42 protein-coding genes and 2 pseudogenes are annotated in these 40629 nt (G+C 65.1%); 25 read left to right on the top strand and 19 right to left on the bottom strand.

Annotation, left to right across the window (positions count from 1 at the left end):
* On the bottom strand, positions 1–296 hold a 296-nt coding region (locus IU459_RS34220; protein ID WP_195133745.1), incomplete at its 3' end, for a hypothetical protein.
* 51 nt (positions 297–347) lie between these two features.
* Between IU459_RS34220 and IU459_RS34215 the strand changes: the two genes are divergently transcribed.
* From IU459_RS34215 to IU459_RS34180, 8 genes and pseudogenes are all read left to right on the top strand, one after another.
* A complete protein-coding gene (locus IU459_RS34215; RefSeq protein ID WP_195133741.1) occupies positions 348–1334 on the top strand; it encodes a hypothetical protein in 987 nt (328 codons plus the stop codon).
* Positions 1335–1886: 552 nt separating this feature from the next.
* Positions 1887–3008, top strand: coding sequence for a hypothetical protein (locus tag IU459_RS34210; RefSeq protein ID WP_324199135.1), 1122 nt, complete (start codon positions 1887–1889; stop codon positions 3006–3008).
* Positions 3001–4461 (top strand): hypothetical protein, encoded by a 1461-nt coding sequence (locus IU459_RS34205; RefSeq protein ID WP_324199134.1) that lies wholly within the window; start codon positions 3001–3003, stop codon positions 4459–4461. Before IU459_RS34210 ends, IU459_RS34205 begins: the two co-directional genes overlap by 8 nt.
* A 386-nt stretch (positions 4462–4847) precedes the next feature.
* Positions 4848–6029, top strand: coding sequence for a hypothetical protein (locus tag IU459_RS34200; RefSeq protein ID WP_195133740.1), 1182 nt, complete (start codon positions 4848–4850; stop codon positions 6027–6029).
* A 122-nt stretch (positions 6030–6151) separates the two neighbouring features.
* Positions 6152–6349, top strand: a pseudogene (locus IU459_RS40225) (transposase); the annotation flags it as partial.
* Positions 6350–6697: 348 nt separating this feature from the next.
* On the top strand, positions 6698–7765 hold the full coding sequence (locus tag IU459_RS34190; protein WP_195133739.1) for a hypothetical protein: 1068 nt from the start codon (positions 6698–6700) through the stop codon (positions 7763–7765).
* Positions 7766–8046: 281 nt separating this feature from the next.
* Entirely contained in the window at positions 8047–8658 is a 612-nt protein-coding gene (locus IU459_RS34185; protein ID WP_195133738.1) for a hypothetical protein, read from the top strand.
* A 236-nt stretch (positions 8659–8894) separates the two neighbouring features.
* Positions 8895–10115, top strand: a pseudogene (locus IU459_RS34180) (AlbA family DNA-binding domain-containing protein); the annotation flags it as partial.
* A 416-nt stretch (positions 10116–10531) separates the two neighbouring features.
* On the opposite strand, the gene IU459_RS34175 reads toward IU459_RS34180, so the two are convergent.
* Positions 10532–10747, bottom strand: a complete 216-nt coding sequence (locus IU459_RS34175; RefSeq protein WP_195133737.1) for a hypothetical protein — start codon at positions 10745–10747, stop codon at positions 10532–10534.
* Positions 10748–10946: 199 nt separating this feature from the next.
* Positions 10947–11342 carry a VOC family protein gene (locus IU459_RS34170; protein ID WP_195133736.1) on the bottom strand — a complete coding sequence of 132 codons (396 nt, stop codon included), beginning with the start codon at positions 11340–11342 and terminating at the stop codon, positions 10947–10949.
* Positions 11343–11765: 423 nt separating this feature from the next.
* Between IU459_RS34170 and IU459_RS34165 the strand changes: the two genes are divergently transcribed.
* Positions 11766–12851: a fatty acid desaturase family protein gene (locus IU459_RS34165; RefSeq protein ID WP_195133735.1), complete on the top strand. Its 1086-nt coding sequence runs from the start codon at positions 11766–11768 to the stop codon at positions 12849–12851.
* A 303-nt stretch (positions 12852–13154) separates the two neighbouring features.
* Here the strand turns inward: IU459_RS34165 and IU459_RS34160 are convergent, their stop codons facing one another.
* Both IU459_RS34160 and IU459_RS34155 read right to left on the bottom strand, forming a co-directional pair.
* A complete protein-coding gene (locus IU459_RS34160; RefSeq protein ID WP_195133734.1) occupies positions 13155–13361 on the bottom strand; it encodes a DUF397 domain-containing protein in 207 nt (68 codons plus the stop codon).
* Positions 13351–14232 carry a helix-turn-helix domain-containing protein gene (locus IU459_RS34155; protein ID WP_195133733.1) on the bottom strand — a complete coding sequence of 294 codons (882 nt, stop codon included), beginning with the start codon at positions 14230–14232 and terminating at the stop codon, positions 13351–13353. The genes IU459_RS34160 and IU459_RS34155 overlap by 11 nt, the downstream gene beginning before the upstream one ends.
* A 311-nt stretch (positions 14233–14543) precedes the next feature.
* Here IU459_RS34155 and IU459_RS34150 point away from each other — a divergent pair, with 311 nt between their 5' ends.
* The 3 genes from IU459_RS34150 to IU459_RS34140 all read left to right on the top strand — a co-directional run bounded on the left by IU459_RS34150 (position 14544) and on the right by IU459_RS34140 (position 16302).
* Entirely contained in the window at positions 14544–14762 is a 219-nt protein-coding gene (locus IU459_RS34150; protein WP_195133732.1) for a hypothetical protein, read from the top strand.
* A gap of 97 nt (positions 14763–14859) precedes the next feature.
* The gene (locus tag IU459_RS34145) at positions 14860–15495 is read left to right on the top strand and encodes a hypothetical protein (protein ID WP_195133731.1); all 636 of its coding nucleotides are present in this window, start codon (positions 14860–14862) and stop codon (positions 15493–15495) included.
* A 162-nt stretch (positions 15496–15657) separates the two neighbouring features.
* Complete coding sequence (locus IU459_RS34140; RefSeq protein WP_195133730.1) at positions 15658–16302, top strand: hypothetical protein; 645 nt, start codon at positions 15658–15660, stop codon at positions 16300–16302.
* 79 nt (positions 16303–16381) lie between these two features.
* Here IU459_RS34140 and tuf read toward each other — a convergent pair whose 3' ends face one another.
* The 7 genes from tuf to hppD form a co-directional block, all read right to left on the bottom strand.
* Positions 16382–17572, bottom strand: a complete 1191-nt coding sequence (gene tuf, locus IU459_RS34135) for an elongation factor Tu (RefSeq protein WP_067465738.1) — start codon at positions 17570–17572, stop codon at positions 16382–16384.
* Between the two features lie 112 nt (positions 17573–17684).
* Positions 17685–19787 (bottom strand): elongation factor G, encoded by a 2103-nt coding sequence (gene fusA / locus IU459_RS34130; protein WP_195133729.1) that lies wholly within the window; start codon positions 19785–19787, stop codon positions 17685–17687.
* 137 nt (positions 19788–19924) lie between these two features.
* Complete coding sequence (gene rpsG / locus IU459_RS34125; RefSeq protein ID WP_014353063.1) at positions 19925–20395, bottom strand: 30S ribosomal protein S7; 471 nt, start codon at positions 20393–20395, stop codon at positions 19925–19927.
* Position 20396: 1 nt separating this feature from the next.
* A complete protein-coding gene (gene rpsL, locus IU459_RS34120) occupies positions 20397–20771 on the bottom strand; it encodes a 30S ribosomal protein S12 (RefSeq protein ID WP_014353064.1) in 375 nt (124 codons plus the stop codon).
* Between the two features lie 338 nt (positions 20772–21109).
* Entirely contained in the window at positions 21110–21667 is a 558-nt protein-coding gene (locus tag IU459_RS34115; protein ID WP_195133728.1) for a DUF3558 domain-containing protein, read from the bottom strand.
* Positions 21668–21678: 11 nt separating this feature from the next.
* Complete coding sequence (locus tag IU459_RS34110) at positions 21679–22206, bottom strand: DUF3558 domain-containing protein (RefSeq protein WP_195133727.1); 528 nt, start codon at positions 22204–22206, stop codon at positions 21679–21681.
* A gap of 85 nt (positions 22207–22291) precedes the next feature.
* Positions 22292–23494, bottom strand: a complete 1203-nt coding sequence (gene hppD / locus IU459_RS34105) for a 4-hydroxyphenylpyruvate dioxygenase (RefSeq protein WP_195133726.1) — start codon at positions 23492–23494, stop codon at positions 22292–22294.
* Between the two features lie 161 nt (positions 23495–23655).
* Between hppD and IU459_RS34100 the strand changes: the two genes are divergently transcribed.
* On the top strand, positions 23656–24180 hold the full coding sequence (locus IU459_RS34100; protein WP_195133725.1) for an Lrp/AsnC family transcriptional regulator: 525 nt from the start codon (positions 23656–23658) through the stop codon (positions 24178–24180).
* A gap of 255 nt (positions 24181–24435) precedes the next feature.
* Here IU459_RS34100 and IU459_RS34095 read toward each other — a convergent pair whose 3' ends face one another.
* On the bottom strand, positions 24436–25548 hold the full coding sequence (locus IU459_RS34095) for a winged helix DNA-binding domain-containing protein (protein ID WP_195133724.1): 1113 nt from the start codon (positions 25546–25548) through the stop codon (positions 24436–24438).
* 11 nt (positions 25549–25559) lie between these two features.
* Positions 25560–26534, bottom strand: a complete 975-nt coding sequence (locus tag IU459_RS34090; RefSeq protein WP_195133723.1) for an NADPH:quinone oxidoreductase family protein — start codon at positions 26532–26534, stop codon at positions 25560–25562.
* Positions 26535–26724: 190 nt separating this feature from the next.
* On the opposite strand from IU459_RS34090, the gene IU459_RS34085 reads away from it, so the two are divergent.
* The 3 genes from IU459_RS34085 (at position 26725) to IU459_RS34075 (ending at position 29139) form a co-directional block, all read left to right on the top strand.
* Positions 26725–27057, top strand: a complete 333-nt coding sequence (locus IU459_RS34085; protein WP_195133722.1) for a type VII secretion target — start codon at positions 26725–26727, stop codon at positions 27055–27057.
* The gene (locus IU459_RS34080) at positions 27054–28178 is read left to right on the top strand and encodes a transglycosylase SLT domain-containing protein (RefSeq protein ID WP_195133721.1); all 1125 of its coding nucleotides are present in this window, start codon (positions 27054–27056) and stop codon (positions 28176–28178) included. The genes IU459_RS34085 and IU459_RS34080 overlap by 4 nt, the downstream gene beginning before the upstream one ends.
* A gap of 169 nt (positions 28179–28347) precedes the next feature.
* Positions 28348–29139: an acyl-[acyl-carrier-protein] thioesterase gene (locus tag IU459_RS34075; RefSeq protein WP_195133720.1), complete on the top strand. Its 792-nt coding sequence runs from the start codon at positions 28348–28350 to the stop codon at positions 29137–29139.
* 187 nt (positions 29140–29326) lie between these two features.
* Here IU459_RS34075 and IU459_RS34070 read toward each other — a convergent pair whose 3' ends face one another.
* Entirely contained in the window at positions 29327–30997 is a 1671-nt protein-coding gene (locus IU459_RS34070) for an FAD-dependent oxidoreductase (protein ID WP_195133719.1), read from the bottom strand.
* 119 nt (positions 30998–31116) lie between these two features.
* Between IU459_RS34070 and IU459_RS34065 the strand changes: the two genes are divergently transcribed.
* Positions 31117–31608, top strand: a complete 492-nt coding sequence (locus tag IU459_RS34065; RefSeq protein ID WP_195133718.1) for a SixA phosphatase family protein — start codon at positions 31117–31119, stop codon at positions 31606–31608.
* 19 nt (positions 31609–31627) lie between these two features.
* On the opposite strand, the gene IU459_RS34060 is transcribed toward IU459_RS34065, so the two are convergent.
* On the bottom strand, positions 31628–31831 hold the full coding sequence (locus tag IU459_RS34060; protein WP_195133717.1) for a hypothetical protein: 204 nt from the start codon (positions 31829–31831) through the stop codon (positions 31628–31630).
* Positions 31832–31889: 58 nt separating this feature from the next.
* On the opposite strand from IU459_RS34060, the gene IU459_RS34055 reads away from it, so the two are divergent.
* The 5 genes from IU459_RS34055 to IU459_RS34035 all read left to right on the top strand — a co-directional run bounded on the left by IU459_RS34055 (position 31890) and on the right by IU459_RS34035 (position 35349).
* Complete coding sequence (locus IU459_RS34055) at positions 31890–32261, top strand: glyoxalase superfamily protein (RefSeq protein WP_195133716.1); 372 nt, start codon at positions 31890–31892, stop codon at positions 32259–32261.
* Positions 32262–32696: 435 nt separating this feature from the next.
* On the top strand, positions 32697–33182 hold the full coding sequence (locus tag IU459_RS34050; protein ID WP_195133715.1) for a MerR family transcriptional regulator: 486 nt from the start codon (positions 32697–32699) through the stop codon (positions 33180–33182).
* Positions 33170–33463: a putative quinol monooxygenase gene (locus IU459_RS34045; RefSeq protein ID WP_195133714.1), complete on the top strand. Its 294-nt coding sequence runs from the start codon at positions 33170–33172 to the stop codon at positions 33461–33463. The genes IU459_RS34050 and IU459_RS34045 overlap by 13 nt, the downstream gene beginning before the upstream one ends.
* Positions 33464–33571: 108 nt before the next feature.
* On the top strand, positions 33572–34363 hold the full coding sequence (locus tag IU459_RS34040) for an N-acetyltransferase (protein WP_228838903.1): 792 nt from the start codon (positions 33572–33574) through the stop codon (positions 34361–34363).
* Positions 34360–35349, top strand: coding sequence for a pirin family protein (locus IU459_RS34035; protein ID WP_195133712.1), 990 nt, complete (start codon positions 34360–34362; stop codon positions 35347–35349). Before IU459_RS34040 ends, IU459_RS34035 begins: the two co-directional genes overlap by 4 nt.
* Positions 35350–35403: 54 nt before the next feature.
* Here IU459_RS34035 and IU459_RS34030 read toward each other — a convergent pair whose 3' ends face one another.
* Together IU459_RS34030 and IU459_RS34025 are read right to left on the bottom strand one after the other, a co-directional pair.
* Positions 35404–35880, bottom strand: coding sequence for an SRPBCC family protein (locus IU459_RS34030; RefSeq protein WP_195133711.1), 477 nt, complete (start codon positions 35878–35880; stop codon positions 35404–35406).
* Between the two features lie 67 nt (positions 35881–35947).
* Positions 35948–36280 carry an ArsR/SmtB family transcription factor gene (locus IU459_RS34025; protein WP_195133710.1) on the bottom strand — a complete coding sequence of 111 codons (333 nt, stop codon included), beginning with the start codon at positions 36278–36280 and terminating at the stop codon, positions 35948–35950.
* 319 nt (positions 36281–36599) lie between these two features.
* On the opposite strand from IU459_RS34025, the gene IU459_RS34020 reads away from it, so the two are divergent.
* Positions 36600–37223: a hypothetical protein gene (locus tag IU459_RS34020; protein ID WP_195133709.1), complete on the top strand. Its 624-nt coding sequence runs from the start codon at positions 36600–36602 to the stop codon at positions 37221–37223.
* On the opposite strand, the gene IU459_RS34015 is transcribed toward IU459_RS34020, so the two are convergent.
* Positions 37220–38074, bottom strand: coding sequence for a helix-turn-helix transcriptional regulator (locus IU459_RS34015; RefSeq protein WP_195133708.1), 855 nt, complete (start codon positions 38072–38074; stop codon positions 37220–37222). The two genes, IU459_RS34020 and IU459_RS34015, sit on opposite strands and share 4 nt — an antisense overlap.
* 100 nt (positions 38075–38174) lie before the next feature.
* Between IU459_RS34015 and IU459_RS34010 the strand changes: the two genes are divergently transcribed.
* Positions 38175–39185, top strand: coding sequence for an aldo/keto reductase (locus tag IU459_RS34010; RefSeq protein ID WP_195133707.1), 1011 nt, complete (start codon positions 38175–38177; stop codon positions 39183–39185).
* 519 nt (positions 39186–39704) lie between these two features.
* A partial coding sequence (locus IU459_RS34005; protein ID WP_324199133.1) for an MFS transporter occupies positions 39705–40629 on the top strand: 925 nt, incomplete at its 3' end.

The raw sequence follows: 40629 nt of genomic DNA, 5'->3' as shown, positions 1-40629 counted from the left end.
TTCCACAAGGGCAAGCTGCTCGAACGACCCCGCGAGATCACCCCCGCATCCTCACCCGACCCGGCCGACACCACCCGAACGGAGGTCGCCTGAAACAGACCGAACCACAGGTTTTGACAATTCCTCCCGATCCCGAGCACGCAGCCCGACTCACCGAACATGCCGAAACCATCGCCCACACCATCACCGACCCCGGCCACCAAGTCGACACGCTCGCGAAAATCAGCACGGTAGTAGCTGGCACCGATCCCGAACACGCCGCCCGTCTCACCGAACGCGCCGAAACCATCGCCCACACCATCACCGACCGGGACCGACTTTCCGGTTCGCTCGCCAACATTTCTGTGGTGGTGGCCCGAACCGATCCCGAACGCGCCGAAACCATCGCCCATAGAATCGCCGACAGTTACTTACAGACCGAAGCGCTCACCGAAATCGCCCTTGCGGTGACCCGGAGTGATCCCGAACGCGCGGCCCGACTCACCGAACACATCGAAGCCATCGCCCACACCATCACCGACCCGGACTCTCGGGCCATCGCGCTCGTCAGAATCATTGATGTGGCGGCCGCCATCGATCCCGGGCGTGCGGCCCGTCTCACTGAACGCGCCGAAGCCATCGCCCACACAATCACCAACCTGTACGCGCAGGCCATCGCACTCGCCACAGTCGCCCGGGTGGTGGCCCACACCGATCCCGAACGCGCCGAAACCATCGCCTGCACCGCTGACCCTTACCTACAGGCCAACGCACTCGCCGCAATCGCCCAGGTGGTGGCCCACACCGATCCCGAACGCGCCGAAACCATCGCGCACACCATCACCGACCCGTCTTGGCAAGGTGCCGCACTCATCAGGATCATCGAGGTAGTAGCTGGCACCGATCCTGAACGCGCTGCTCGGCTCACCGAACGCGCCGAAACCATCGCCCACACCATCACCAGCCCGCACGAGCAGGCCAACGCACTCGTCAGAATCGCCCGAGTGGTGGCCCAGACCGATCCCGAACGCGCCGAAACCATCGCCTGCACCATCATGGAACCGCCCGAGCAGGCCGCCGCGCTCACCACGATCGCTGAGGTCGTTGGCAGTGCCGAAGAACGGGCCGTGGCATTTGCGGTCAACTCAGAGAGTTCGGGGGTGCGGACCAACAGGCAAGCGCACTCGGGACTACGTGAACGCAGGAGATGGAGCAAACACTTGCTGGCGCGCGCATGGTCAATCTCCAGGTGGGAGATCCCGGTATCGGCTTTGCCCATCATCGACATGTCTACCCTGCATGCTCTTGTGCTCGATCTAATTGACGAGAAGAAATATCCGCAGCATACGAGGTAATTCTGATGGATAGCCCGACATTACGGTGGGGCGACGCTGACACAGCAGCACTGCCCAGATACACGAATTTTTCCTCCACCGATCGCATCGCTCGACAACATGCCTGCTAGTAAGGCACACACCAAATTAGCTGCAAGTCAGATACAGGCCAACGCTCATATTGCCCGACAGGATTTCGAGGAAATGATCGACCAAGCCGTCAACGCAGTCCGGCTGGGGAAAGTTCATCGCCAAGACACCGCCGCCGGGGACGGAACACTCTCCAACTACCGCAAAGCCCCTACCCAAACGCTGCACAAGATTCCCGGTAGCTGATCCACTCCACGGCACAGGATGATCCGTTCTCCTGGTGGAGGGTCAGAGCGCGCAGGGTGCGTTCCGGAGGTGACATGTCCTTCGACAACATCGATTTGCGCTAGGTTGGCTTCTAACAGGTTGAGCGCGGACCGCACCTATGACCATCCGGTCCAGGTGCGGAAACAGAACCCTCAACATCCCACGATCGCAACACCGGCGATGAACCAACCTCTGCACCTCAATAGATCTCAAGCTGTGTCAATCACGAAGTGCCTGCCAGAGTCAGTATTCAGCCAGACGCGACAACATGTGGTTGATATTCTCCGTTATGTTCTTGAGCCGCAATGGTGTTGGAGGGGTGCGATGGTAGAACAGATCGACGTAGACAATGCCAAGCTCAACGTAGGCAACGCCAAGGAGGGCATCGGCAGGACCGTCGACGGTATCGGCAAGGCGGCGCGAACCGCTTCATCGCAGTTCGCCGGGCAGGTCGGCAACATCAAGGACGCTGCCAGGGGCAGGGTCGAGAAGCTGACTACGAAGGGGCCGGACCCCTACGAGATGGCCGTAGCGGAATACAACGGTGTCTTCACGGCGATGGCCGACAGGGGCCTGTCTCTGTTGCGTCAGCGCGAACGTTCGACGGACCTGATCGAGCTGGTCGAGCAGTTGGTGAACAGCATCGCCAACACCCCGAAATCATTCGATACCGACTTCGACGAGATCGAGGTACATCGGAAACGGTTCTGGAACGCGGAGGATTTCGCTCAGAAAGAGCTGGAAGCGGCGCGGTTGTCGGCTGCCGGCGCCGGCGCCGGGTTCGCGGCGGGCACCGCGGTAGCGGGCCTGGCGCCGTCGGCGGCGATGTGGGTCGCCACCACCTTCGGGACAGCGTCGACCGGCACCGCGATCTCGACCCTTTCCGGGGCGGCAGCCAGCCAGGCAGCACTGGCGTGGCTCGGTGGCGGCGCGCTGGCCGCCGGTGGCGGCGGCACTGCGGCAGGCACCACATTGCTCGCGCTTGCCGGCCCGATCGGCTGGACCATCGCGGGCGCAACCCTACTCGCGTCGATCGCCCTGTTCGCGAAGAAGAGGTTCGAGAATCGAGAGGCGAAGCACGAAGCGCTGACTGCGATAAAGCACAACACCGCCCTCGTCGAAGGCATGGATGCTCGGCTCGACGACCTCCTCCAGCGGACGACCTCGCTGCGCGAAGGGCTGGTACAGAGTTACGGCGAAGCCTTGGTGCACTTCCGCGCCGATTTCCACGCGCTCGCCCCTGCCGAGCGGTCGACACTCGCTACGTTGGTGAACAACACGAAGTCGTGCGCGAGCATGCTGAGCATGCGCATCGAACAGGATGCCGAGAGTGAGTGACGCTGCCGAGTTCGTCACGGGCACCCAGGAGCAGGCAGTTGCTTCCTGGGTGAGCTATCTCAACCAGCTCCGCATAGACAACCTTCTGAGCGCGCTCAGCCAGCAGGACGAGCACCTTCGCGACGCGCTCACCAGCGTCGATGAAGCCATCCGGAAGATCGACCTCGAGGTGGTCGCCGCCAACCGCGGCGGACAGCATGGCATGCACGGCTTCATCGCCGAGATCGCCGAGGTCGGGATTGGCAACGCCCGAAAGCAGATCCTCGGCCACGAGGCCGTCTACCAGTGGGTCAACGACAACGGACCCGTCGACCTGATGCGCGGAAGTGTCGAGATCCAGCAGAAATTCGTCGCAGCGGGTGGCCGCTTCTCACTGGGCGCGATCACCGAGCACCTCCAGAAGTATCCCGAATACGTGCGCAACGGTGGGAAATACCAGATCCCCCGTGATCACTTCGAGGTGATCCAGCGGCTACATGCCTTGTCACCCGAGGAAGCGAGCAAGCTACTGTCACGCAGCGGCGACGGACCTTCCCTCAGAGACTGGCAGCGGGTCCAGACGTTCTTCCAAACCAGATCGGTCGGCTTCGAATCGCTCGAGCCCTCGACGCTCGAGTACAACGAAGTGCAGCGCGATGTCTACACCTCGACCATGGCGGCCGAAAAGGGCTCGCTCCACGCCACGGACCGGTCCCTGCGCCACGATGCCTACCAGCGCAGCCGCCCGACGCTGCAAGAAGGAAACACGGCCGCACTCACCGCCGCCGCGACCGCGGGCGCGACCGCGTTCGTACTGGCCGTGATCGCCAAGCGTCGGGAAGGCAAGAGGCTCAGTGAGTTCAGCGAGCGCGACTGGCTCGACCTCGCAGGCGAGACCGGCTCAGGTTTCGGCAAGGGCGGCGTCCGAGGACTGAGCATCTACGCGCTCACAAATTTCACCGCGACCTCCGCAGCCGTCGCCAGCTCGATCGTCACCACATCCTTCAGCATCGCAGAACAAGCGAACAAGCTGCGCCGGGGCCAGATCGATGAACTCGCGTTCATCGAGAACTCCGAGCTCATCGCCTTGCAGGCCGCAGTACGCGCGCTGGGCGCTTGCGTCGGCCAGGCGACCATCCCCATCCCCGTCCTCGGCGCCGTCATCGGCACCACGGTCGGCGCTGTGATGTACAAGGCCGCCGCATCGTCGTTGACGAAGCGAGAGGCGGCGCTGATCGAGCGTTACCTCGACGAGCAGCACACGCTCGACGAGCAACTCGCCGCGGAATACCAGGCCATACTGGAAAAGCTGGACCAGAGCATGTCGGACTACCTCGGGCTGCTCGAACGAGCCTTCTCGCCTGACGTGCAGGTCGCGCTCGTCGGATCGGTCGAGCTAGCGGTGGAACTCGGCGTGGCTTCGGACGAGATCCTGGATTCCGATGAAAAGGTCGACGCCTACTTCCTCGATTAGCGACAGGGGAGGCCCCAGCCGACGCGGCAACCTATCCCTCAACTTGCGTCTGCGCCCAGTCCCGGCCGGGGTGACGTCGTGTCCGGAGTCGAATGGCACCGGGCACGACGGTGATTCACTGCACGCCAGCAGGTCCTCGCACCCGGCAGCCATTGCCCCAGGAATGGTAACGAACGAAGTGTGCACGTCACGAACGTTCTACTTCTGTCGACAAGTGAGGGCCGAGGTCGTGAACTTGACTCAGCGTCCTGCCGATGATTGGTCGTAAGGCGGTGCCCGGCGGAATTCTCCCAATCTGTTGATCAGAAATGCGATTAGATTGTGGGGACTCGGCGGCGTTGTGGAAGTAGAATTTGGAGGGTGACATATCGACCGTGGATGCTGACATGATCTCCGAGAGACAACCAATCTTCGATTTGGTCGAACGTACCGATCCCTCGCCCTGTCGCCACGGAGAGCCGAGCTTCACTTTCCTCAATCGGGTATCAGGCGCGTACTGGGGTCACCCGCGGCACCTCATGCAGGACTGGGCGGACCATATCGGTGATGACGTGGAGTACTCGGACCTGCGGAACCGACTCCGCTCGGGCCAGGATGACCAGTTTAGAAGCGGGTTCCTGGAGCTTTACCTGCACGAATGCCTGATACGGGCCGGGTATCACGTGACTGTTCATCCAGACTTGCCTGGCACGACCCGACATCCCGATTTCTACGCTGAGCGTGATGGTTCTGGGTTCTACGTGGAAGCAATCTCACCTAGTAGTAGCCCAGCGGCAAAGGCAGCGGCTAACCGAAGGGCGGTGCTGCTGGATATAGTCAATCAGGCCGAGAGCCCCAACTTCTTCCTGCATCTGGTTGATCTCCGAGAGGGCCCGAACCCGCCGCGGGCGAGCAGGCTACGCAGTCAGTTGGAACGTTGGCTTGAGGGTCTGAATCCGGATGATATTGACCTTGAGCGCTCACGGAAATGGCGTTGGGAGGATAACGGTTGGGCTGCAACATTCAGGGTTATTCCAAAGAGTCCTGGAGCGCGGGCGAACGGCTCTCCCGGACGAGCTATCGGCATCTACCCAGCGGAGGTTTCTCGCGTAGACGATGTCGGCACGATTCAGGCAGCACTTGCTGAGAAACACCACGCCTACCGTGGCTTGGATGCCGGGTTCGTCATCGCGGTTGGCGTCTACATCTTTGACTCTGATCGATGGCATAGCACGAATGCACTGTACGGACATGAGGCGATGTTGTTAACCGAGACCCCTGAGAATGATATTATTATCGATCGCTGCATCAGGGAGCCCGACGGTTATTTCGGGGCTGGACCCGACTGGCGAAATCACAACGTTTCCGCAGTCCTTCTGGTGAACCAGCTGATGCCCTGGCAGATAAATGAGGCCGAAGCTACACTTTGGCGCCATCCGGCACCACGCCACCCTCTCCCGGCTGATCATGGGCTTCCATGGGTCACAATCGAATTCGACAGGATGGAGTTGACGGAGAAGGCGGCACCCATTACATCCGCGAGTCTACTTAACCTCTCCGAACCTTGGCCACCCGGAGAACCTTGGTGAGACTGGCTTGCTCCTCTGTCAAGCCGTGGAGGCGAGATGGTCCGCAGAGGATCACGATCCCTCAGACGGCATATCCACGTTGACGAACCTGTACGGCATCGGACCCCCGTGCGGCAAGGCTTCTCGCCGACACCGGCGACGTCGGCCGGTTCGTCAACCGAGACCGATTCGCCTCCTGGAACGGCACCGCGCCCCTGGACGCCTCCGCCGGAGACCAGAATCGGCATCGGCTCTCCCGCGCGGGGAACCGCAAGATCAACCGGGTCCTTGCACATCACGGCCGTGGCCCAGCTACGCAACCCAGCGCCGGGCGCACCTAGCGGGTAATCGAGAACAGCAACGGCACGACTCTGTTTGCAGGGATCGACGAGTGCTGCATGCGACAATCTCTTGCCCAACGAGCGCGGATCGCTCGCTGTCGCTGTCGGACGCCCCGCCGACCGCTACACCCTCATCTGTGATGAGCCTCTTTACTGCACCGATTGATTCGGAATACTTGCAGATACATGCGCTGAGCATGGTCTTTAGCAAGAGGTATAGCGACTACCTATAAGTCCAGTTGACCGGCGTGTGCAGATTGCAGTGTACGACGGCTGGTAGCGGTGCGTTCTATGTAGCTATTCATCTGCAGCTCGAGCCGGGGCCCCATTGACGGGTATCATCCGTACATGACATCTGAGCTCGAAGATGGTTTTGCACCCTTTGCGAACTATATGATCAACTACCGATCGATTAGTCGGTTTACTCAACTGACTGGTTTGTCGTATGCATTGATGTGGGGACTTCTTGAGCAGAATCCTGAAGCCACCCTCCCCCCGATTAATATCGTGGGCGATACGCATCCGGAGATGTCCATGGGTGGGGCCGATCAAGTCATCAAGGAAGTTGTTGAAAAATTCCGCTGGGTCAGCCTTGAGTGGTATTCCAAGAATGAAGGAGTGCCACTCACAACGGTGGCCGACATGGCTGAAAGCGGGGCACTGGGTCACATTAAAGTAAATCCTAACTCCGGTGAGTCAATGATTATTTGGCCGCCCGAATACCAGAAAGACCCAGCCGCTGGCGATCTACCTGTCGATCGGAAGAGATTTGAGATAAGAGTCGAGCGAACTGTTTCTTACAGTCAGAAGATGAACCTTGACGACCCAAATTTCCAATCAAATCTGCTTCGCGCAGCCCACACCGTAGGACCCAGTGAAGAATCATATGATCACGCTCGGCGAGCAGTGCATCAGAGCGGAATAATTCTTCAGTGGACTGCATTCGAGGCATTCCTCCGAGATACCGTTGCTGACACCTTGAGGCGCTTTCCCGAAAAGCTTGCAGACAGCAAGAAAGAGTTAGGATACAACGATCTAATAAGCTTGTCCGGCGGGTTCGCATCGATCGATTCATTGAAGGAAGCATTGATTGAAAGGGAGATAGATTCACTACGGGCTGGCGGCATGTCTGTCCATGGTCTAATCAACTACCTGAAGAAAGAGTATCGCTTTCACCATGACCCATATAAGGTTAGTTACACTTACAGGGGAATTAAAATGCCAGCATCGTTCAATGATCTCACTAAAGTCAGAGAAATGAGAAATTCACTTGTTCACGAAGGGGCTGCCGAGAATTGGGATCCTGACGATCTTGATTTTAGTGCAGCTTACGAAAAGAGTCGTCTATTGATGTCATCAATCGCTTTTCGTCTGGCGTATTCTATACATTGGAAGAAATACTCGTCGGATTGCTGAATCATGCTTTTCCGACCGCGCCTTGACTGCCTTAGGTTAACCTCAATACCAGTGACCTATTTGATCAGGCGATGCCACATATCCAGCGACTGCCTCGACGTCCCATATCGAGCGCGACCTCGGTGATCGGTTCGCCACCCAGCACCTCGCACACTGACACCTAGTCGCCAAGCCTCTGGTTCAGCACCCTCGCGTCACCACCGAAAACCGCCTGCAAACTGAGGGCGTTACATGCCATTGCGATCGAGTGTCATCGACTCCAGGCCTCCCCCCAGGATCCAATGAACTACCCCGAACTGGCCGATCCGTACATGGCGTTGGGCCAGGGGGATGTCGACGTCCTGGTCTTCCAGTACCGACTCTGTGCGCTGATCTGGCTGCACAGGACCACAAGCGCAGCGATCGACACAGAACTCGCGCGACTTGCGGAGATGGAGGAGACCGGGTCGCATCGGGTACCGGGATGGCAGGGCGAATTGGACCTGGTGCTCAGCGAAGTCCAAGGCATACTCAATGGCGAGGCCGCACCCGTGGGCGCGGGCACCATCATTGCATCGTGTTGCAGCGCACTCGAATCGCTGCTGACCGACATGCTCCCCACCGGCTCACGACGCGGACTCCGTCCGAAGGCTCAAGCTGTGGCCAACCTCCTGGCAGACCGGGAGGAGGCGGACGCGATCGTCGAGCACGACGACTGGCTCGCGAAACAACGCAACTCGTTCGCCCACCGACTGACCGACGAAGGCGGCCACTGGGACGACGACCCGAACAGCCAGCGGTACGACTTCGACGACGACACCGTTGAGGAGACCTTCGAACGATGCGGAGAAATCGCCACGCTCCTCGACAAACGATACGAGGAAATCACCCGTTGGCGTGAAGCGAGGCCATAGCGCCGATAGCCCCGCCGATCACACGCGCCGCCACCTGAGGCAGGGCTGGCCGGGAGCATAATGGCCTGCCGTGCGCAGTTTCCCGCGATTGACGGCCGTGTTCGGAGTCCCGGTTCATGCTCTCACTGCTGAGCGGATCGCCGACGCGATCGCCGCGCAGGTTCCCGAGGCCGAGGATCTCGACGGAAATCTGAGCTCTACAGTGACAAGGCGAGGGGCGGCAAGAGCTCGCCAAAGACGTATCAGCACTTGCCAATGCGAGCGGCGGAATCCTGGTGCTCGGCGTCGCGGAGCAGGACTCGGCCGCCCATGCTTCGAAACCGGTAGCGTTGAGCGCGGACGAGACCGAACGCATGCAGAAGATCTGCCACTACGGGATCCGTCCGTTCCTTCCCGGAGTTCATATAAAACAGGTTCCGCTCAGCACTGGCGCGACCACGGGCTACTACGTCATCGAAGTTCCCCGCAGCCCAGATGCGCCACATGCGGTGGCCCGAGGCGGAGACGGCACCATTCTGAGCTGGCCCCTGCGGGATGGCCAGACGACCCGCTACCTGCGCGAACCGGAAATCGCGTGTCGTTACCGTGACCGGTTCACCTCACAGACCGAGCGGGCCGCCGCACTCGATGCCGTTCAGCACGAAGGCGTTGCCCGTACCGCTGCTCGCCCTGTGTGGCTGATGCTCTCGCTGTATCCGAGCGCCCCTGGAACGCAACGCCGCGTCGGTTCACCGACCATCAGGCAGACTGCAACGGAAGTCCAGGAATGGGCGAAGGCCACCCAACCGCTGCCCGGGGCGAAATTGTTCGACCACACGACCGGCTACCCCGCGGTACGTCGGACAGTAGTGACCAGACCCGGCGGCCTCGGTTTCCATTTGAGCAGCCTGGACCGCGCCTTTGCGGAGCTGCATTTCAACGGTGCAGGATTAGCCGCTGTGCCGTGTCCATACCCGATCCAGCGCGGTGGAACGGGGTGGCCCGGGACGATCGCGCAAGACCTCTTCGAGGTGTATCTGCTGGCCTTGGTGCTCTTGCTCTCTGGGCATTCCGCCGCATCCGGGGCTGGTGGGGACTGTGAGTTTCAGGCGCAGATCCGGCTCCGTCCCAGTGATCACGGGCAGCCGGACAGGATGGAGGCAGCGGGTGTAATGGTACCTACGAGGGGTTTCGAGGGTGGCCCAATCGACGAATACGAGCCGGTGGCCGACTCGATCACGGTGATGTCCGTGCTCGCTTCGATGCGCGCGACAGCAAACCTCGACGAGCTGATCGAATCCAAGAGCGTGGCCGTGCAGACCGCTCACAGTCTGGCGATAGACATCCTCGGCCAGTTCGCAATTGCCGATACCTGCGTACTGCGAGCCGATGGCGGGATCCAGCCATATGGCATCTACTACGACCGAGCCGCTGATCTCGCTGCGTGGGCCGCCGGGAATGGCGTGGCCGCCCACTGAGGCCGAGGCAGGCCGACCCGATTCCTGCGCGACTCAAGGGCACGCGTGCGAACGACAGACAGGCCGAGACATGCTCGCATTGATCTCCGGGGGGAGAACGATTAGCCGACGGCTGCCTGGAATCTGTCGTATACCCGCCGGGGCACCGCAGAGTTGGTGCCGACTGCCCAACTCGACCTACCAGCGCCATTCTTAGACGGGATACGTACCTACAACGACCAGGCGTTTTTCAGTTGCCCATGTTTTGCGTGTCCTGCCGAGGGCACATCGAACATGGGAACGCCAGCGGTGCTGGGTGGGTGCGATTCGTTGTGTGCGCTCCGCTTCCGCTCGGCTGGTTCGGCAGTGAACGCGTCACCGCCGAACTCGGCGCCTTTCGTGCGCGGCTTATTCGGCTGAGCCGACTTCACGGCTGCTTATCGAATGGCCGTGCCGCCTCCGCCGGACAGGCTGCTGATCGCGCAGACCAGCGCTACGAACGGGTCGGTGATACCACCACAGCTCCCTGCGACCGACACGGCCGGTCCGGGCGCCTGCGGTTCGAGCGGCAACGGCGCCGCGGCGGCCGCCCCAGCACCGGTCAGGGTTGCGGCACCGATCAGGGCGGCGGCAAATCCACGTACTGCGAACATTCGAACTCCTCGGGTATCGGGTAGACGGCCGAACCTAATCGGCAAGCCCTCACCACGCATGACCCGAAATGTGTTGTCCTCGAATCGGTGGTGCAAAACTCAGTGATTGGTCGAAGCCAGGTCGCGGCAGCCTCGAGATCCGATTTCCTCGAATAGCCCTGTCGAATCTGTCGATTGGCATGGTAATCAGCTTCGATCATCAACCGCCCCCTCTCTCCACTGCCCCGACCCGGCGGCGGAGCAGGCAGAATTCGTTCCCTTCCGGGTCGGCCAGTACATGCCAGGTTGCGGCGGTATGGCCGATGTCGACCTTCCGCGCACCCGCGGCGAGCAGCCGTGCCAGTTCCGCGTCCTGATCGCGGTCGGTGGGGTTCACGTCGAAGTGCAGCGGCAGTTTCCCGCGCTTCGGCTCGGCGCTGCGAGCGAACACCAGTGTCGGCTGCGGCCCGCCGAAGCCGGTTGCGGGTGGGCCGATCTCCAGGTGGTCGTCGCCCTCCCAGCCGAGTTCGACGTAGCCGAGGACTTCGCACCAGAACTCCGCCAGCCGTTGTGGGTCGGCACAGTCGATGACCAGTTCGGTGATCCTGCAAGACATACGCGCGACACGAGGCGTGCGAGACTGTTCCGAACAGCGGTTTCCTTTGTCGGCCCGGTGAAGCGGTCATGAGGGTTGGAGCTGTGTCGGCGACCTCGTTGATCTGGACACCCAACTCGGCATGAGCAGGTGCCTGTGGCGCAGCCGCTCTCGCCACGCCGAACGCGCGCCCAGCGGCAGGAGCGGACGTCCGGTCCGGCGACCCGGATGTGTCGGCCGATAACTGGTCGGCCGCCTCGGTCCTCGGTAGGCATCCCAATATCACACTGCGGTCCGATTCCATGTCATACCAAAGGGTTACGTGAAACGAGAATCCGGCCGATAGCTTCGGGGCATCGAAAATCGCGCCTCGCTCCGACGTCGACCGGCCGGCATCGTCGACGGATGGAGGTGGCGTCTCCGACTCAGCTCTCAGGAAGATCTATGACGACACCTGCCTCGGTCCCCGAGTCATCTCCACGGTCACCGCAGCGCGGCGCCGACGGTGATTACGCCCGTCTGTTGCGCCGGATCTCCGACGCGGGGCTGATGAACCGGCGTCCCGGCTACTACGCCGTCCGGCTCGGCCTCGTCGGGGTCGCGTTCGCAGCCGGCTGGGCGGCGTTCGTCCTCATCGGCGATTCGTGGTGGACGCTGCTGGTCGCGGCGTTCATGGCCGTGACGTTCGCTCAAATCGCACTCGTCATGCATGACGTCGCGCACCGCCAGGTCTTCCGGCTACGGCAGCCGACGGAGCTCATGGGACGACTCGTCGGCAACGCCGGCATCGGCCTGGGCTACGGCTGGTGGCAGGACAAGCACACCCGACATCACGCCAACCCGAACCACGAGGAACTCGACCCCGATGTCGCGCCCGACATTCTGGTCTGGTCACAACAGCAGGCACGGTCCAGCCGCGGTATGGCTCGTCTGATCGGGAGGGCGCAGGCGTTCCTGTTCTTCCCCCTCCTGTTGCTGGAGGGCCTGAACCTCCATGTGGCCGGCGTACGTGCGCTCAGAAATCGATCGGTCAAACACCGCGGATTGGAGGGCACACTGCTGTTCGGCCACTTCGCCACCTACCTGGCCGCACTGTTCGCGGTCCTGCCCGCCGACAAAGCCTTCGCGTTCCTCGCTGTCCACCAGGGCCTCTTCGGCCTGTACATGGGCTGCATCTTCGCCCCGAACCACAAGGGCATGCCAACCTTGACCGGCGATGAACGCCCCGACTACCTCCGTCGCCAGGTGCTGACCTCCCGCAACGTGCGGGGTGGCGCGCTGACCGACTTCGCCCTCGGCGGGCTCAACTATCAGATCGAGCATCATTTGTTCCCAAGCATGCCGACGCCGAACCTGCGTCACGCCCAGGTGATCGTCCGCGATTACTGCATCGAAATCGGCGTGCCCTACCACGAAACCGGGCTGATCGCCTCGTACCGCGAGGCGCTGAGACACCTGCACCACGTCGGCGCTCCTCTGCGCACTCCCGATCGACACCCGGATGCCGGAGTGCCACAACGCAACCGTTGAACAGATACTCCCAATTGTTCCCGCGCCCTTCGGCGTCAAGAGCGCCGATGGCGTCCCTGCGGGATGGGCTTCGCCCACTCTTGACTCGGAGCCTCTACGCGAGCGGGCAGGCCTTATGGGGCAGGCGCAGCCAGCCCGCCGTTTGGCGCAACCCACACCCAGCAGGGCCACAGGCAAAGTGTGGGTATCGGCATGAGTCGTTCTTCTACCGTTTCCTTTTGGCATTCAGTTTCGACGCTCCAGACACAGCGAGAGCCCCGGAAGGCGTGCCCTCCAAGGCTCTCGTAATCGGTCCTCCGTGATCTACGCCCGGTTGAACTCCCCATCGGCTACACCGGCGGTGAACGCATCCCATTCCCCAGGGGTGAACACCAGCGCCGGACCGGCCGGATTCTTGGAGTCCCGCACGCCGACCATGCCCTCGGCCAGATGCGCCACCTCTACACAATCGTTGCCCCCGCCGCTGTGGCTGCTCTTGAACCACTTCGCTCCGGACAGGTCAACGTTCACCTTGGTACTCCTTCGCTACCCGCCGCAGCAGGTGTGTGCTCTCTGCCGGAGACAACGCTACCCGTTGCAGCGTCTGGAACGTGTCCCGATATTGGGTAACCGCCTCAGCCCTGTCGTAGTACATGTTGCCCCGATACCCTTCCACGTACACCGTGGGCGGCTCGCCTGTCGCGCGGTCGAAGTCCAGCACGGTGAACGGTCCGCAGGCAACTCCGAGCGGGAAGCCGACCGAGAAGGGCAACACCCGGATGGTCACGTTCTCGGGCAGGTTCGCGAGATGGCGCAATGCCCCTGCCATGACGTCCGGGTCGCCCACGATTCGGCGGAGAGCGTTCTCATCGAGCAGCACGTCGACCTCGACCGGATTGCGCCGCCGGGTGATGATCCGCTGTCGGTTCAGCCGGACGCGCACGCGCTGGTCGAGGTCGTCCGGTGAGGCGTCCGGAAAGTAGAGAGTATCCAATGCCCTCGCGTAGGCAGGGGTTTGGAACAGGCCGGAGATGATGTCGGGTCGATAGACGGTCAATTTCGATGCCGATGCCTCCAGGCTGACGTACAACTCGAAGTCGGCCCGGATCGCGTCGCCGTACTCGTGCCACCACAGTCCTTGCTCGCCGTCCCCGCTCGCGGCCACCTTTGCCAGCTCGAGCAGCCCAGGCAGCTGGTCTATCCGGTCGTAGATCTGACACAGCGCCTGGATGTCCAGTAGCCGGATGCGGTTCGCCTCGCCCTTCTCCAGTCGTTGCAGGGTGCCCGCGCCGCGTTCGATCAGCCGGGCGGCGTCCTGGATCGACAGTCCCGCTTCGAGTCTCATGTCCCGGAGACGTCGGCCGAGCTGGCGGCGCGGAATCGTGGTCGGGATCTTCCCCATTCGTCCCCCTTGTCGTGGGTGGCACCTGACGGATTCACGGATGGTCTCTCGCGTGGTACTGGATGCCATTGTGCCCACAGCACGGACGGGTTGCTGGCGAAACGGATGAATTCCAATGGACCGTCCAAATCGACCATCCACCTAGATGTTTCGGCGGTCTACTGGTGCCGCACCCGGAACCGGGAAAGCCCGGTGGCAGCTGCCCTGTGCCATTGGGACATCCGGCACGGTCGAGGAGCGACTGTTGCTGGGTGGTGCGGTCCAGACCTCGGTTCCGGGTGCTCACCAATGGGAAGGCGGGTGCGCGAACGATGAGTGACGAACTGCCGCGTCGAGTGGCCCGTGTCGACTTCGGCAAGGGTCCGCGCGACCCCGCTGTCACGTACACAGCACCAGCGGATGTGATCGCGCGATTCGTTGTGGCGCTGAAGGCGTGGAATCCCGAGTACACGGTCGAGGTCGAGCCGGTCGATGATCCCGAGGGTAACGTGCCACCCCTGCCGTACTGGCAGCTCTGGGCGTGGGACTGAATCAAGCACAGCCATGGGTCGCGGTGACCCAGAACGCGTCATTACTTCGGACGCGGCCGACCACACGGAGCTAGGCGAACGGGGATATGTTGCTGGTATGCCGCCCAACCAGCTCGTTATCGCCGCGGTCGACGTCGGCAAACTCGCGAATGTCGGATGGTGGCGAATAGCGGAGGTCGAAGCGAGTGGCGGTCGCGACTTGGATGACCTCGTGACCTCGCTCGCGGCCGACCTCAACGAAGGGCGCCCGGTCGCCCTCGGTTTCGAAGCGCCGCTGTTCATCCCCAACCCTTCCTCCACGGGTGGGCTCGGGCGGCAACGAGAAGGCGAGGCAGGACGCCCGTGGTGCGCGGGGGCCGGAACCATCACACTGGCGTTCGGCGTCCAACAGGCGTCGTACGTGGCACACCGGATCGCGGGGACGCTGCACCGCCCGATCCGGGCCGGAGTCGACGCGGAAAGCCTGCTCGACGGCTCGCTCGATCTGCTGATCTGGGAAGCGTTCGTGTCCGCCGGTTCCAAGGATCGCGCCGCCGCCGATCCGCACATCTCGGATGCGAGAGCGGCGGCAGAGGAGTTCCAGCGCCGCGCCGCTACGGGCCATGTCCGGTCGGACATCGCGGCTACCCAGGTTCTCAATCTCGTCGCAGCGGCACTGCTCGCTTCCGGGCTGGCGACCGATACCTCCCTGCTGACCAGTCCGTGCGTGGTGGTCAAGTCGCCTCGACTCTGATCGTGGCAGGTCGATCTCAGGTAGGTGCCGCCGAGAATCCGCACAGTCGAACAAGAAGGCGTTGCCACTTGTCGGGCGGTGCGTACCGGGTCGTGCAGTCATCGACCGTTCTTCCGCCGGCGTGGGAAATACATTGGCGCGCAAGGGGCTAGTGTCTGCTGTATGCGGTGGGCAGTGCTGGTCGGCGTGGCGATGGTGTTGAGTGCGTGTTCGCACAGCACGACGGGAAAACCGCAGCCGGTCGCGGGTTCGCCGGAAACCGGCCCGTCGGCGTCCCGGGATAGCGAGTTGCAGGACCGGATCAATTGGGTCCGCCAAGGTTCCGCAATTGATCTCGGCCCTTACCATTCGGCGAGTCTCGATGGCGGCCAGGTGACCGACTTGCAGGCGGATATCGCTTTCGTCAGCCCGACCCGCAAGATCAGCTGCATTACCGGAACCGCGTTCGGCATGGATGGGTTCGATTGCATGGTCGAACTGAAACAACCGGCGCCCGCGCCCAGCGAGGGGTATGGACAGTGGTTCGGCGGGTACGTCACCTACTCCGCGCAGCGCATGACCGTCGGCCAATTCCGGGGCGATCCAGGGCTTTTCATCCACGGCCAGGGACAGACCCTGCCCTACGACAGCACCTTCACCTTCGGCGACTACACCTGCCGCCTCGCGACGACCGGCCTCACCTGCGTCAATCCCACCGCACGCAGCGGTATACAGATGAGCGACGAGGGCGTTGTCCCGTTCGGCTGCCTACGCGAACTCCCTGAAGCAGAGCGCGAACCCGCTGTGGGTCGCGCCTACGGCTGCTGAATCACCGCCCACACCGCACCCGAAAACGCGAACGGCGCCGCTCCCGAAGGAGCGGCGCCGTTTTCAGCGATTCAGCGAATCACTTGATGATCTTCGTGACGCGACCGGCGCCGACGGTGCGGCCACCCTCGCGGATCGCGAAGCGCAGACCCTCGTCCATGGCGACCGGCTGGATCAGCTTGACGGACATCTCGGTGTTGTCACCGGGCATGACCATCTCGGTGCCCTCGGGCAGGGTCACAACGCCCGTCACGTCAGTCGTACGGAAGTAGAACTGCGGACGGTAGTTGTTGAAGAACGGGGTGTGGCGGCCGCCCTCGTCCTTCGACAGGATGTACGCCTGGCCCTCGAACTCGGTGTGCGGGGTGGTGGTGCCCGGCTTCACGACGACCTGGCCGCGCTCCACGTCCTCACGCTTCAGACCACGAACCAGCAGACCGACGTTGTCGCCCGCCTGGCCCTGGTCCAGCAGCTTGCGGAACATCTCGACACCGGTGACGGTGGTCTTGGTGGTCTTCTCGCGGATGCCGACGATCTCGACTTCCTCGTTCACGTTGATCACGCCACGCTCGACGCGACCGGTGACGACGGTGCCACGACCGGTGATGGTGAACACGTCCTCGATCGGCATCAGGAACGGCTTGTCGGTCTCACGAACCGGGTCCGGGATGGACTCGTCGACCGCCGCCATCAGCTCCAGCACCGACTCCGACCACTTCGGGTCGCCCTCGAGCGCCTTCAGACCGGAGACCCGCACGACCGGCGCGTCCTCGTCGAACTCCTGCGAGGCCAGCAGCTCGCGGACCTCCATCTCGACGAGCTCGAGGATCTCCTCGTCGTCGACCATGTCGGCCTTGTTCAGCGCGACCAGGATGTAGGGCACGCCGACCTGACGGGCGAGCAGCACGTGCTCACGAGTCTGCGGCATCGGGCCGTCGGTCGCCGCGACCACGAGGATGGCGCCGTCCATCTGCGCCGCACCGGTGATCATGTTCTTGATGTAGTCGGCGTGACCCGGCGCGTCGACGTGCGCGTAGTGGCGCTTCTCCGTCTGGTACTCGACGTGGGAGATGTTGATCGTGATACCACGAGCCTTCTCCTCCGGCGCCTTGTCGATCTGATCGAACGCGAAGCTCTCGTTCAGATCCGGGTACTTGTCAGCCAGCACCTTGGTGATCGCTGCGGTCAGCGTGGTCTTGCCGTGGTCGACGTGACCGATGGTGCCGATGTTGACGTGCGGCTTCGTCCGCTCGAACTTCGCCTTCGCCACTTCTTTGTCCTCCTGGACTTGTTGGTGCGTGCAGTTGCAGCAGTGCGGTTATTGATAGGGGTCGTGCTGACGCCCGGCTGTCGGGGCAAGTGTGACACCTGCCCCGACGGTGTCACTCGCCGGTCGCCTTGGCGATGATCTCCTTCGACACGTTGGCCGGAACCTCCGCGTACGAGTCGAACACCATGGAGTAGTTCGCCCGGCCCTGGGTCTTCGACCGCAGGTCACCGATGTAACCGAACATCTCCGAGAGCGGAACCAGCGCCTTGACGACACGGGCACCACTGCGTTCCTCCATGGCCTGGATCTGGCCACGGCGGGAGTTCAGGTCGCCGATCACGTCGCCCATGTAGTCCTCGGGCGTGGTGACCTCGACCGCCATCAATGGCTCGAGGATCACCGGACCGGCCTTGCGAGCCGCTTCCTTGAGCGCCTGCGCGCCGGCGATCTTGAACGCCATTTCCGATGAGTCGACGTCGTGGTAGGCGCCGTCGAGCAGCGTGACCTTCATGTTCACCAGCGGGTAGCCAGCGAGCACACCGTACTGCATGGCGTCCTGGGCACCGGCGTCCACCGAAGGGATGTACTCCTTCGGCACACGGCCACCGGTGACCTTGTTCTCGAACTCGTAGGTCGCGCCATCCTCGCCGACGAACGGCTCGAGGGCAATGATGACCTTCGCGAACTGGCCGGAACCACCGGTCTGCTTCTTGTGGGTGTACTCGAGCTTCTCTACCCGCTTGGTGATCGTCTCGCGGTAGGCCACCTGAGGCTTGCCGACGTTCGCCTCGACCTTGAACTCACGCTTCATGCGGTCGACCAAGATGTCGAGGTGCAGCTCGCCCATACCGCCGATGACGGTCTGGCCGGTCTCCTGGTCGAGCTTGACCGAGAAGGTCGGGTCCTCTTCGGAGAGACGCTGGATCGCGGTGCCCAGCTTCTCCTGGTCGGACTTCGTCTTCGGCTCGATGGAGACCTCGATGACCGGGTCCGGGAAGGTCATCGACTCCAGCACGATCTGGTTCTGCGGATCACACAGGGTGTCGCCGGTGGTGGTGTCCTTCAGGCCGATGACCGCGTAGATGTGACCAGCCGAGGCGGCGCCGACCGGGTTCTCCTTGTTGGAGTGCATCTGGAACAGCTTGCCCAGGCGCTCCTTCTTGCCCTTGGTCGAGTTGACGACCTGGGCGCCGGAGTCGACCTTGCCGGAGTACACGCGGACGTAGGTCAGCTTGCCGAAGAACGGGTGCACGGCGATCTTGAACGCCAGGGCGGCGAACGGCTCGTCGGCGTTCGGCTTACGGGTCAGCAGCTGGTCTTCCTTGCCAGGCACGTGGCCGGTGGTGGCCTCCACGTCCAGCGGCGAGGGCAGGTAGTCGATGACCGCGTCCAGCATGGGCTGCACGCCCTTGTTCTTGAACGCCGAGCCGCACAGCACCGGGTAGAGCTCGGAGGTCACCGTCAGCTTGCGGATGGCGCCCTTGATCTCGTCGATGGTCAGCTCTTCGCCGCCGAAGAACTTCTCCAGCAGCGCCTCGTCGGACTCGGCGACGGTCTCCAGCAGCTCCTGGCGGTACTGCTCGGCCCGCTCCTTCAGGTCCTCGGGGATCTCGACGACCTCGTACTGCTCACCGAGCTTGGTCTCGCCCCGCCAGACCTTGGCGTTGTTCTCGACCAGGTCGACGATGCCCTCGAAGGTGTCCTCCGCGCCGATCGGCAGCTGGATGACCAGCGGCTTGGCGCCGAGGCGGTCCTTGATGGTCTGCACGGTGAAGTAGAAGTCCGCACCGAGCTTGTCCATCTTGTTGACGAAGCAGATCCGCGGCACGTCGTACTTGTCGGCCTGACGCCACACCTGCTCGGACTGCGGCTCGACGCCTTCCTTGCCGTCGAACACCGCGACGGCGCCGTCGAGCACGCGCAGCGACCGCTCCACCTCCACGGTGAAGTCGACGTGCCCGGGGGTGTCGATGATGTTGATCTGGTTTTCTTTCCAGAAGCATGTGGTCGCAGCGGAGGTGATGGTGATACCACGCTCCTGCTCCTGCTCCATCCAGTCCATCGTGGCAGCGCCGTCGTGGACCTCACCGATCTTGTAGGTGATGCCGGTGTAGAAGAGGATGCGTTCAGTTGTGGTCGTCTTGCCCGCATCGATGTGGGCCATGATGCCGATGTTGCGGACCTTGTTCAGGTCGGTGAGCACGTCCTGTGCCACGGAAATCTTCCCCGCTCGTAGCTAGTTGGGATTATCGGGGACGACCCTGTGGTCGCCTCTATATCAACGCCGGACGCGGCCGGTGGGTGCCGCGTTCCGGCTGTGCCTCCCGACCCAGACGACGGGCCGGGCAGACGTCACCAGCGGTAGTGCGCGAAGGCCCGGTTGGACTCGGCCATCTTGTGGGTGTCCTCGCGGCGCTTGACCGAGGCGCCGAGACCGTTGCTGGCGTCGAGCAATTCGTTGGCCAGACGCTCGACCATGGTCTTCTCCCGGCGCGCGCGGGAGAAGTTGACCAGCCAGCGCAGGGCCAGGGTGTTGGCGCGGCCCGGACGGACCTCGACCGGAACCTGGTAGGTGGCGCCACCGACGCGGCGGGGCTTCACCTCCAGCGACGGCTTCACGTTGTCCAGCGCGCGCTTGAGGGTGACCACCGGGTCGGTGCCGGTCTTCTCGCGCGCCTGCTCCAGCGCGCCGTAGACGATGCGCTCGGCGGTGGACTTCTTGCCGTCCAGCAGGATCTTGTTGACCAGCTGCGTAACCAGCGGCGAACCGTAGACCGGATCGTTGATCAGCGGACGCTTGGGTGCGGGGCCCTTGCGTGGCATATCAGCTCTTCTCCTTCTTGGCGCCGTAGCGGCTGCGGGCCTGCTTGCGGTTCTTCACGCCCTGGGTGTCGAGCGAGCCGCGGATGATCTTGTAGCGAACACCGGGGAGGTCCTTCACACGACCGCCGCGGACGAGCACCATGGAGTGCTCCTGCAGGTTGTGGCCCTCGCCCGGGATGTAGGCCGTGACCTCGACCGCGCTGGTCAGGCGAACACGCGCGACCTTGCGCAGCGCGGAGTTCGGCTTCTTCGGGGTCGTGGTGTACACGCGGGTGCACACGCCACGACGCTGCGGGCTCCCCTTCAGGGCCGCGGTCTTCGTCTTGGCGACCTTGTCGCGGCGACCCTTGCGGACCAGCTGGTTGATGGTTGGCATAGACCGGCTTTCCTTATTAGTTAACGCGGTGTCTGGACTTCATGTCTGTTGTCGTTCGCGGCGCTCCCGGGGCCGTCGGCGGCACATTGCCGTCTCGGGCCCGACGTTCACTCCGCTGTCATCGAGCTTTCACTCGCACGTCCGGCCACGTTTCTCGCGTCCCGAGGTCGGGCGTGTCGCACGCGGTGCGGAGCCCGGATTCCGGGCACGCTGGAGTCGTCAGCCGCTCTCGCTGGCCTACGGTCACGCACGAACTTGCCCGCATGCTTCCGGGCACAGCGGTCCACGATACCCGCGGCCGGGACACAGGGTCAAAGCGGGGTCGCGATGACCGTGCTCTACCGGGCCAGATTCAAGGTCATCTCCATCAGCTTCTTGGCGGCCTCGCAGGGATCGGGGTGGGCGGAGCCGGGCCGGTAGTTGATCCACCAGCCGATCACGCCGTTGTCCGGCGCACTCGCCGTCACACCGCAGGAGTCGGGATCATTCGGCCGCCGGATCAGCAGCGCGAGAGCGCTCTGGACGGTGACATTGGTGGTGACGTAGCCGAGCTTGTTGTTCGTCTGCTTCTCGTTGCTCAGCGTGCCGTTCTCGTACCAGTTGAGCGTGGCCATGCCGTTGCCGCCGGGCGCGCCGACCAGATCCCACATGCACACCGCGCCGAAGAACGAATCCTCGACCGAGATGTTCTCGCCGATCGCCTTGCCGATCTCCTCCTTGGAGAGGATCTCGCATTCCCGCAGCAGTTTGTCGAGCCTGGTGTTGACCGGCTCACTGCCGCCGACCGGCCGCGCCGACCCCGAGATCGTCTGGCTACAGCCGCCGGCGGCCAACGCGACGACTACGGCAGCGGCGGCGGCCGCACCACGACGGCGCAGACCTCGTCTGGAATGCACGCCCTTCCCCCTCACTGCAACCGCTTCAAGGTCAGCTCCGCGAGGGCGCGGCTGCGGTCGCACGGGTTGCCGGATGCGTTGGAGAAGAACCCGAAGGACGTCGACCACTCGAAGAAGTCGTCGCCGAGTTGCACCGCGAGATCGCAGATCTGCCCGCTCGGATCCAGCGCGGCGAATCCCTCGCGCCCGCCCACCTTGATCGGATCGGGAGCGCGGCCGTTGACGGTGACCCACGCTCGCTCGCGCTCGATCGGGCTGCCCCGATAGGACGCGAAAGTGATGCTGGCGGAACCGACTCCGGCCGCCCGCCAGTTGCAGCCGACCGCGTTCTTGAACACCCCGGAGATCTGGCCGAGACCACCGAGGTCGCGCACCTCGTCGTCGGTCACATGCCCACATTCCCCGACGAACGGGCCGAGCGCCACCACCTTCGGCGCCGGACGCGACGGACCGGAGTCCTCCGACTGCGCGTCCGAACCACAGGCCGCCAGCGCGAACACCAAGGCTGTCGCGAGGACGACCGCCGACTTGATCCGCATGGGAAGAACTCTACCGATTACGCGACGGGCGTACCGGTCCGACGAACCCGGCCCGGCCGCCGCCGCGATCGTCCGCCGGGATCGGTCACAAATTGCCGCGGGCGGCTTGTTCGCGCTCGATGGCTTCGAACAGCGCCTTGAAATTTCCCTTGCCGAAGCCGAGGGAGCCGTGGCGCTCGATGAGTTCGAAGAAGACGGTGGGCCGGTCGGTGAGCGGTCTGGTGAATATCTGCAACAGATAGCCGTCTTCGTCGCGGTCGACGAGTATGCCGCGACGCTGGAGTTCCTCGACCGGGACCCGGACGCGGCCGATGCGAGCGCGCAATTCGGAGTCTTCGTAGTAGGCGTCCGGTGTCCGGAGGAACTCGACGCCTTCCCGGCGCAATGCGTCGACGCAGGCGAGGATGTCGCCCGTGGCGAGTGCGATGTGCTGCACGCCCGGACCGCGATAGAACTCCAGGTACTCATCGATCTGCGAGCGCTTCTTGCTCACGGCGGGTTCGTTGAGCGGGAACTTCACCCGGTGATTCCCGTTGGCGACGACCTTGCTCATCAGCGCCGAGTACTCGGTGGCGATGTCGTCGCCGACGAACTCGGCCATGTTCGTGAACCCCATGACGCGCCGGTAGAACTCGACCCACTCGTCCATCTGCCCGAGCTCCACGTTGCCCACGACGTGGTCGATCGCCTGGAACAGCCGGGTGGGCGCACCGTCGCGCCGCTGGTACTGCGAGCGCCGGGCGACATAACCGGGCAGGTAAGGCCCGTCGTAGCCGGAACGGTCGACCAGCGTGTGCCTGGTGTCGCCGTACGTCGCCAGCGCGGCCGAGCGGACCGTGCCGAAGTCGTCGGATTCGTCGTGCGGTTCGACCAGGATGGTGGCGCCGTGGGCGCGTGCCCACGCCACGCAGCGGTCCACATCGGGCACCTCCAGCGCGATGTCCACCACGCCGTCGCCGTGCCGATCGTGATGGGCCACCAGCGGACTGTCCGGGTCCACCGCACCGGTGATCACGAAGCGCGCCGCGCCGCTGCGCAAGACGAACGCCTTGTGGTCGCGGTTGCCGGTCTCGGGACCGGAGTACGCCTCCAACCGCATGCCGAAGGCGGATTCCAGGAAATGCGCGGTCTGCGTGGCGTTGCCTACCACCCAGACCAGGGCGTCCCATCCGATGACCGGAAAGGGATCGCCGCTGTCGTCGTGGTCGACCAGCCCGACGAGCGTGCGCAACTCGCCCTCGCTGGGAACGGCGCCGGACCGGGCGTTCGGCAGGTGCTCGATGGTCATGTTCCAAGGAAATCGCCGGGCCCGCCCAGTAGGCAACAGCGCGAATTCGCGCTGCGCAGTGTGGCGAATTCGGCTAGGAAACAGCCCTGAATGCTGGACAATTTGAATAGCACAAGCAGGACAGGCGGCAAGCCTGGCCGGTGCTCGAAACGGAGGCCGTCATGTCGCGCACACCCGCGAAAGTCGACGAACTCGATCTCGCCATCCTCACCGCGATGCACGAGTACCAGAAGGCGGGCATCCTCGAACTCTCCCGCCGCACCAAGGTCGCCAGGGCGACGGTGCAGTCGCGGATCGCGCGCATGGAGGAATCCGGCGTGATCGCCTCCTACGACCCGCACATCGACGTCACCGCGGCGGGATTCGACGTGCAGGCGTTCGTCACGCTGGAGATCGCCCAGGGCGCGCTGGACGCGGTGGCCGCCGAACTCGACGCCATCCCCGGCGTGCTGGAGGCCTATGCCACCACCGGCTCGGGCGACGTGCTGTGCCGGATCGGGGCCGACTCGCACGCCGGGTTGCAAGCCGTGCTGCTGAGCATCGACCGGACGTCGTCGGTGGTGCGCTCGCACAGCGTCATCGTGCTGTCCACCGTGGTGGCGCGCCGGGCGCTACCGCTGCTACGCACGTTGAGTCCCACCGGGACCACCAAGGCGCCCGCCTACCGCCCGCCTCGCGAGCCGTGACCGCGTCTGCCGGCGATCCGCGGCGCCCGCCTTCCGCTGAAAAGTCACCCACGGGCAGCCGCTGCGTCGACAGACGCCATCGAGCTCGTCCCATCAGCTGCCACGCCCCGTGGCCAGGTGGCGATCTCGCGGGAAGTCACTGTGCCCTCGACACGGCTGGCTGATCGATGCCACCGGCGACTCAGTGGTGCGGCCGGGTCGATACCTGGGCCGACGACCGGCAGTGTCGGAGATGGCCACCGAACTCCCGGCCGCTCAGGGACGCAGGTCGGCGTCCGGGTCGAGAATTTCCACGCTCCCCTGTTTGCCCGCCTCGAGGAAGGCGAGCAGATCGTGTGCCTCTACCTCGACGGCCGCGCGCTCGGCCTTCGTCCATGACCGCGTCGGACTGATCCGGAGCCGGGCCGTCCCGGTGTTCGCGAAGACCTTGTACAGCCCCGCGAGGAACCCGTCGACCAGGATCGGAGACACCTGCGCGGCGAAGGCGCGCAGCGGAGGAGCCGCGCCGTCCGGCACGATTCTGGTGCGATCCTGGTGCGAGAGAAGCGCGTTGTCGTACCAACCGAGCAAACGGACCGGGGCGGGAAGGTCCGGGTCGGCCAGTTCGCCGTCGGCGACGTCGTAGAGCGTGCGGCCGCGCTCGTCGGTGTAGGTGCGCACCCGGTCGCCGAGTTGTTCGACCGCGCGCTTCATGCCGAGCAGCTTCGACCAGGTCTGCATGTCCATCGTGCTGGCCGGGCCGAAGGCACGCAGGTAGCGGAAGAGGAGTTCCGCCAGCGGATATGTCGGATCGAGCGGCGCGCCGAGCCACGGCTCCACCCTCGACCAGATCGGCCTGCTGCTGTCCTTCCATTTCCCGCGGGGCGGAGTCTGCAGGACCGGCAGCTGATACAGCCAGGTCTGCAGCACCGCGCCCGCGTCGCGATCGGGGTACAGGTCGGCGGCGCGGGCGCGCAGGTCCGCCGCGGACATCGGTTCGTCGCCGAGTGCCGCCTCGCCATGCCTGCGCACCTCGTCGGGATCCAGACCGACCATGGCGCCGTAATTGAAACCCTTACGGAAGGGAACTTTTTCGAGTTCCGGCTGCACGTGCGGCGCGATCCGCAACGCATCGGCGGGAGTGACCAGGTGAATCGTGCCGCGCATCAGGGTGATCCGGACCAGCGAGCGGTCCTCCAGCGCGTCCGACACCGTTTTCGGATCGAAATCCGCGACGCGGCTCCATAATCCGACGAACGGCGGCGGCGAATCCTGGGCCTGGAGCCCGACGAGATGGTCGCACATCTCGTGCACGGTCAGCCGCGAGCGCTCCAGCAGATGCTGGCGGGCCAGCAGGGTCCGGTTCAGTACCCGGGTGGACAGCTTCATGACTCGTGCGGTCAGCGCAGCGTGACCACGACCTTGCCGGTGGCGGTGCGGTTGTCCAGCGAGGCAACCGCTTCGGCGGCCTTGTCCAGCGGGTACAGCACCGGCGTCGGCGGCGTGATCGTGCCGGAGGCCAGCAGCGGCTCCACCTCGGCCCACTGCTCCCGCAGATAGCCCGGATGCGACATCACCCATTCGCCCCACGCCGCGCCGACCACCTCGACGTTCTTCAGCAGCAGCCGGTTGACCTTGACGGTGGGGATCTCGCCTGCGGTGAAGCCGACCACGAGCAACCTGCCCGCGGAGGCGAGCGAGCGAATGCTGTCGGTGAAGCGGTCGCCGCCGACCGGGTCGAGCACGATGTCGACGCCGCGACCGCCGGTCAACTCCTGCACCGCGGCGAGCCAGCCGTCGGCCAGCACCACGTCGGTGGCGCCGTTCGCGCGGGCCACTTCGGCCTTCGCTTCCGTGCTCACCACGGCGATCACCCGGCCCGCGCCGAGCGCGGCGGCCATCCGGAGCGTCGAGGTGCCGATGCCGCCTGCGGCGCCGTGCACCAGTACGGTCTCCCCTTCGGCCAGCCTGCCTCGTGTGCGCAGGCAGAAGTGCACGGTCAGGTCGTTGAACAGGATGCCGGCACCGGCCTCCAGCGAGACATTGTCCGGCAGCCGGAAAACCATCTGCGCGGGGACGACGGCCGTCTCGGCCATGGCGTTGCCGAGCAGGGTCAGCGCGACCACGCGGTCGCCTGCCCGCACGTGCGCGTCCTCCGGTGCCTCCCGCACGATGCCCGCGACCTCGCCGCCGACGACGAAGGGCAATTCGGGCTTCATCTGGTAGAGACCACGCGTCATCAGCACGTCAGGGAAGGCGACACCCGCCGCGTGCACGTCGATCACGACGCCGCCCGGGTAGGGCGCGGGCTCCGGGATGTCCACGATCTCGACCGCTTCGGGTCCTTCCAGCTTGCTCACCTGGGCTGCGCGCATGAGCCGACCTCTCTGTCCTCGCGACGGCAGGTTCCGCGCCGACGCCACACCGACAACATAACGGGCGCAGCCGGATGGCGTCCGTCGGCAGCCTTGCGACGGGCCGAATCCGCTGCCGCGGGAGCCTGTTCCGAACACCTGATTTTGTTATGCTGACCGCGACCTGTCGGTCGGGAGGGAAGGGGGATTCATGGTTGAGCGAAACCAGTCGCCACCTGCGACGACGATGCAAGTCGATCCGGCGGCGCTGCGGTCGTTCGCCCAGACTTTGCGCACCGAGGCCACGGCCGTCACCGATCTGGGCGAGGGCGAGGGTTTCGCCGCCGCCGTGACGGCGCTGCCCGGCACCGAATTCGGTCCGGTGGCTCAGCGCGCGGGCGACGCCGTCCACCGCTGCCTGGGACGCATCGGCACACGCCTCACCACGATCGCCGACAACCTGCACAACGCGGCGGGCAAGTTCGAGCTGGCCGAGGACGACTTCGCGGCGAAACTCCGAGCCATCGGAGTGCAGCAGCCATGACGCTCACCATCTCCGACGTAGCGAACTGGCAGCCGGAACAGCTGTCGGCAGCGGGTGAACTCGCCGGAACCATGTCGCAAGGTCTGGACACCGCGGTCGGCAAGGGCGTCGACGACACCAGGACGCTCGGCGACGCGAAGCAGTGGTCCGGCTCCGCCGGCGACGCCGCGAACGCCCGGATGCAGACCGAGAAGACCCGCGCATCGGCGGTGAGCGCCGCACTGCTGGAGCTGAAAACCGCCCTCACCGCCCAGGTGCAGAACCTCACCGAGGCAAAAGCCAAGGTGCTGCGTCTGCGCGACGACGCGCTAAACCAGACCCCACCCTTCGAGGTCGCGGCCAACGGCGCTGTGGACGCCAAGGGACGAATCGCCTACCTCCGCGAGCACGCGAACAAGGCCGACGTGGAGGGCCTGGTCTTCCAGGAGGCGCTGCAGGCGGCCTCCCGGACCTGGGAGCTGACCAACGCGCTGAAAACCGCGCACGACGTGGCCGACCAGGCGAGAACACAGGTGGAGGGCGCGGTCGGCAAGCTGGAGGCGGCGTTCGCCGGCCTCGGCGAGCCCAGCTCGAACGTGCCCGCACCCGCCGCGACCGCACCGGCGAGTACTTCGGGTCCACCGGTCGCCGATCAGTCGTCGAACCGGCCGAGTCAGCTGATGTCCGGACACCACGGCGATTCGGGATCGCCGTACGGCACGTCGTCGGGCACGCCGCACCACGGTGGGCCGGGCCCATCCGCGCCGACCGGGCCGCTGCCGAGCGGCGATGTCGCGCGCTGGATCGCGGAGGCCAAGCAGAAGCTCATCGCGATGGGCTACGACCCCAGAGACATCGATGAGCGGGCGATCGCACTGATCATCCAGCACGAGTCCGCGGGTAACCCGTACGCGGAGAACCGCTGGGACAGCAACTGGGTGGCCGGGCATCCGTCCAAGGGGCTGATGCAGACCATCGACAGCACGTTCAACGCCTACAAGGCGCCCGGCCACGACGACATCTGGAACCCGGTGGACAACATCATCGCCGGTGTGCGGTACTCGATCGACCGCTACGGCTCGCTCGCCGGTGTTCCCGGTGTGGCTGCCGTGAACTCGGGCGGCGCGTACCAGGGTTATTGATCGGGTCGATGACAGGGCCATCGCGATAGTTCCTGGCCCCAGTGTTCGCGGGCGGACTATGAAGGAGGTACAGACGGCTCGACGCGAGGGTGTGACGTACGCCCCGTAAAGTCGTCACAACAGCACCGCATGAAGAAACGCGGCACACCGTGCAGCGCGAGGAGCACAAGTGTCACTCGATCAGCCACTCGCCCCGCTTCCCCAGGAGGGCATGGGCTTTGCTTCGGCGTGGCCCGTCCGGGCTGGCGATGTGGATCCCTACGACCGGTTGCGGTTCGATGCCATCGCCCGCTATCTGCAAGATATCGCCTGGGAAAACCTGTATCAGACGTTCTTCCATCGGACCGACCCGAACTGGATCGTCCGCCGGACGGTCATCGACGTCATCCGTCCGATTCTGTGGCCGGACGAGGTGCGGTTGCTGCGGTGGTGCTCGGCGATGTCCACCCGGTGGACCAATATGCGGGTGCGGATCACCAGCGGGAACGGCGGCCTGATCGAGACCGAGGGCTTCTGGATCAACATCAGCGAGTCCACCGGCATGCCCTCGCGGATCAGCGACGAAGGCCTGGCTTACCTGGCCCGCACCGCCACCGAACACCGCCTGCGGTGGCGGCCGTATCTGACCGACGCCACACCGCCGGAGTCGGACACAGACCTGCCATTCCCGGTGCGCGCCACCGACATCGATCAGTACAACCACGTCAACAACGCCTGCTACTGGCAGGCAGTGGAACAGTTCCTGGTCGAATATCCCAAACTGCTCGCGGGACCGCACCGGGCGGTGATCGAGTATGTGGCCCCAGTGCTGGCACGTCAGCACGTGACCGTGCGCAGCCGATACGAACCGGGCGACCGGACCGGGCAGCCGGTGCTGCGATTATGGTTCCTGGTCGGCGGGACCACCACCACCACCGTGGTCCGCATCATGCCCCTGCCGTCCGCGTCTCCGGGTCTTTAGGCTCCCCCGCCTCGCCTGATCTTCAAGCCGTACAAGTCAGGTGACGCGGGGCTGCGTTCAAATCCTGCGTCAGGTGCCGGGCGGGGTTCTGGGCCTACCGAGTTACCCATGTACTGGCGAAATCAGTGGTCCCGTAACGTGCCCGTGCCGGTCGGATCTCCAGTGATCCGACCGGCCTTGGGAGGCATCAGCCGCGGGCGGCTTTGAGCAGATCTTCGCGGGTGGTGAACTTGACCCGGGGGCGGCCCGCGGTCTTGCCCGCCGCCTTCTCGGCCTGGTCGATCGCCTTCCAGCCCGCGCGGTCCACCAGGTCGGCCTGGCGCTCGGACAGCAGCGCCTTCAGCGCGGCGCGGCCGCCCTGCGGCACACCGAGTTTGCCCGCCGTGAAATCGGCGAGGAGCAGTTCCACCGTCTCCTCGGAGTCGGTCCGGTTCGAGCCGATGACGCCGCGTGGGCCGCGCTTGATCCAGCCGCTGACGTACACACCGGGCAGCGGCGTGCCGTCGTCGCCGATGACCCGGCCGTTCTCGTTGGGCACGACGCCGCGCCGCTCGTCGAACGGCAGGCCCGCCACCGGCTCGCCGCGATAACCGATGGACCGCAATACCAGCGTGGCGTCGATGGTCTCGGTGCGGTCGGTCGGCCTGGCCACCAGCCGGCCGTCCACGTCGACCAGTTCGTTGTGCACGATCTCGACCGACTCGACCCGGTCGGCGCCGGTCAGCGCGGCGGGCGAGCCCAGGTAGCGGAACACGATCCGCTTGTTGCCCTCGGCACGGCTACCGGCCGCGTATTCCTTGGCAAGCGTGTACTTCAAGCCCAGCGACGGCTCGATTTCCGGGTCGTCCACGATCGCCTGGCCGACGTGGTCGAGCTCCAGGTCGGCCCCGTCCACGACCACATCGACGCCCTTCAGGTGGGCGAGGGCGAGGAACTCCGAGGAGGTGTAGGCCGCCTGCAGCGGACCGCGCCTGCCGAGCACGACGACCTCGCGAATATTGCTCTGCCGCAAGGCATCCAGCGCGTAGTCGGCGATGTCGGTCTTGGCGAGCTCGTCGGGGCCGACAGTCAGCACGCGCGCCACGTCCAGCGCGACGTTGCCGTTGCCGACGATCACGGCCCGCTCGCCGGACAGGTCGAAGGTCCGGTCGGCGTAGTCGGGGTGGCCGTTGTACCAGGCGACGAACTCGGTGGCGGAATGGCTGCCAGGCAGGTCCTCACCGGGGATACCCATCCGGCGGTCGGACGAGGCGCCGACCGCGTAGATCACGGCGTGGTGGTGGCGCTGCAATTCCTCGTGTGAGATATGCGTGCCTACTTCGACATTCAGGTAGTACTGCAGGGTCTCGCGGCGGAACGCGGACTCGAACATGTTCGACACCATCTTGGTGCCGGGGTGGTCGGGAGCGACACCGGCCCGGACCAGGCCCCAGGGGGTCGGCAGCCGGTCGAACATCTCGATTTCGACGTCGGCCCTGCGCAGCAGTTCGTCGGCCGCGTAGCAGGCCGCGGGACCGGCGCCGACGATCGCGACGCGCAGCGTGCCCAGTTCCTTCGGTGGACGCGCGGGACTGACGATCGGATCGAAGTTCGATTCCAACGGATGCCGTTGGAAATAGGCGGCATTGATCTCCTGGAACCGCGCCAGCGAGGCGGTCAGGTCGTCCTCGGAGAAGATGGCCTCCACCGGGCACGCGTCGACACAGGCGCCGCAGTCGATACAGGTGTCGGGGTCGATGTAGAGCATCTCGGTCGTCGCGAACTCCGGCTGGTCCGGGGTGGGACGGATGCAGTCGACCGGGCACTCGGGAACGCAGCTGGCGTCGTTGCAACAACGCTGCGTGATTACGTAGGCCATATTGTGCTGATCCTCGAAGATGTGCGTGGGCTGTGCCACCCAAGGGGTGATGTGATGCCGCTTTCAGTTTGCCTCGAGTGTGGCCGAGACCTCTCGCCCGGAGGGCTTACGGTATCCCCATGGTGCGGACTCTGATCCTCATGCGGCACGGTAAGTCGGCCTATCCGGATGGTGTAGACGATCACGAGCGCCCGCTGGCGCCGCGGGGACGGCGCGAGGCCGGACTGGCAGGTCAGTGGCTGCGCGCGACTCAGCCGTCGATCGATGCCGTGCGCTGCTCCACCGCCACGCGCACCAGGGAGACGCTGGCCGCCACCAGGATCACCGCGCCGGTCGTATTCGACTCCGCGATTTACGAGGCGGCGCCCGAGACGCTCATCGAGCTGATCCAGCTCAGCGATGACGAGGTGGCGACGCTGCTGGTGATCGGGCACGCGCCGGGCATGCCGTGGACGGCGTGGGAATTGGCGAGCAACCACGACGGCGCGCCTGCCGTGGAACTGAGCAGGAAATTCCCGACTTCGGCACTCGCGGTATTGCGATTCGACCGCCCGTGGGCCGACGTCGACCCGGGAACCGGCGAGCTGATCAACTTCCATATCCCGCGCTGACCGCGCAGGCAACGCGCGGTCAGCGCAGTAACTTGCCGCCCGCCACGACGACCACGCCGAGAATGACCAGCAGAACGAACGCGGCGAAACCGCCGAACAGCCACCACACCACGCCGAGCGCGAGCGCGAACGGCGCGACCGCGATGGCGGTGATCACGGGGCTTTCCTTGACCGTCGCCCAGGCCGAACGGGCCCTGATGCGATCGATGTCCTTTCCAGGCATGTTCCCAGGGTAGGCCGCAAGCCGGGACTTTGTCGGCAGGCGGTGGAATGCTCGGCGAATGGATTGGAAAATCGAGCTCGTCGCGATTCCGGTGACCGACGTCGACCGCGCCAAGGACTTCTACACCAAGATCGGCTTCAACGCCGACCACGACCACCGGGTGAACGAGAATCTGCGCTTCGTTCAGCTCACCCCGCCCGGTTCGGGTTGCTCGATCTGCCTCGGTGAGGGCATCACCGAGGCCGCGCCCGGCAGCGTCGAGGGCATGCAGATGGTGGTCGCCAGCGCGGAAGAGGCGTATCAGCAGCTGATCGCCGCGGGTGTCGACGCCACGCCGGTCGAGGACCTCGGCTGGGGCCTGTTCACCTTCTTCTCCGACCCGGACGGCAACAAGTGGGCCGTCCAGCAATTGCCCGACTACAGCAGCTGACCAGCGCAACCATCTCACCGCCCGGAACACGCCGACCGGGCGGTGAGCCAGCTGGGGCACATGTCGCCGACCGCACCGTAGGGCGGTCTCCAGGTGGCCACTGCTTCACCTGAGCGCATTTCGCCCACGCAACCACACCGACCCCGATTTCGAGCGAATCCAGACCGAGCATTGCCCGTTCGCGGCGCCGCAGGCGCTGCAGATTGGACAGAGCTTGCTTGGAGCGCACTCCAGGTGACTAGCGTCGTCGGTGTTCAACCGGAAAGGCGAGCACAATGAGCGAGCGTCAGCGAGTGAACCGAGAACACAGCGCGCCCTCGCGCACGACGGAGCCGAGCGTCAGCGAGGCGCAGTCGTGAGCGAGCGTCAGCGAGTGAACCGAGAACACAGCGCGGCCTCGCGCACGACGGAGCCGAGCGTCAGCGAGGCGCAGTCGTGAGTGAAACCGCACTGCACGAGGGCGTGAGCGATCGGGAGCAGCCGCGGTATTCGATCGGCGAGGTGGCCGAGCGGTCCGGGCTGAGCCGGGACACGTTGCGCTGGTACGAGCGGATCGGGTTGATGGATTACATCGGGAGGGATCACACGGGCAAGCGCCGGTTCAGTGATCGCGATCTGGAATGGCTGGCGCTGATCGGCCGGCTGCGCACTACGGGCATGTCGGTGGCGGACATGGTTCGCTACGCCGAGCTGGTGCGCGCGGGGGAATCCACCTTCCCGCAGCGGCTGGAGATGTTCCGGAACACGCGCGCCGAGGTGCTCGCCAAGATCGATGAACTTCGTCAGACCCTGGCCGTGCTGGATTACAAGATCACCCTGTACGAGGGCAAAGCCCATGAGGTCCAGCCGACCGCGGGCACCGCGCACGACAGCGAAGGGATCAGCGCAACCGAGACCGGGAGATGTATATGTCGACCTTGACGCTCAATGTCCGCTTCACCGCCAAGCCTGGTCGCGAAGCCGAGCTGAAGGATGTGCTGCAGGGAATGATCGAACCGACGCTCGCGGAGGAAGGCTGCGTCGGCTACCAGCTGTATCTGCATCCCACCGACCCGCGCCGGATGGTGTTGCTGGAGGAGTGGATCGACGCGGACGCCCTCGCGACGCACTTCCGGACACCGCATCTGGAGGCCTGCGCGGCGGCATTGGCGGAGATCCTGGCCGAGCCGTTCGAGCTGCGGCGGTTCACTGAGATCGAGTGATCGAGGCGCGGCGGTCCGCGGCCGTGCGCCGGAGCACCCGGACCGGAGTCCACTTATCGGCGATCCGGCCGGTTCGGGTTCACCGAGAGCGGCTAACATCCCATGAATATGAAGCCCGATACGCACGATCGCGTCTGGATCGACAAGCGGACCCCGGCCGCATTCCGCGCGCTCAACAGCGTCGCGAGCGAGGTCAGGGCCGCGGGCGCCGCGGTCGGGCTGGATCGCCGGATCGTCGAACTGATCAACCTGCGCGTCTCCCAGCTCAACGGTTGCGCGTACTGCCTCGACGTGCACTACCGGGCCGCACTCGCGGCTGGAGCGACCGAGCAGGAGATCTCCGTGCTGCCCGGGTGGCGGCGCGGCGGCACGTACACCCCGTTCGAGCGGGCGGTGCTCGCGGTCGCGGAGGTCACGGCGACGCTTCCGGACGAAAGCATCATCGAGCGTGAGTACGCTTTCGCTCGCCGGTACCTGACGGACGATCAGCTGTCCGTCGTCATCTGGGTGGCCACCACGATCGGCGCGTTCAACCGCGTCTCGATTCTCAGCGGGCACCCGGTCCGCGCTCGGAAGGAGAAGGCAAGCATGACCGAATCGACTCCGGAATCCACAGTCGTCCGCAACGACGAGCGGCATCGCTACGAGGTGTTCCACGGCGGAGAATTGGCGGGCTTCGCCGAATACGAGGAGCGCGGCGACGAAACGGTGTTCACCCACACCGAGATCGACGGCGCGTTCTCCGGCAAGGGCCTCGGCTCCATCCTGGCGAGGAACGCGATCGAGGACACGATCGAGCGCGAGCGCGTGATCCGGCCGCTGTGCCCGTTCATCAAGGGATACCTGGAGAAGCATCCTCAGTACGACACGCACGTGATCGGCAAAGGCGTCACACGGTGAGTGACCTGGATCCTCGCCCTGCGGAAACGCTCTGCGAGCCGGCGCCGGGTCCCGGACCGGCCGCGGAGCTGTATCCGGCACGCGAGGTGCCGCTCGGCGGTGTCCGCGGCGTCTTCGTCGAGCGCGTGCTGCCGCAACGGGATCTGCCGACGGTCGGCGCATGGTGCTTCCTCGATCACTTCGGCTCGCCGACCGTCACCAAGACCGACGCGCCGCCGGATATCAATCCGCACCCGCACATCGGCCTGCAGACGGTGACCTGGCCGTTCGAAGGACGCATCCGGCACCGCGACTCGGTCGGCTCGGACGTGGAGATCGAACCGGGTCAGCTGAACCTGATGACCTCGGGGCGCGGCATCGCCCATTCCGAGTACGCCGTCCCCGGCGCGCCCGCCGGGCATGGTCTGCAGCTATGGATCGCGCTGCCGGGCGACCGCACCGGCATCGACCCGCACTTCGAGCAGCATCGCGAGCTGCCCGTCCTGCAAGCGCCCGGCCTCAGCGCGATCGTGCTGATCGGCTCGCTGGCGGGAGTGACCTCACCCGCGATCGCCTACACGCCCATTGTCGGCGCCGATGTGCGGGTGGAGCCGGGAGCCGACATCACCGTCCCGCTGGAAACCCGTTTCGAGCATGCGGTGCTGGTGATCGAGGGCCGAGTGACGATCGCGGGCAACGAACTCGGTCCCGGCCCCCTGCTCTACCTGGGCACCGATCGCGACGAGCTGCGGATCAGCAGCGTGGAGGGCGCTCACTTCGCGCTGATCGGCGGCGAGCCGTTCGGCGAGGAACTGGTGATGTGGTGGAACTTCGTCGGCCGCAGCCACGAGGACATCGTCGCGGCCCGCGCGGACTGGGAGAATCACGACGTCAGCCGATTCGCCGACATCGCGGGCCATACGCCACAGCAGCGCATTCCCGCACCGCCGCTGCCGGGGCTGCACCTCAAGCCGCGCAAGCGCCGCATCGGCCCGGCCAGGGGCTGATCGCGTGGTCCGGCCCCGCTCGCGGAGACGACCGGGGCCGGACGCGTTTCGGGATCAGCCGCGGGCCAGCAGCGCGTCCAACGCGCGGTAGCTCTGGTTGAGCCCGACCTCCATGCCGGACTGGAGCATCCCGTCCCGTTCCTGAGGTGTGTGGAACTGGCTGTCGGTGACCACCTTGGTGCGGCCGTCGCCCAGATCGACGAAGCTGACCTGGTCGATCGCGACATAGGCCGGCATGCCGTCCCACTCGAAGGAGTACACGATGCGCTCCTGCGGGGTGATCTCGCGGAAACGTCCTTCGAAACCGTCGGTGCCCTCGTCGGAGTGCTCGACGAAGCGCCAGTGGCCGCCCGGGCGGAATTCCCACCGCTCGATGTCGAGCTTGTTGCCGCGCCCCCACCATTGGGCGAGCAGCTCGATCCGGCTGTAGGCGGCCCACACCCGCTCGCGCGGGGCGTCGAAGATCCGCTCGACGTGGATCGTGCGGTCGGTGTCGGTTGTGACAACGGCGTCGTTCGTGGTTGTGCTCATGACTGCGCCTCGCCGGCGCTCGGCTCGGTCATGACCACAAACGTGGCCGTGTTGATTGTTCGCTCGCTCATGGTTCCTGCTCCGTTCGCTCGAGGAATTCACCGAGACGATCCAGCCGGGCTTCCACCATCCGCCGGTAGCCCTGCATCCAGGCCACTTCGCGGTCGAAGACGTTCTCGCCGAGCCGGCAGTACCGCACCCGGCCACGCTTCTCCGTGACCACCATGCCCGCCGCCTCCAGCAGCTGGATGTGCTTCTTGACGCCGGTCAGCGTCATGTCGAAGCGCTCGGCCAGCTCACTGACGGTCGCGGGCCCAACCCCGAGTCGCTCCAGGATCCCGCGCCTGGTGGGATCCGCGAGCGCCCCGAAGGAGGTATCCAGGAAGTCATACTGAACCATCTAGTTCAGTGTTGCGCGCCGCTGCCGATACGTCAAGAGGGGAATGCGTGGCCGAGGTCGATGGCTACGTGCTCGAGCCCAGCACGAACACACACCGCGAAGAGGCCGCCTCACGCGCCCGTCAACGGCATAGCCTGCTGGAACCGACCCACGGCAGGAGTAGGCGCACCGATAAGGCAACCCGGTTGGGTAGCGCAACATCCAATTCCGCGTGGGCGCATCGAAGAACGCTGCGCCCGAACCGCTTTCTGATGATGCCCACCGGACGGTATGTTCTTCGGACGAACCGGACACGGGGGCGGCACACGGAAAGAGCACGATGAGGATCTCCTACTTCACCGCGACGACGTTGATTGCGTTGGCGGCCACCGCTATCACGACAACTGTCGCGCACGCGCAGCCCGCGCCCGACGACGCTCCGCTCGGCTTGAACGGCTCGTTCCACCAGGTCGCCTACCAGGTCGCCGCCACCGACGACCGGCGCGCGGCCGTGGCCACCCTCCAGGACGGAACGTTCGAGCTCACCCACGACGATCGCGTGGTGACGGTGGCCGACCGGGACGGCAAGATCGTCGCCGCGCTGCCGATGGCACTGCGGATCGGAGAGCAGCGCGTGGCACTGCGCCCGGTGGTCGAGGACGCAGGCCATCGGCTCACCCTCGCACCGACCGGCCTGACCGACGCACCGCTGCGCGACGTCAGCGCGCAGGAGCGGTTCTACGCCGAGGCGGAGAAAGCGATGCCTTCGATTCTCGCCGGCGCGGGAATCGGTGCGGCCATCGGCTTCGTCCTCGGATTCCCGCTCGGGCTGTTCGTGCTCGACTTCATCACGGTGCCCGCCGCCGCGGTCGCGGGCGCCGCGATCGGCGCGATGGCCGGATTCGTCGTTGGCGGCGGACAGCCCGCCGTCGACGCGGCGCTGGAGTACGTGACCGCGCCCTAGTCGAGCTGATCGACGGAGGTCAGCTTCTGTGTCCCGATCACGCGCAGCAGGTCCAGTTTCTCGGCCGCGTCGGTGCCGGGACGCGGAAGGTAGACCAGCAGGCGCTGCGCGGCGTTCGGAGTGAGCAGCGTTTCGCACACGGTGTCGATCAGGCCGACCTGCGGATGCAGGATGCGCTTGGTATCCGAAAGGCGCACCGCCACTTCGTGTTCGTCCCAGAGCCGATCGAAATCCGCACTCACGGAACGCAATTTGGCGATGAACTCGGCGACGTCGGGGTCGCCCGCACGGCGCGCGGCCGTGGCACGCAGATCGGCGACGTGCTGGCGGCCGAGCCGATCCCAGTCCTCCACCGGGAAGATCGCGCGGGACGGGATGTCGGTGAACCAGCGGTAGGCGTAGTACCGGTCCCAGCCCCGCCGCTCGGCATGATCGCCCACGAGCAGGGTGTGCATCCGGTTCTGCACCAGCACCTCGCCCAGATCGGTGACGACGGTGGCGGCGGTGTCGTCGAGCTTCGCCAGCAGGTGCATCAGACCGGGACCGACATGTTTGTCGGCCGGCTCGCGTCCCGACGGCGCGTGGTCGCACAGATGGTAGAGGTAGTCGCGTTCGTCGCTGGTGAAGCGCAGAGCCCGCGCGAGCGCGGCCAGCACCTGAGTGGACGGACGCGGGCCGCGTGATTGCTCCAAACGCGTGTAGTAGTCGGTCGACATGCCCGCCAGCAGCGCGACCTCGTCGCGGCGCAGGCCGGGCGTGCGGCGGCGCACGCCCGGCGGCAACCCCACGTCGGCGGGCGTGAGCTGCTCACGGCGGCGGCGCAGGAAATCGGCGAGCTCGGCGCGGTCCATGCCACCACTGTCCTCCCGAACGCCTGCCTCAGCCAGGGATCGCCGCTCCCCCGATAAACGATCTCTCCCGCACCGGGTCCGCGGATCTCACGCTGGTCCTATGACGACAAAGACGAGCAAAGAAGTACGACTCGGGGCGACCGGCCCCACGGTGCGCCGCATCGGCCTCGGCGCGATGGGCATGTCCGGCATGTACGGCGCCGCCGACGACGCCGAGTCCACCGCGACCATCCACGCGGCGCTGGATTCCGGCGTCAACCTGATCGATACCGGCGATTTCTACGGCGCCGGACACAACGAGATGCTGATCGGCAGGGCCATCACCGAACGCCCACGCGAGGACGTGGTGCTGAGCGTGAAATTCGGCGCGCTGCGCGGTCCCGGCGGCACCTGGGGCGGTGTGGACAACCGTCCGGAAGCGCTGCGCAACTTCCTGGGCTACAGCTTGCAACGGCTCGGCGTCGACTACGTCGACATCTACCGGCCCGCCCGGCTCGACCCGAACGTCCCGATCGAGGACACCGTCGGCGCCATCGCCGAGCTGATCGAGGCGGGATATGTCCGCCATATCGGATTGTCCGAGGTCGGGGTGGAAACCATCCGCCGCGCCGCCGCCGTCCACCCGATCTCGGATCTGCAGATCGAATACTCGCTGATCTCGCGCGGCATCGAGGCGGAGATTCTTCCGGTCTGCCGAGAACTCGGCATCGGCATCACCGCCTACGGCGTGCTATCCCGCGGCCTGCTCAGCGACTCGATCCGGCCCGGTACCACCTTCGAAGCCAACGATTTCCGCGCGCACAGCCCGCGCTTCCAAGGCGAGAACCTGGACCGCAATCTCGAACTGGTCCGCGCGCTGGGCGAGATCGCCTCACGCAGGGACGTCTCGGTCGCGCAACTGGCCATCGCCTGGGCGCTGACCCGCGGCGACGACATCGTGCCGGTCATCGGCGCTCGCAAACGCACACGCTGGTCGGAAACCGCAAGCGCGCTGGACATCTCACTCACCGCTGGCGAACTGTCCGCCATCGAGTCGGCCGTGCCGGCCGAGCGAGTCGCCGGAGAGCGCTACGCAACCGCACAGATGGCGATGCTCGACAGCGAGCGCTGAAATGACAAGTGGAGCGCGGATTTCGGGCCGCGCTCCACAGCTCACGCGACCTCCCCTCGTCTCCGAACTCCAGGTCAGCGACGCGCCGCCAAGGTCCGGGCGTGGTCAACTCGATTGGCACAGTGTGACTTTCGCCGGAGCCGGACGTAGTTGACATGTGCGCCACACTTTATTGAGCCGTTGAATAGTGGCACAATTCACAGCGAGTCAACGTCTACGTAACCCGAGCGCAACCCAGTTCCGCTTGGGCGGTGAGGAGCGACCGCAGTGCACCTGTCCAGGCGCGATCATGCTCATGTCCACGCTGCTCCAAGGCCTGCGACCCAGCTGGCCGGGCGCCCTGCGTCGTGCAGCGCGCCGCGACCTGGTCGACGCCGATTACGTCTGACGACGGTCATCCCACGGTTCCGGGGCCGCGGTTCGTCGTGGTCGCGGCCGGCAGCGATGGCCGGTGAACCAGCGGCGGCAGGCAGCACGACTTCAGGCACACGTGCCTTCTCGAAAACGAGGTGATCGAGGGTGTCGACGGCGCAAAGAGAAACCATTCGAAGCCTGGTTCCGGCCCGGATGGACCGGCTTCCGTGGACCAGATTCCATTGGCTCATCGTGGTGGGGCTGGGTGTGTCCTGGATCCTCGACGGGATCGAGATCCAGATCGTCAGCAGCATGAGCGGCCCGCTGCAGAGCATTGAAGCCCTGAATCTGACCAGCGGCCAGGTAGGCGCGGCGGCCTCGTGGTACCTGGCCGGCCAGGTCGTCGGCGCACTCTTCTTCGGTCGACTCACCGACAGACTCGGCCGTAAGAAGCTGTTCATCCTGACCCTGGCGATTTATCTCATCGGCAGCGGATTAGCCGGTTTCTCCTGGAACAGCTGGTCGCTGTACCTGTTCCGCTTCATCGCCGGAACCGGAATCGGCGGCGAGTACACGGCGATCAACTCGGCGATAGACGAGATCATGCCGTCGAAATATCGAGGCCGGGTCGACATAGCGATCAACGGCACCTACTGGGGCGGCGCGGCGTTGGGCGCGGTGGCCAGTCTGTTCCTGTACAACGAGAACTTCATCCCGACCCACTGGGGATGGCGGATCGGCTTCTTCATCGGGCCGGTCCTCGGGCTCGTCATCATCTTCCTGCGCAGGCACATCCCGGAAAGCCCGCGCTGGCTGCTCACGCACGGGCGCGCTGCCGAAGCCGAGCGGACCGTCGACGAGATCGAAGCGCGCCTGCGCAGCCAAGGAGTCGAGCTTCCTCCGGTCGACGACCGCAAAGCCCTGGAGATCGTCGACTCGAATCGACTCTCCTACTTCCAAATGGCCCGGATCTTCTTCGGCCGTTATCCTTCTCGTTCCTTTCTCGGATTCACGATGATGGTCACGCAGGCATTCCTGTACAACGCCATCTTCTTTACGCAGGCGATGGTCCTGACGTACTTCTATGACG

This window comes from Nocardia amamiensis (genome assembly GCF_015477605.1).
GTDB classification, from domain to species: Bacteria; Actinomycetota; Actinomycetes; order Mycobacteriales; family Mycobacteriaceae; genus Nocardia; species Nocardia amamiensis_A.
Note: the sequence above shows the minus strand (reverse complement) of the source record. Positions and strands in the feature narration are given on the sequence as shown.

Excerpts from the sequence above, each read along its gene's own strand:
- IU459_RS34200 (WP_195133740.1), top strand. The coding sequence starts at position 4,848 with ATGATCTCCGAGAGACAACCAATCTTCGATTTGGTCGAACGTACCGAT.
- IU459_RS34190 (WP_195133739.1), top strand. The coding sequence starts at position 6,698 with ATGACATCTGAGCTCGAAGATGGTTTTGCACCCTTTGCGAACTATATG.
- IU459_RS34185 (WP_195133738.1), top strand. The coding sequence starts at position 8,047 with ATGAACTACCCCGAACTGGCCGATCCGTACATGGCGTTGGGCCAGGGG.
- IU459_RS34175 (WP_195133737.1), bottom strand. The coding sequence starts at position 10,747 with ATGTTCGCAGTACGTGGATTTGCCGCCGCCCTGATCGGTGCCGCAACC.
- IU459_RS34170 (WP_195133736.1), bottom strand. The coding sequence starts at position 11,342 with ATGTCTTGCAGGATCACCGAACTGGTCATCGACTGTGCCGACCCACAA.
- IU459_RS34165 (WP_195133735.1), top strand. The coding sequence starts at position 11,766 with ATGACGACACCTGCCTCGGTCCCCGAGTCATCTCCACGGTCACCGCAG.
- IU459_RS34155 (WP_195133733.1), bottom strand. The coding sequence starts at position 14,232 with ATGGGGAAGATCCCGACCACGATTCCGCGCCGCCAGCTCGGCCGACGT.
- IU459_RS34150 (WP_195133732.1), top strand. The coding sequence starts at position 14,544 with ATGAGTGACGAACTGCCGCGTCGAGTGGCCCGTGTCGACTTCGGCAAG.
- IU459_RS34145 (WP_195133731.1), top strand. The coding sequence starts at position 14,860 with ATGCCGCCCAACCAGCTCGTTATCGCCGCGGTCGACGTCGGCAAACTC.
- IU459_RS34140 (WP_195133730.1), top strand. The coding sequence starts at position 15,658 with ATGCGGTGGGCAGTGCTGGTCGGCGTGGCGATGGTGTTGAGTGCGTGT.
- rpsG (WP_014353063.1), bottom strand. The coding sequence starts at position 20,395 with ATGCCACGCAAGGGCCCCGCACCCAAGCGTCCGCTGATCAACGATCCG.
- rpsL (WP_014353064.1), bottom strand. The coding sequence starts at position 20,771 with ATGCCAACCATCAACCAGCTGGTCCGCAAGGGTCGCCGCGACAAGGTC.
- IU459_RS34110 (WP_195133727.1), bottom strand. The coding sequence starts at position 22,206 with ATGCGGATCAAGTCGGCGGTCGTCCTCGCGACAGCCTTGGTGTTCGCG.
- hppD (WP_195133726.1), bottom strand. The coding sequence starts at position 23,494 with ATGACCATCGAGCACCTGCCGAACGCCCGGTCCGGCGCCGTTCCCAGC.
- IU459_RS34100 (WP_195133725.1), top strand. The coding sequence starts at position 23,656 with ATGTCGCGCACACCCGCGAAAGTCGACGAACTCGATCTCGCCATCCTC.
- IU459_RS34095 (WP_195133724.1), bottom strand. The coding sequence starts at position 25,548 with ATGAAGCTGTCCACCCGGGTACTGAACCGGACCCTGCTGGCCCGCCAG.
- IU459_RS34090 (WP_195133723.1), bottom strand. The coding sequence starts at position 26,534 with ATGCGCGCAGCCCAGGTGAGCAAGCTGGAAGGACCCGAAGCGGTCGAG.
- IU459_RS34085 (WP_195133722.1), top strand. The coding sequence starts at position 26,725 with ATGGTTGAGCGAAACCAGTCGCCACCTGCGACGACGATGCAAGTCGAT.
- IU459_RS34080 (WP_195133721.1), top strand. The coding sequence starts at position 27,054 with ATGACGCTCACCATCTCCGACGTAGCGAACTGGCAGCCGGAACAGCTG.
- IU459_RS34070 (WP_195133719.1), bottom strand. The coding sequence starts at position 30,997 with ATGGCCTACGTAATCACGCAGCGTTGTTGCAACGACGCCAGCTGCGTT.
- IU459_RS34065 (WP_195133718.1), top strand. The coding sequence starts at position 31,117 with ATGGTGCGGACTCTGATCCTCATGCGGCACGGTAAGTCGGCCTATCCG.
- IU459_RS34060 (WP_195133717.1), bottom strand. The coding sequence starts at position 31,831 with ATGCCTGGAAAGGACATCGATCGCATCAGGGCCCGTTCGGCCTGGGCG.
- IU459_RS34055 (WP_195133716.1), top strand. The coding sequence starts at position 31,890 with ATGGATTGGAAAATCGAGCTCGTCGCGATTCCGGTGACCGACGTCGAC.
- IU459_RS34045 (WP_195133714.1), top strand. The coding sequence starts at position 33,170 with ATGTCGACCTTGACGCTCAATGTCCGCTTCACCGCCAAGCCTGGTCGC.
- IU459_RS34040 (WP_228838903.1), top strand. The coding sequence starts at position 33,572 with ATGAAGCCCGATACGCACGATCGCGTCTGGATCGACAAGCGGACCCCG.
- IU459_RS34030 (WP_195133711.1), bottom strand. The coding sequence starts at position 35,880 with ATGAGCACAACCACGAACGACGCCGTTGTCACAACCGACACCGACCGC.
- IU459_RS34025 (WP_195133710.1), bottom strand. The coding sequence starts at position 36,280 with ATGGTTCAGTATGACTTCCTGGATACCTCCTTCGGGGCGCTCGCGGAT.
- IU459_RS34020 (WP_195133709.1), top strand. The coding sequence starts at position 36,600 with ATGAGGATCTCCTACTTCACCGCGACGACGTTGATTGCGTTGGCGGCC.
- IU459_RS34015 (WP_195133708.1), bottom strand. The coding sequence starts at position 38,074 with ATGGACCGCGCCGAGCTCGCCGATTTCCTGCGCCGCCGCCGTGAGCAG.
- IU459_RS34010 (WP_195133707.1), top strand. The coding sequence starts at position 38,175 with ATGACGACAAAGACGAGCAAAGAAGTACGACTCGGGGCGACCGGCCCC.